Source organism: Actinoplanes sp. L3-i22, from assembly GCF_019704555.1.
Classification (GTDB): Bacteria; Actinomycetota; Actinomycetes; order Mycobacteriales; family Micromonosporaceae; genus Actinoplanes.
Genome location: NZ_AP024745.1, coordinates 5,261,774 through 5,319,444 on the forward strand (window position 1 = coordinate 5,261,774; position 57,671 = coordinate 5,319,444).

The window sequence follows — 57,671 nt, forward strand, 5'->3', positions numbered from 1 at the left end:
ACGTGCGGACCATGCTCGGCTGCTACAGCTTCCCCAACCACGTGCTCGCCGACCGGCCGGAGCTGGGCACCGGGGTGCCGATCGTCTCCCTGTACGCGGCGTTGACCGCCGAGCTGCCCGAGGTCGCCTGGTCGCACACCCAGGGTTGCCCGGTCCGGGAACCGGACCGCTCGGCGATCCCGGCCGCGGTGCTCGCCGCCCGCGACAGCGACCTGGCCGTGGTGGTCGTCGGGGATCGGCCGGGCATGTTCGGCATCGGCACCTCCGGCGAGGGCTGCGACGTCGAGGACCTGCGGCTGCCCGGGGTGCAGGACGAACTGGTCGAGGCGGTGCTCGGGACCGGGGTGCCGACCGTGCTGATCGTCAACTCCGGCCGGCCGTACGCGGTGGGGCGCTTCCGGGACCGGGCCGCCGCCATGGTGCAGGTGTTCCTGCCGGGGGAGGAGGGCGGGCGGGCCGTGGCCGAGCTGCTCAGCGGCCGGGCCGATTTCAGCGGGCGGCTTCCGGTGCAGATCCCGTTCGGGCCGGGCGGGCAGCCCTACACCTATCTGCACGCGCCGCTGGGGGATCGGCAGAGCGCGCTGTCCAACCTCGACCCGACGCCGGCGTTCCCGTTCGGGCACGGGCTGTCGTACACCACCTTCGCCGTCGGCGAGCTGGCGGTGGACCGGGTCGAGGTGCCGGTCGACGGGCGGGTCACCGTGTCGGTCGGCGTTCGCAACGTCGGGGCGCGAGGCGGGGCGCAGGTCGTGCAGCTCTATGCGACCGACCCGGTCGCGCAGGTCACCCGGCCGGTGCGGGCGCTGGTGGCGTTCGCCAAGGTCCGGCTCGAACCGGGCGAGGGGGCGCGGGTGTCGTTCGAGGTGGACACCGACCGGTTCGCCTTCACCGGCGCCGACGGGACCCGGCTGGTCGAACCCGGCGAGATCCGGCTGGCGGCCGGCTTCTCCAGCACCGACACGCCCGCCCGCGCAACCGTCACCCTGACCGGCCCGCCGCGCCCAGCTTTGCGGCTGCGCCAGTACCACGTGCCGGCCACCATCCGCCGCGACAGCTGACCAGCGGTTTCCGCGCCCGCGCCAGAGCCGACCCGGCTCTGGCGCAGGCCGAAGTCCCACGCACCGGATGCCCGGCGCCGTGGCCTCAACCGGCGTCGAAGGTGAACTCGAACTCGCCGCTCTCGATGCGGTGGATGAGTTGGCTGACGTCGTCGGCCTGGGGTATCGCGCCGGCCCATCCGGGGCTGTCGGTGTCGACCAGGAGCACCGGCGCGGGATCCTTTCGCAGGTCCAGCACCAAATGCTCACGGGCACCGTCACCGCCGATGATCGCGATGCCCGGGTGGGTGTCGGTGGCCTCGGCCCAGGCCCCGTGCAGGCCGAGCATCTCGTGTGGCGTGTTGAGCCAGACGTAGGTCCCGCTCGTCGGCCATCCCCGCCGGAACCAGGACGGGCCCCGCAGGTAGCTTCGCCACGCCTGCGGCAACGGCCGGCCCAGAGCCGCTTCCGCCGCGGCGAACTCGGCGTCGTCGACCGGGCCGCGGTAGTCGGCCTCCTCGACGATCGCGCCGACGAGGTGGGCGTTGAGCTCGGCGACCCGGTCCGCCGGGATCCGGTACTCGAACTCGCCGGGACGGGTGCCCGGGTGCGGCTCGAACCGGTCCAGGAACCGCCGGGCGACCTCGAACCGCACCACGTAGCCGACCCCACCCGCCGGCACGTCCCGCTCCCGGCAGGTCCGCACGGCGGACCGGCGATCAGGGACGGCACAGAAGGCCGGCTGATCCGGCAGCGGCCAGGCCCGCCAGCCTGCCGACTCGACCACGTCCAGTTCGCCCTGCCCGACGGACCGCCACAGGGTGAGGTGATCCCGCGGAGTCACAGTTGCTTCGTGTGTCCGGGCAGCTCCGCGGCGGCGAGGCCGGTGAGGATGTCGCGCAGGGCGAGGGGCTGGTCGACCAGGCAGGTGCCGTTGGACAGCAGCAGGGCCGGCACGTTGGTGTCGAGTTCGGGTTCGCTCAGCACCGCGGCCAGGGCGCACAGCGCGTCCCCCTGCGCCCGGACCCGCTCCCGCAGCCCCTGCGCGCCGCCCGCGAGGGCGATGACCCGGTCCAGCGTCCACGAGTCCTGGGCCGGGCGGTTGTCGTACGTCGAGATCGCCCCCGAGGCGACCGCGACGACGGTGCCGATGGTGGCCGCGCCGACCAGCGAGACGTGCGCCAGGATCTGCTCGGTGCTCCATTCGCCGGGCGGCGGCACGGCTCGCGGCTCGGCGGCCAGCAGCGCGTCGTAGGCCTGCCGGAGCGGGTCGGCGTTCATCGGGCGGCGTGCGCGGCGGTCATTTCCCACGGCGCCTGCGGGAGCACGTCGCCGGTCTCCAGCAGGGACTTCAGGTTCGACAGGACGGCCGGCCAGCCGCTCGAGATGCCGTTGAGCATGTCGACGTCGGGCAGGTTCTCGTGCGTCACGGTGAGGCGCACGATGTCCTGGTGCGGTTCGACCAGGAACGTGACGACCGACGGTTCGCGCTCCCGGTCCGGGCTGTCCTCGAAGGTGATGGCCAGGCGGCTCGGCGGCTCGGCGGTGAGCACCTTGCCCACCACGTCGACGACGCCGGAGCCGTCGGCGCGCCGGTGCTCCCAGGGGGAGCCGGGCAGCCAGTCGGAGACGTTGGCGTGGCCCCAGAAGCGCGCGGTCAGGTCGGCGTCGGTGAGGGCCTGCCACACCTGCTCAGGGGTGGCGTGGATGTAGGTGACGTAGACGTACGTCGGCACGGAGGTCATGGCGTACTCCTCTGCTCGGTGCTTGATGGCGCTGAGGGCGCGCAGGCGGGGCTCGTCGAACTCGGAGATCCAGCGGTCCTGGATCTCGTGGATCGGGGCCGGGTTGAGGTAGTGCAGGCGCTCCCGGCCCCGTCGCACGACGGTGACCAGGCCGGCCCGCACGAGCAGGTCGAGGTGCTGGGTGACGGACTGGCGGGCCATGGTCAGGTGATCGCAGAGCTCGCGCAGGGTCTGGCCGTTCTGTTCGCGGAGCCGGTCGAGCAGCAGCCGCCTGGTCGGGTCGGCCAGCGCCTTGAAGATCAGCTCGGTATCCCGCACACCGCATTATGCAGGTATTCGCCTGCCTATTGTCAAGAAGGGCTCACCGGGAGGCGGACCAGCACGAGCGTGCCGCCCGCCGGGGACGCGCCGATGTGCGCCGTGCCGCCCAGCTCGGTGGCCCGCTCGCGGATGCCGGTCAGGCCGACCCCGGCCCGGTAGCGGGCCGGCAGCCCGCACCCGTCGTCGCCGATCTCCAGCGAGAGCGCGTCCGGCCCGCGTCCGAGCCGCACGACGCACTCGCTCGCCCGGGCGTGCCGGACCACGTTGGTGATCGACTCCGAGACGATGTGGTACGCCGCGACCTCGACCGCCGCCGGCAGCGGCTCGATCTCGCCGTCGGCGTGCACGGTCACCTCCACGGCGCCGGCGCTCAGATGCTGGGCGCGTTCACGCAGCGCGGCCACCAGCCCGAGCTGGTCGAGCGCCGGCGGACGCAGGCCGTGCACCAGCCGCCGTACGTCGGAAAGCGCCTGCCGATGGGTGCCGGCCAGCCCCGCGAAGATCTCCGACGCCCGGTCCGGATCGGCCGGCAGCAGCGCGAGAGCCAGTTCGAGGCTCATCCCGGCGGAGGCCAGCGTCGGCCCGAGCCCGTCGTGGATGTCGCGCCGCAGCCGCCGGCGCTCCTCCTCCAGGGCGGTCACCGTCCGCTCCAGCGAGCGCTGCAACCGGGTGGTCAGCAGCAGGTTGTGGGCGGTCGCGCCGACCTGCCGGGCGAGCACGTCGAGCAGCCGCGAGTCGCGCGCCCCGAACGGCTCCTGGCGCGGCCCGGGGTCGAGCACCAGCCGGCCGATCTCCTCGCCCTGATGCACCAGCGGCAGTTCGAGCGGCCGGCCGGACGGGCGCCCGTGCGAGAACGAGGGCAGATCCAGGCCGTCGACCTCGATCGCCACGTACGACAGCCGCAGCGTCCGGGCCAGCGTCTCGACCAGCCGGGCCAGCACCGACTCGACCGAGCCGGCCGACTCCAGGCGCTGACCCAGCACGGTCAGCACCTCGTACGGATCGTCCCGCGACCCGTAGACCAGCCGCCCCACCACCCGCCGCAGATACCGCTGGGTGGGCGAGAACGCGAGCGCGACCACCGCCGCGACCAGCACGCTCTTGCCGGCCCCGAGCGCCGTGGCCACCACCAGATACGCGGTCATCAGCCCGGCCGTCACCAGCCCCTGGACCAGCGGGCGGCGCAGCACGACCTGGATGTCGAAGAGCCGGTAGCGCAGCACGGCCAGCGCGAGCGCGACCGGGAACGGCGCGAACCCGACGGTGGTCAGCACGTTCCAGGGCAGCAGCGGGCGGCCGATCACCCACTCGGGGATCCGGCCCAGGAGCATGTACAGCACGGCGCCGGCGCCGAACGCGTACACCGACAACCGCATCCGCCCACGCGCCTCGGGCCCGCTCAGGCGGTAGCCGGCCAGGAACGCGGCGGCGATCAGGAACGGAAAGACGTTGGCGGCCGGTGTGGACAGCGAGACGAGCACCCGCCGGTCGAGCGGGTCCGCGGTGAGCACCGCGCCGGCGTAGAGCAGCGGCGGCAGCAAGTACCCGGCGAGGACCACCGCCCGCCGCGGCGCCCGGCGCGGCCACGGCGCCGGGAAGACCGTCGCGAAGTGCAGCAGCACCGACCAGAGCAGGCAGGACGCCACCTCGCCGAGCATGTCCGGCCACAATCGCCCGGTGGCCACGTCGACGATCTGGTTCGAGTACGGGAAGGCCAGGCTGGACAGGAACAGCAGCAACCCCATCGCGTACAGGGTGCGGGCCGCCGGATCCCGCGGACGCCGCACGATGACGAACGCGCAGACCGCCCACATCCCCACCCAGAACGGCACCGTCCACAGGTTGTCCCGCAGGAACTCCAGGAACGGGTACCGGTGCAGCGTCACCGGCACGTTCAGGATCTGCTCGTGGCGGGTCACCGTGTAGGTCAGCGTGTCCCCGAAGCCGAACGACGGCTGCACCCGCGTCACCGGGACCCCGTTCACCGCCGTCACCAGGTCCCCGGCGTGCAGCGGCCCGGCGGACTCGGTCACCACCAGCCCCGCGGCGGACCAGCTCGCCGCGCTCGGGCGGGTCAGCGCGCCGTCGGCGGGCGCGAGCATGCGCACGGCGAGCACCAGACCCGCCGGGACCACCCACGCCGCGTACGCTGCCGCCCGTACCAAAGCCCGATTTTTCACCGACGCACCCACCGCGACCCCGGGAGCCGAGAGATGTCCGACCTGCGCGTGCTGCTGGCCGACGACCACCCGGTCTTCCTGGCCGGCATGCGCCAGCTCGTCGACGCGACGCCGGGCCTGACGGTGGCCGCGGAGGCGACCTCCGGCACCGGGGCGGTCGCCGCCGCCGAGGCGCACAGCCCCGACGTGGCCGTTCTCGACCTGCACATGCCCGGCCTCTCCGGCGTCGAAGCCACCCGCGCCATCACCACCCGCAACCCGGAAATCGGCGTGGTCATCCTGACCATGCTGGACGACGACGACTCGCTGTTCGCCGCGATGCGCGCCGGCGCGAAAGGGTACCTGCTCAAGGGCGCGGGCCCGGTGGAGGTGGCGCAGGCGATCGTGGCGGTCGGCGCCGGCGCGGCGGTCTTCGGCCCGGGGATCGCGCACCGGCTGATCGACTACTTCGCCACGCCCGCGCGCGCCTCGGCCGAGGAGATCAGCGGGCTCACCGCGCGCGAACGCGAGATCCTGGAGCTGGTCGCCGACGGGCACAGCAACGCGACCATCGCCGAACGGCTGTTCCTGAGCCCGAAGACGGTCCGCAACCACGTCTCCAACATCTTCGCCAAACTCCACGTCGCCGACCGGGCCCAGGCCATGCTCCGGGCCCGCCGCGCCGGGCTGGGCAGCTGAGAACCGGGACACCGACCGGGACTCCAGCACCATCCGCCCGCGGCATCCGGCCGGTTAGCGTGCGGATCATGACACTGTTCACGCTGCTCGGACCGATTCGCGCCTGGCGCGACGGGCGGGAACTGCCGATCGGCTCCCCGCAGCAGCGCACCGTGCTGGCCGTGCTGCTGCTGCGCGAGGGCCGGCTGGTGACCGTCGACGAGCTGGTCGCGGCGCTGTGGGACGGGGAACCGCCGGTCAACGCGCTGGCCGTGGTGCGCACGTACATCTCCCGGTTGCGGCGGGTGCTCGGCGGCGACGCCGACATCCGCACCTACGGGCGCGCCTACCTGCTGGACACCCCGGCCGAATCGGTCGACGTGCGGCAGTTCCGGCACCTCACCGAGCGGGCCGGGCAGGCCGGCGCCCGGGGCGAGCACGAGGCCGCGTTCCGCGACCTGCGGGCCGCCGCCGCGCTCTACCACGGCTCGCCGCTGGCCGGCGCCGTCGGGCACTTCGCCGAGGGCCAGCGGCACCGGCTCGCCGAGCTGGTCCTGGCCGCCCAGCTCGACCTGCAGACCGCCGGGCTCGGCCTGGGCCGGCACCGGCAGGCGCTGCCCGACCTGATCGGGCTGGCCGCCGAGTATCCCCTCACCGAACGCGTCCAGGAGCTGCTCCTGCGCGCGCTGTGCCAGGCCGGCCGGCAACCGGAGGCCCTGATCCGCTACCACGAGCTCCGCCGCCGGCTCGCCGGCGCGCTCGGCATCGACCCGGGCCCCGGCCTGCAGAGTCTCTACCTGGAGATGCTCGTCAACGACCGCCCGGTCGCCCTGGCCCGCTCGTGATCACCGAGCTGGCGTCGCCCCCGGCCTGGCCGGTCCTGGGACACCTGCCCGCGCTGGCCCGCGGCGGGCGCCCGCACCGCGTCCTCGAGGACTGGTGCGACCGCTACGGCACGACGTACCGGCTGCGCCTGCCGTCCGGCCCCGCCGTGGTCACCGCCGACCCGAAGATCGTGCACACCGTCCTGCGTGGCCGGCCCCGCCTGTTCCGCCGCGATCCGCATATCACCCGCACCATCGAGGCGACCGGCGTGCACGGCGTCTTCACCGCCGAGGGCACCCGCTGGCACGCCGACCGCCGGGCCGCCAACGACCTGCTCGACCGGGACCCGCTTGCCGCGGTCCTGCGTTCGGTCACCCGCCTGCGCCGGCGCTGGCTGGCCGCAGATCAAAATCCGCTTTCGGTACGGGTGATGCCCGACCTGACCCGGCTGAGCCTCGACGTCACCCTGGCCGTGACCACCGGCCGGGACCTCAACGCGCTCGACCACCCGGACGGCCCGTTGCCGACGCTCGTCCCACGCCTGTTCCCAGCGATCCACCGGCGGATCAACGCGCCGTTCCCGCTGCCCCGCGACCGCCGGCTGGAGAGCCTGCTCCGCTCGGCCCGCGAACTGCTGCCGGACGTGCACTTCGGAACCGTGCTCACGCTGCTGCTGGCCGGCGAGGACACCACGGCCGCGGCCGCCGGGTGGGCGCTGTACTACCTGGCCACGCACCCGGAGGAGCATGCCCGGGTGCGCGCCGAGGCGGACGGGGGCGAGCTGTCGGAGGTGGGCCGGCTGCGGTACGCGCAGGCCGTCGTCCGGGAAGCGCTGCGGCTGCGCCCGCCGGCCTCGCTGACCGTGGTCGAGGCGATCGAGGAGACCGAGCTGCTCGGTGACGGCGTGCTGCTGCGCGCGGCTCCCGGCCTGCCGATCTGGGTGCTGCTGGCCTACGGCGCCCGTCGCTTCCCGGACGCGGCGTCGTTCCGCCCGTCCCGCTGGCTCACCGAGCGGATCCCGGAGAACACGCTCTACCTGCCGTTCGGCGGCGGCCCGCGGGTCTGCCCGGGCCGCAACCTGGCCATGCTGACCGCCACCCTGGTCGTCGCCATGGCCGCCCGCGACTTCGACCTGCGCGCCGACGGCACCCCGCGCGAGCGGGTCGCCTTCACCGTCCACCCCGACCGGCTGGCGCTGACCCTCACCCCTCGGTAGCCCGCGCCGGCTATCCGCCGTAGAAGAACAACCTGGCGAGGGCGACCCACGTGGTCCAGAACGGGGGGATCGGTTCCTCGCGGCTGCCCGACAACGTGTAGGCCAGGGCCAGAACCGTGGCCGGAAGCAGGATCAAGCCCGGTATGGCGAGCACCGTCGTCAATATCCGTGGACGCCGGCTCAGCGGACGAAGTGCGACTGCGCCGACCGCCGCCGCCAGGACCGCACCCAGCACGGCGCCGAGGGTGGACCAGCCGGTGGGGCGGTAGAAGGTGATGACCGCGCCGAGGCTGTCGTGGGTGTAGGCGAGGACGACGTCGTCCCGCTGGGCACGCCAGTTCGAGCAGGGGAGTCCGGTGATGGTGGTGAAGTCTTCCCAGCCGTGTGCCTCGGCGTTGGCGCGGGCGGTTTCGTCCGGGCCGCAGTCGGAGTCGCCGATGATCGCACTGCCGTCGTGGGGTGTGTAGGGGATCTCGACAAAACCGGCACCGGACTCCTCGTCACCCAGGCGGGAACCGTAGACGTAGTCGCGGTGCTCCACCTCGCCTTCGGGGGTGACGCCGGGCCGGACCTCCCGACTCATCCGCAGGGCCGTGGCGTTGTCGGGCAGGGGGCCGTGCGACCCGGGCACCAGCGCTGCTGGACGCCCCGACCGCCTGGCGCTGACCCGCGCCCCTCGTCAGTCCTCGTCCTCGTCCGGCTGCGGTGGATTGACCGGCAGGCCGGCGGCCGCCAGGAACGCCTCCAGCGTCGCCGCGAGCGCGTCGACCCGGTCGTCCTCGACGAACGCGAACCCGTGATCGGCCATCAGGCAGGCGACAGCGGTCGCGATGCCCTTGGGCGTGGTGGTCGTCATCGGTTCCTCCTGGGGGGTTGGTGTGCCATGCGCAGGCCGTCGACCTGCACGAACAGCGATCTTCGCGCCACCGCGTCACCCGCGGCGTCGAGCTGGTACCCGTCGAGCCAGACCCAGCCGGCGTAGGTCTGCCAGTCGTGCACCCGGATCACCCGGAACAGGATCGGCGAGAGGAACTGCACGCTCGCGGCCCTCCCGACGACCAGCACCTCGCCGGACCGAGGGAGCGCGTTCACGTCCCGGCCCGCCGACCGTCGAGGCACCATTCCGCCTCCGGCGGCCAAGACCCGAACTGCTTCCCGCGTACGTCCATTGCCGGCGTCTCATCCCGTGTCGAAGTATTCGGATCGCCGCCGCCTGACGTCGTTGCCCACGATCGCGGCGGTGTGTATCGACAGTGCCGATACGCCCGCGGGATCGGTAGGACCACGCTGGGGACGCAGCCCGTACCTCACCGGGTACCTACCGCGCCGGCAACGGCTTGACCTGCGGGGCAGACCCCTTCGGCCGGGTCACCCGGATCAGCGAGTCCACGGTGGGGTCCCATCCTGAGCGGTCCGTGCCGAATGCGTTGAGATCGCTGGATTCGGGTGCCACCCTTGGCCGATACCTGCGGCGCGAGGTATTGCGGCTTTCTCGTTCTGCCGCTGCGAAGGGAGGTCCAGCGTGCGCATGGAGATCGATTCGAACTGGTGGGCGGCAGGCTCCTGGGAGGGCCGCCCGATCCGCGAGTTCCTGGAGCGCCGCGATGTGACGGCGATCTTCCGATTCCTGCATGCCCGCGGGATCTCGTACGGCGCTATCGGCGGCCTGGTCGGTATCTCCCCGAATCGGGCTGCCGAGATCGCGAAGAACATCCGGCAGGTGACCGCGTACGAGGTCCTGGAACGGGTTGCGATCGGACTGCGCATTCCGCGTGCCGCGATGGGCCTCGGTTGTGAGTCCACCCCGGCGGCGGACGAGTACTCCGACGATGCAGCACCCCCGCTCACGCAGCTCCGCACGCAACTTGACGAAGTGCTGGCGGCTTCAACCGTGTCGACCCGTCAGCTGGAACTCATCGAAGAGTCGGCTCATGATCATCTGCGTGCCTATCCGGCGGTCCCGCCGGCGGTGACCCTGGAGCGGATCGCTGTCGACTGCGCCGAGGTCCTCACCCTGTCGCGGCGTCGGCAGCCGGCCGTGATCCAGGCCAGGCTGTCCGGGACCGTGGCCGTGCTCGCCACCATGTGCGCGGATGCGTTCATGCGGATGGGTGGGACCACCGACGCCCGGTTGTGGTTCCGCACGGCATTGGTCGCGGCTGAGGACAGTGCACAGCCCACGCTGGCCGTCCTCGTCCGAGCCCAGGCCGCCATGTTGCCCTACTACTACGGTGACCCGCAGCGGACGGTCGCGCTTGCCGACCGGGCGCTGGCGATGTCCCGCAGCCCGTGTGCCTCGAGCGTTCTGGCCGCGGCGGGTCGTGCTCGTGCGCTGGCCCGCGCTGGTGCGACGACCTCGGCCCGCGCCGCGGCAGAGCACGCCCGCGCCCTGTTCGATCAGGCCGGCCTGCCGGACAGTGACGCGGCGTTCGAGTTTCCCGCCAAACGCCTGCTGTTCTATCTCTCCGGTACTGCCGCATGGATGGGCGAGACGGTCCAGGCGTATCGGCTCCAGGAGGAAGCGCTGGTTCTCTACCGGGACGGTCCGGCCGGTTCGATCGACCCGGCGCTGATCAAGATGGACCGTGCGATGTGCCTGGCTCGGGAGAGGCGGATCGGTGAGGCCGTCGTCGTCGCCCGCGGTGCCATCGCCGCGCTGCCGCAGCCGCAGCGCACCGAGATAGTGCTGACCCGGGCCCAGGACGTCATCGCCGCGGTGCCTGCCGATCAGCGTGATGGTCCGGTCGACGAGCTGGGAGATTACCTCCACGAGTGCCGGCTGCGGGTCCGTACCCTTGCGGGAGGTGACGCCGGCCTCGACCCGTAGGAGCGTTATGTTCACCGAGGAGCAGAGCCGGCCCGTTCTCGCCAAGGTCTGCGGTCTTCTCGGCCGGCCCGTCGCCGAGGCGGTGCTGCTGCGCCATCACACCAACGCCGTCTATGCGGTCGCCGGGGTCGTCGTCAAGATCGCGCCGCCGGCCATCACCTTCGACTGCCTGCGGACGGTCGTTGATCTTGTTCAGTGGTTGGTCGAACGCGGGTTCCCGACCGTGGCGCTCGTCGCGGATCTGCCGCAGCCGATAGAGGTCGACGGCTATCCGGTCACGGTCTGGGAGCGACTCGACGCGGGTGTCGACCGACCCGTCACGACGGGCGAGCTCGGACGCCTCCTGAACGATCTGCACGCCCTCGCCCGCCCGCCGATCAAGCTGGCCACTCTCGACCCCCGGGCCGGGATCCGCCGCTCGATCGCCGCGTCGCGCATTCTGCCGCCGAGCGACCAGAACGTGCTGGTTCGCCGGCTGGGTGTGCTGTCCGAGGTGTGGACGACCGGGATGCCGTTGGGAGTCGGTCTCGTCCAGTCCGATCCGCAGGTGCGAAACGCGCTGCGCCGCGCGGACGGCACCCCGGTCCTGGCCGACTGGGACGGTGCCTGCATCGGTCCGCGGATCTGGGACGTGGCAACGGTCGCGGTGCACTGCCGTCGATTCGGCGCCGGCCACGCCTTCACCGACTTTCTTGCCGCCTACGGGCGGGATCCGCGCGAATGGGAACACTTCGAGGATCTCTGCCGGCTCCGGGAGCTGCAGATGATCGCCACCAACGCGCGTAAGGCGGAACCCGGCAGCGCCGCTGCGGCCGAGGTCCACCGTCGAGTCGCCGGTCTGCGGCGGGGGCGCCGGGAGCTGACCGCCTGGAGCATCCTGTAGCGACGGCGGCCGGCCCGGTGAGCTGCGGCAATGGCTGGTCAGATGGTGAAGCCGCCGTCGACGTTGAGGGTGGCGCCGGTGATGTAGCCGGCGTCCGGGCCGGCCAGGAACGCTACCGCGGCGGCGATGTCGGCCGGTGCCGCGTAGTGGCCCAGGGCGGTGAAGCCGTTGACGGTGGCGGCGTCCGGGCCGTCGGCCGGGTTCAACTCGGTGTCGGTGGGGCCCGGGTTGACCAGGTTGACGGTGATTCGCCGGCCGCCGAGTTCGCGGCCGAGGGCCTTGGTCAGGCCGGTCAGCGCGGTCTTGCTCATCGCGTAGAGGGCGAAGCCGGGGAAGACCGCCCGTTCGGCCACGTTGCTGCCGATGTTGATGATCCGGCCGCCGGCCGGCATGTGGCGCACCGCGGACTGCGAGGCGACGAACGGCGCCCGGACGTTGACCGCCACGGTCTGCTCGAACTCGTCCAGGCCGAGTTGCCCGATCGGCCCGAGCAGGAACGAGCCGGCGTTGTTGACCAGGATGTCCAACCGGCCGAGCTGGTCGAACGCACGGTCGACGGCGGCGACGACCGCGGCCGGGTCGGCGCTGTCCGCCCGTACCGAAATCGCTTGTCGCCCCAAGGTTTTGATCTGGTCCACCACGTCGTCGGCGCGTTGCTGATTCCGCTGGAAGGTGAGGGCCACGTCGGCGCCCTCCTCGGCCAGGCGCAGTGCCACGGCGGCGCCGATGCCGCGCCCGCCGCCGGTGACGAGAGCTACCTTGCCGTCAAGTGCGTTGGTCATGCCGGAATCCTCGGCGACGCCGGATCGGCTGTCTGGCGGTGATCGGACGCCGCGTTGCCGCGCCGGGCGCGGTGGGCGACGACCAGCAGGGTCAGGATGATCATGGCGGGGATGTACTGCCAGCCGCCGCTGACCGCGGCCATCGACCCGGCGGCGTTGAACGAGGCGTGCAGCAGCGCGACCGCCAGGATGCTGCCGCCGGTGTCGACCAGCAGCGTGCCGATCAGGTAGCGCAAGAACGGCGCGGCCAGCGTGAGCAGCGCCAGGTCGAGGCCGGCCGCGCGCCAGGTCGTGTGCGCCCAGCCGTCCGCGGCGAAGATCAGCGGCAGGTGGATGAGCAGGAACGGCACGGCGGTGCGCAGCGATCCGGCGAGCAGCCCGTGCCGGGCCATCAGCCGGCTCTGCACGAACCCCGACCACGCGGTCTCCTCCCAGAGGTTCCCCAGCAGAACACCGAAGATCAAAGTCATGAAGAGGTACGTCGTGACCAGCTTGAGCCACCCGCCGTCGGGCTGCCGCAGCGTCCCGGTGAGCGCGGCGACCAGCAGCGTCAGGGCCGGCATGGCCGCGAGCAGGACGGCATACCGGCCGGCCCCGAGCCGCCATCGGGTGATGCCGGCGTAGAGGCGGCGCACCCCGGCCCGGCCCTGGGTGTACGCCGTGATCGCGGTCGCGCCGCCCAGCAGGAACACCAGTTCGGCCAGCAGGGCCGGGGTCAGGTCGGCCCCGTTGAGCAGGAACGTCAGCTGGGTGGCCCAGGTCAGGCCGATTACGGTGACGAGGAAGACGCCGAGCGGGCGGGGATGGTTCACGATGACTCCTTGGTCGATGGCTTCGACACCACGGTGGCCGGTGGCCGGGCCCGTCGTCGTCGCCCGGCGCGACGAGAGCGGGTGCTCCTCGCGGCGTACGCCCGCAGGCTGACTCGCCCGGATCCTGCCGCGGGCTACGGTGGCGAAATGAGCCCCCCGCGGAGTCCCCTGGAACTGTGGCGATCGATTGATCGCCGGGTCCTCGACGCGGCCGTGGCGGCTCTGTTGTTCCTGGTCATGGCGGCTGAGCTGGCCGGCGATCGGGCCAGCACGCCGGTGGCGTACCTGCTGGCGGCGGCGGTCACGGCGCCGCTGGCCGGGCACCGCCGGTATCCGGTGGCGGCGGTGGCGTGCGGCACCACGGCGGTGCTGGCGTACTCGCTCGGGCACTTCAGCGCGTTCCCCGGCTACGCGCTGTTCGCGCTGACGTTCGCGGTCAGCCTGCACGCCGACCGGCGCCGGGCCGGGTTCGCGTTCGCCGCCGCGCTGGTCGCGCTGGCGGTGGCGCTGAGCCTGCAGCCCGCCGGGGTGGTGACCGCCTCGACCTGGATCAGCACCGTGCTGGCGCTGGTGGTGGCGTGGCTGGCCGGGGAGAACGTCCGGGTCCGCCGGGTCCAGCTGGCCGAGCTGCGGGAACGGGCGCGCGCCCTCGAGCAGGACCGGGAGCTGCGCGAGCGCCAGGCGGTGGGCCAGGAGCGGCTGCGGATCGCCCGGGAGCTGCACGACGTGGTGGCGCACTCGATGAGCGTCATCGCGGTGCAGGCCGGGGTCGCCCACCACGTCATCGACAGCCGGCCCGAGCTGGCCCGGCAGGCGCTGGCCACGGTGGAGACCAACACCCGGGCGGCGCTGGTCGAGATGCGCCGGCTGCTCGGCGTGCTCCGCCAGGGCGACGAGCCGTCGGCCAGCCTGGCGCCGGCGCCCCGGCTGACCGACGTGCCGGCCCTGGTGCGGCAGTTCGCCGAGGCGGGCCTGGCGGTGGAGCTGCGGGTGGACGGGGTGCCGGACGGGGTGCCCGACGGCGTCGACCTGTCGGCGTACCGGATCGTCCAGGAGGGTCTGACCAACGTCCTGCGGCACGGCGGGCCCGCGGCCGAGGTGTCGATCGGCTATCCCGGTACGGCCGTGGTGATCGAGATCTGTGATCCGGGGCCGCCCGCGCGGCGGGCGCCCGGGGAGAACGGCCCGGGCCACGGCCTGATCGGGATGCGCGAACGGGTCGCCGTGTTCGGCGGCCGGATCACCGCCGGGCCGCGGGCCGGCGGCGGATTCCGGGTGGCGGCCACGCTGCCGTTCACCGCCGCGGCCCGGGCGGGCGCGGCGTGATCCGGGTGCTGGTCGCCGACGACCAGGCGCTGGTCCGCGCCGGGTTCGGGGTGCTCATCGAGTCGGCCGACGACCTCGACGTGGTGGGCCTGGCGGCGGACGGCGCCGAGGCGGTGGAGCTCACCCGGCGGACCCGGCCGGACGTGGTGCTGATGGACATCCGGATGCCGGTGATGGACGGCCTGCGGGCGACCGCGCGGATCCTCGAGGAGGCCGATCCGGGCACCGTGCGCGTCCTGATGCTCACCACGTTCGACCTCGACGAGTACGTGTTCGGCGCGCTCAAGGCCGGTGCCAGCGGCTTCCTGCTCAAGGACACGCCGCCGGCCGACCTGCTGGCCGGGATCCGGATCGTGGCCGCCGGGGACGCCCTGCTGTCGCCGAGCGTGACCCGGCACCTGATCGAGGAGTTCGTCCGGCGCCCGGCGAGCACCCGGCCGGTCCCGCCGTCGCTGGACGGGCTGACCGAGCGCGAGGTGCAGGTGCTGACCCTGGTGGCGCGGGGGCTGTCCAACAGTGAGATCGGGCAGCGGCTGTTCGTCAGCCCGGCGACGGCGAAGACCCACGTCGGCCGGCTGCTGATGAAGCTGGGTGTCCGCGACCGCGCGCAGCTGATCATCGTGGCCTACGAGTCCGGGCTGATCTCGGCGCACCCGCCCGAGCCGGGATGAGGGGCGGCGACCGGAGGCCGCCGCCCCTGCCGGGCCGTTACAGCGAGAGCGTCCAGCTGGTGAGGGTGCCGGTGTCGACGGTGGCGGCGTCCTGCACGCGCAGGGTCCAGATGCCGTTGGCGGTCTCGCCGGACAGGTTCACGGTGTAGGTCTGGTTGATGTTGTCGGTGCTGCCGCCGGCCCGGTTGTGCAGGACGTAGGCGGTGCCGTCCGGCGCGATCAGGCTGACCACCAGGTCACCGATGTAGGTGTGGGTGATGTGCACCTCGACCGAGCTGGTCGCCGAGGCGGCGGTGGCGCAGCCGGTCAGCTCGACGGTGCTGGTCACGGTGGTGTTGTCCGGGATGGGCACGGCGGTGGCGTTGGTGGCGACGCAGCCGGGGGAGCTGTTGACGGTGACGGTGAGCGCCGCCGACCGGGTGATCGACGCGGCGGTGGCGGTGATGGTGACCGGGGCGCTGCTGCGGCCGGCGCCCTCGGCCGCGGTGACCGTGACGGTGGTCGACTCACCGGCGGTGACGGTGGCCGGCTCGAAGGAGACGGTCACGCCGGCCGGGGTGGCGCCGGCGGTGAACGTCACGGTCTCGGCCTCGCCGTTGACCAGCGCGGTGCCGGCGGTCAGGGTGGCCGAGGTGCCCGGGTCGAGCGCGGTGGCCGGGGCCGACAGGGTGAGGGCGAAGTCGTTGCCGGTCGAGCAGAAGTCGTCGCCGGCCACGTTGACCGCGGTCCAGGCGGCCTGGACGGCCTTGTAGTCGGTGCCGCAGAAGCCGTAGAGGTCGGCGGCCGCCGCCAGGGTGTAGCCGCGCGCCGCGGTGTAGCTGGTGTTGGACACGAAGTAGCTGTCCAGCGCCCGGAACCAGATCGCCGCGGCCTTGTCGCGGCCGATGCCGGTGACCGGGGACGCCGAGCCGCACAGCGGCGAGGTGCCGTAGGAGGTGGCGCCGCTGCCCTCGGCCAGGTCGAAGAAGAAGTGGTTGGCCACGCCGGACGAGTAGTGCACGTCGACGTTCTTGGTGGTGCTCGACCAGCAGCCGTGCGACGAGCCGTCGAGGGTCGGGTTGTACATGTACCGCAGCGGTGCCCCGGTGCCCCGGATGTCGATCTTCTCGCCGATGTCGTAGTCGCCGGGGTCGGTGGCGCTGTTGGCGTAGAACTCCACCATGCTGCCGAAGATGTCGCTGGTGGCCTCGTTCAGGCCGCCCGGCTCGCCGGAGTAGGTGAGCCCGCCGGGCACCACGTTCTCGGTGACGCCGTGCGACATCTCGTGCCCGGCGACGTCCAGCGCGACAAGCGGTTTCGCGTTGCCGGAGCCGTCGCCGTAGGTCATCTGCGCGCCGTCCCAGAACGCGTTGACGTAGGCGCTGCCGTAGTGCACCCGCGACGGCACGCCCGCGCCGGTGCCGAAGATGCCGTTGCGGCCGTGCACGTTCTTGAAGTAGTCGAACGTGGTGGCCGCGCCGAAGTGCGCGTCGACCGCGGCGGAGGCCCGGTCGCTGTTGGCGCCGGTGCCCCAGACGTTGTCGGCGTCGGTGAAGACGGCGCAGGTGCCCGAGGTGCGGTTGCCCATGTCGCAGGTGGAGCCGTTGCCGCGGACCGGGTCGGTGAGGCTGAACGCGGTGTCGCCGGCCGTCGTGTCGACCGCGACCGGGCCGGCGTAGATGCTGTTGCCGGTGCCCGCGACGCTCTCGATCTCGTCGTAGGAGCCGGTGACCTTGCCGGTGCGGGCGTCGGTGACGACGTGCAGGCGCGACGGGGTCTGCCCGTCCGGCAGCCGGCCGCTGACCACGGTCTCCCAGGACAGCACGCCGGTGCCGTGGCCGGCGTCGACGAACAGCTCCGGGGTGCCGGTGCTGGTCACCCTGCCGGTGAACGCGGCGGTGGCGGCCCGGCGGGCCGAGGCCGCGGTGACCTTCGGGGTGGTGGTCAGGCTCAGCGGCGCGGCCAGGCCGACCGAGCTGCCGGCGAAGACACCCTTCGCATCGGTACGGATGATCAGGTCACCGCCGTGCACCCGCAGCCCGTCGTAGGTACGGGTGTAGCGCACGGTGCCGCGGCCGGCGGCGTCGGTCTTGCTGCTGTAGACCTGGTAGGCGTCCTCGGGCGAGGCCTTGACGGCGGCGGGGTGCTGGGCGAGCGCCTGGTCGGCCGCCGCGGTCAGCGACGGTGCCGGGGAGGCGGGCGGGGCGGCCGACACGGTGGTGGCGGTCGCCGCCAGCCCTCCGCCGGCCAGCGTGATGATGCCGGCCAGCGCGGTTGCGATTCTCACTAACGTCCTCCTGCGAATGGGGAAGAAGACATCTATTGATGTCTATCTTTCTATGCGTGGAGGCTTATGTGTGCCGTTACGTATGTAAATTTCATGTTCCGGATCGGACAGGCTCCCGCGGGCGCGGGCTGACGCCGTACGCGAGGAAGGGGTTTGGGAATTTGTCTGACTGCAAATGACTTGTCTGGATAAACGTGACTATCTGTCATTTTTTCGGTGGATCGCGCATAGCCTGGGACGTGGCGGGCCGGGACGTGCCCGCATGTCGATCTGATCGAACAGGGGCACCCGATCCGTGCGTGGTTCACTCAGCCGGTTCGCCGCGGCCCTGATGGCCCTCGTGGCCGCCGCGGCCGTGGTCGCCGTCCTGCTGCCCACCGGGACCGCGGCGCTCGCCGCGCAGACCGTCTGCCCGGCCGCGGTCGCGCTGACCAACGGCGACTTCGAGCAGCCGGTGATCTCCAACGGCGCGGTCTCGATCATGTCGCAGTCGCTGGTGCCGGGCTGGCTGACCACCGCGACCGACCAGAAGATCGAGCTCTGGCGGGGCTACGGCGGGGTGGTGCCGGCCTCCGGCAGCCAGCACGCCGAGCTGAACGCCAACATGGTCTCGACGCTCTACCAGGACCTGCCGACCACTCCCGGACAGACGCTGCGCTGGCAGCTGAGCCACCGCGGCCGCACCGGCACCGACACCATGGCGGTGATGATCGGGGCGCCGGCCGGGGTGCTCGCCCAGCAGGGGCCGAACATCTCCGACCCGAACACCGCCTGGGGTACGTACTCGGGCGTCTACACCGTCCCGGCCGGGCAGACCAGCACCCGGTTCGCGTTCAAGTCGGTCTCGTCGGCCAGCACCACCCCGAGCATCGGCAACTTCCTCGACGCCATCTCGTTCGGCTCGGCCGCCTGCCTGGGCACCACCACCACGGTCAGCAACGCCACCGGGGCGAGCACCGCGAACGTCGGTGACACGCTCACCTACACCGTGACGACCCGCAACAACGGCGGCAACCCGGCGCGGCTGGCGTCGATCAGCGACGCGCTGCCGGCCGGGACCACGTACGTGCCGGGCTCGCTCAAGTCGATCAGCGGGTCGACGACCGTCAAGCCGACCGACGCCTCCGGTGACGACGCCGGCGAGTACGTCAGCGGCTCGCGGACGGTGAACGTGCGGGTCGGCTCGGGCGCGAGCAGCTCGGCCGGCGGCACGCTCGGGCCCGGCGACAGCCAGGCGATCTCGTACCAGGTGGTGGTGAACTCGGCCCTGGCCGGGACGACGCTGGACAACGACACGACCGCGGCGTACACCGAGACGCTCGCGAACACCCCGGCCACCTCGACGTCGGACACCGCGAGCATCGCGGTCAACCCGGCCGCCGACCTGTCGGTCACCGCGGCCCAGGTCACCGCGGCCGTGGTCGCCGGCCAGCCGGTCGGCTACACGGTCACCGCGAGCAACGCCGGGCCGAGCGCCGCGAGCACCGTGCAGCTGATCGGCACGGTCCCGGCCGGACTGACCGGGGTGACCGCCTCGTCGGCCGGCGGCACCTGCACGGTCACCGGCACGAAGGCCGAGTGCGACTACCCGAGCCTGGCCGCGAACGCCACCCGGACCATGACGATCACCGGCAACGTGCCACCGGGGGAGACGCCGGGCACCACCTACACCCTCGGGGCGTCGGTGACCAGCGCGACCTACGAGACCAATCAGTCGGACAACTCGGTCTCGGTCAGCAAGGCGGCCACCGCCAGCGCCAACCTGGGCGTGACCATGACCTACGCGCCGGCGGTGCCGGTCGCCGGGGACCCGATCACCTACTCCGCGGTGATCACCAACCAGGGCCCGTCGACGGCCCGCAGCCTGGTGCTGTCCGACCCGATCCCGAGCAACTCGACGAACGCGTCGGCGACCGTGCCCGGCGGCACCTGCGCGACCACCTCGACCGGCACCATCGAGTGCACCCTGGCCAGCCTGGCCGCCGGGGCCAGCACCACGGTCACCATCACGATGACGCTGCCGCAGAGCAACCCGACGGTGAACAACGCCGTCTCGCTGACCGCGGCCACCCCGGACCCGGACGTCAGCAACAACATCGTCACGGTGACCGGGGCCGGCGCGCTGGTCGCCGACATCGGGATCACCCTGAGCCTGGGCACCACCACGGCGTACGCCGGGGACTCGACCACCTACACCCTGCTGGTGCACAACTACGGCCCGTCGATGGCGGACAACGTCACGTTCGTCCCGGTGCTGCCGCCCGGCGTGTCGATCATCCGGCCGACCACCGGGCCGTTCGCCGCCTACTGCACCCCGAACGCCTGCACCATCCCGCACCTGCCCAGCGGCGGCACCATCCCGCTGTCCGGCACGATCCAGCTGTCCCCGGACGCGCAGGCCGGGCCGGGCACCGCGACCGTCCAGGTGATCTCCACGACCACCGACAACAACGCCGCCAACGACAAGCTGACCACCAACTTCACCGTGCTGCTGCGCAGCGACCTGCGGGTGACCCAGACGATCACCGACCCGGACCGGGCCGGGGCGAACCTGGTCGCCGGCGAGCACGTCCGCAGCGTGGTCACGGTGACCAACCAGGGCCAGACCCGGGCCGAGGGCGTCCTGCTGCAGCAGCCGGTCCCGGCCGGGCAGGTGGTCCCGTCGGCGACCACCGCGGCCGGCAGCTGCACCTTCCAGGGCAGCACCGACGCCTCCGGGATCACCCCGGACGGCGGCCTGCTGATCTGCACCCGGTCCCTGATGGCCACCGGCGCGACCTGGGACATCACGTTCAACGCCACGCTGCCGGCCGGCTACAGCGGCAGCGGCCTGAGCCGGACCGCGACCGTCTCGGCCACCTCCCCGGACCCGGACGCCACCAACGACAGCGCCACCACCACGGTCACCGTCGACCACCTCGCCGACATCGACGTCGCCGCGACCACCGGCACCCCGCACGTGGTGGCCAGCGACCCGGTCGGGTACACCGTGACCGTCCACAACACCGGCCCGTCCGACGCCACCACGGTGGTGTTCCAGATCCAGCCGCAGACCGGCCTGCTGATCAGCTCCGGGACCTCCTGGTCCGGCGCGTACGACGCGGGCACCGGCCGCTGGTCGCTGCCGGTGCTGGCGGCCGGCTCGACGCTGACGCTCGCCCTGGGCGGCACCGCGCTGCAGGCCGGCAGCCCGGCCACCATCGCCCGGCTGCTCTCGGCCGACAGCACCGACCCGGCGAGCGGCAACAACACCGCCCAGGCCACCGTGGTGATCGACCCGGCCGCCTCGTCGCTGCGGATCACCGCGGCCGCCACCGTCGCCCCGGCCAGCCGGCAGAACGCGGCGCTGCCCGGCGACGCGGTCACCTACCGGTTCACCGTCGTCAACGACGGCAACGTGACGATGAGCCAGATCACCGCCGGGGACGCGCTGACCGGCACCGCGACCTGCCCGGGCACGTCGCTGGCCGCGGGCGCGTCGATGATCTGCACCGGCAGCACGCCGTACACGATCACCCAGACCGACTTCGACGCCCAGGCGCCGGTCTACAACACCGCCACGGTGACCGCGACCCCGCCGGGCGGCGCCGCGGCGGCCACCTTCGGGCCGGCACCGGTGACCGTCACGCTGGCCACCGGCACCGCGTCGATGCGCGCCACGGTCACCGCCGCGGTCAACCCGGCCGGGCACACCGGCGCGGCCCGGGCCGGGGACACGGTCACCTACACCTATCTGCTCACCAACGACGGCAACGCCGCGCTCACCCAGGTCGCCGCCGCCGACACGCTGGCCGGCGCGGCCGTCTGCCCGGGCAGCACGCTGGCCGTGAACGCGTCGATGACGTGCACGAGCGGCGGCTCGTACACGATCACCCAGGCCGACGTCGACGGCGGCGGGCCGGTGGTCGACGCCGCCACGCTCACCGCCCGGCTGGTCAACTCCGGCACCACCCGCTCGTTCGGGCCGTTCGCCACCAGCGTCGCCGTCGCCACCGCCGCGCCCGCGCTGACCGCGGTGGTGACCGCGAGCGTCACGCCGCCGGCGCGGCAGAGCGCCGCCGCCAAGAACGACACCATTTCCTTCGCGTACGCGGTGACCAACACCGGCAACGTGACGATGACCGGGATCGGGGTGACCGACACCCGCACCGGGATCGCGAACTGCCCCGCCGCGACCCTGGCCGTCAACGCCACCATGACGTGCACCAGCACCGGCTCGTACACGGTGACCCAGGCCGACCTCGACGCCGGCGCCGCGATCGCCGACAGCGCCACCGTCACCGGCCGCGCGCCCGGCGCCGCCACGTCGAGTTACGGCCCGTTCGGCGCGTCGGTCCCGGTCGCCGTGCCGGCCCCGATGCTGGCCGTCGCGGTCACCGCCGCGGTCAACCCGCTCGCCCGGCAGAACGCCGCGCAGGCCGGCGACACCATCGGCTACACCTACACGGTCACCAACAACGGCAACGTGACGATGTCCAGCCTGGCGGTCACCGACACCCGGCTCGGCGCCGCCGTCTGCCCGGCCACCACGCTGACCGCCGGCGCCGCGATGACCTGCACCGCGACCGGCTCCTACACGGTGACCCAGGCCGACCTCGACGCCGGAACCCCGATCGTCGGCACCGCCTCGGTCGCCGGCCGGGCCCCCGGGGCCGGGGTCAGCGCCACCTACGGCCCGGGCACCGCCGCGGTGACCGTCGCCGCGCCCGCCCCGTCGATCGCGGTCGTGGCCACCACCACGGTCAACCCGGCCGCCCACCAGAGCGCCGTCCGGGTCGGCGACACCATCGCGCTCACCTGGACCGTCACCAACGACGGCAACGTCACGATGACCGGCATCGCGCTGACCGACCCGCTCGCCGGCACGGTCAACTGCCCCGGCAGTACGCTGGCCGTCGGCGCGTCGATGACCTGCACCAGCGCGGCGCCGTACACGGTCACCCAGGCCCGGATCGACGCCGGCCTGCCGATCACCGCGAGCGGCACGGTCAACGCCGGCACCCCGGGCGGCGCCAGCCCGGTGTTCGGGCCGTTCACCGCGAGCGTGAACGTCGCCCCGGCCGTCCCGTCGCTGAGCATGTGGGCGACCGCCGTGGTCGCCCCGGCCGCCCGGCAGAACCAGGCGCAGGTCGGCGACACCATCACCTACCAGTACGACGTGATCAACACCGGCAACGTCACGATGGGCAGCCTGGCGATCAGCGACACCATCGGCGGGGGCGGCAGCTGCCCCGCCGCCACGCTGGCCGTCGGCGCGTCGATGACCTGCACCGGCGTCGGGTCCTACACCGTCGTGCAGAACGACATCAACGCCGGCACGCCGATCACCGACGGCGCGGTGCTGACCGCCCGGGCCCCCGGCGCGGCGGTGTCCAGCACGTACGCCACCGACACCGACACGGTCGCCCTGGCCCGGGCCGCCGCGTCGCTGACCGTCACCACCACCCCGGCGGTGAGCCCGGTCGCGAACCGGTTCTCCGCCGCGGCCGGCAACACGATCACCTACAGCTACCTGGTGACCAACAACGGCAACGTGCCGATGACCGCGGTCAGCCTCAGCGACGCGCTGACCGGCGCGGCCAGCTGCCCCGGCAGCACGCTCGCCGTCGCCGCCGAGATGACCTGCACCAGCGGCACCGCGTACACCGTCACCCAGAACGACGTCGACACCGGCGGGCCGGTCACGTCCATCGCCACCGCCCTCGGGCAGAGCCCCTCCGACACCTCGGCCCAGCCCTACGGTCCGGTCGCCCTGACCGTGCCGGTCGCCCCGGCCAACCCGCTGCTGCAGCTCACCCCGGCCGCCCTCGCCAACGGCGGGAACGTGGGCAACACGGTCGCGTTCACGTACTCGGTGCACAACATCGGCAACGTCACCATGGACACGCTGCGGGTCAGCGGCTCGACCGGCGGGGTCGCGACCTGCCTGGCCACCACGCTCGCCGTCGGCGCGACCACCACCTGCACCGGCGGCACGTACACCATCGTCCAGGCCGACCTGGACGCCGGCGCCGCGATCTCGGACACCGCCGGCGCGGTCGCCCGGCGCGCCGGAACCCCCACCGACCTGAGCTTCACGGCGCCGGCCGCCACCGCGGCGGTCGCGGTCGCCGCGCCGTCGCTGACCATCGCCGCCGGCGCGGTCGTCGGCAACCCGGCCCACCAGAGCGCCGTCGCGGCCGGGGACGTGATCACGTACGCCTTCACGGTCACCAACAACGGCAACGTGACCATGGACAACCTGGCCGTCACCGACACCCTGTCCGGGACGGTCGGCTGCCCGGCCGCGCCGCTGCCGGTGAACGGCAGCGTGATCTGCTCCGGCGGGCCGCCGTACGCGGTGACCCAGTCCGACATCGACGCCGGCGCGCCGATCGTGTCCGACGCCCACGTGCTCGGCCGGCAGGTCGGCTCCCCGGCGCCGCGCTCCTACGGACCCGCCACCACCAGCATCGGCGTCGCCCCGGCGACCCTGGCGCTGAACGCGGTGGTGACCGCCGTGATCAGCCCGGCCGGGCACCAGAGCGCCGCCGACACCGGTGACACCGTCACCTTCCGGACCGTGCTCACCAACAACGGCAACCAGACGATCAGCGACCTGGCCGTCAGCGACCCCCGCTCCGGCGGCGCCACCTGCCCGGGCGCCGTCCTGGCCCCCGGCGCGTCGATGACCTGCACCAGCGCGACGCCGTACACCGTCACCAACGGCGACGTGGACACCAACGCGCCGGTCGTCACCACGGTCGCGGTCACCGGCCGGACGCCCGGGGCGGCGTCCGCGACCACCCTGACCTCGCCCTCGGCCGGCTTCCCGGTGGTCGCCTCCGGCCCGGCGCTGAGCGTCGCGGCCACCGCCGCGGTCACCCCGGCCGGCCATCACGACCAGCTCGTGCTCGGCGACACCATCGCCTACCGCTACACCGTCCGCAACACCGGCAACGTCACCATGGTCGGGATCGCGGTCATCGACACCCGGGCCGGCGCGGCCACCTGCGCGGCGACCACCCTGGCCGCGGGCGCCAGCACCACCTGCACCGGCGGCGCGGCCTATGCGATCGACCAGCCCGACGTCGAGGCCGGGACGCCGATCGGCTCCAGCGCCACGGTCCGGGGCCGGGCGGCCGGCACGGTCCCGGTGCTGTCGTTCGGGCCGGCCACCACGACCGAGCAGATGGCGGTCGCCGCCGACTCGCTCGCGCTGGCCGTCGCCGCGGTGGTGTCCCCGGCCGGCCACCAGCTCGGGGCGGAGGCCGGCGACACCGTCACCTACCGGTACACGGTCACCAACGACGGCGACGTCGCGGTGACCGGCATCGGCATCAGCGACCCCCGGGCCGGCGCGGCCACCTGCCCGGCCGGGCCGCTCGCCGTGGGCGCGGTGCTGACCTGCGCGACCACCACGCCGTACCGGGTCACCCAGGCCGACGTCGACGCCGGCGTCGGGCTGCACGACCTGGCGACGGTCAGCGGGCGCCGGCCCGGCGCCCCGGCCGACGTCGTCTACGACCAGCAGTCGGCGACCGTGCCGGTCGCCGCGGCCCAGGGGAAGATCGACATCGACGTCTCGGCCGTCGTCGAGCCGCGGACCGTGCCCGGATCGGTCTCCGCGGCCACCGTCATCCTGGGCGCGGCGCCGGCGGCCGGCGACCGCCTGCGCTACCACTACATCGTCACCAACAACGGCAACGTCACGATGAGCGGCGTCGGCGTCTTCGACGGGCTGGTCGGCTCGACCACCTGCGTCAGCACCGTCCTGACCGTCCACTCCTCGACGGCCTGCACCGCCGACCTCGCCTACCTGGTCACCCAGCAGGACATCGACACCGGACGGACGATCACGAACACCGCGGTCGCCAGTGGCCTGGAACCGGGCGCGACCGCCCGCCTGCAGTCCTCGCCGGGCAAGCTGGACACCTCCGTCGAACCGGCCGCCCCGTCGGTGGCGGCCAGCCAGACGATCGCCTGGAACGACACCGACGGCGACGGCCGGCCGCTGACCACCGACGACATCACCTCCACGATCGAGGTGGCCAACAACGGCAACGTCACCCTCAACGGCATCGTGCTGACCGGCCTGCCGGTCGCGGTGACCTGCCCCAGGACGACGCTGGCCCCGGCCGAGAAGATGACCTGCACCTCGGCGGCCTATCACCTGAGCGAGCAGGACATCGCCGCGGGCACCAGCTTCCTGGTCAAGGCCGACGCGACCACCCCGACCAAGCCGTCCGGGGTGCAGGCCGAGGCGCCCGGCACGATCACCCCGGCCGCGCCGTCGCCGTCGGCCGGTCCGTCCGGGACCGGCACGCCCAGCACGCCGGCCACGTCGCCGTCGCGGACCGTCGCGCCGTCGCACACCGCGAAACCCACCCGGTCGCCCGGCCACAGCGCGCCGGCGTCCCGGCCGGCGTCGCCGTCGCAGCTGCCCGGCGGCGACTCCCCGGGCGGCGGCAGCCCGGTCACCGGCGGCGACTACGCCCGCCTGCTGGCGATCGGCTGGCTGCTGGTCTCCGGCGGCGCGGTCCTGCTGATCGTCACCCGTCGGCGGGCTCGTCGAACGGATACAGCTCCTTGAGGTTGCGGATCACGTCGTTGATCCGCTCGGTCGCCGCGTTCCGGGAGGAGATGCGTTCCATCCGCAGCAGGCCGCGGGGCCCGACCATCCGGTGGTAGTGCAGCACCCGGGGCTCGGCGTAGCGCCGCCCGCTGCCGCGCAGCGCGGCACTGCTGCCGCGGGTGTGGTAGTTCAGGTCGATCGGCAGGTAGTCGACCGTGTGCCCGAGGTGCTCGCAGGCGATCGCGAACGAGACCTGGTCGGCGAACATGTGCGCCGGGCCGAGCAGCTCGATCCGGTCGAGAAGCCAGCGGTTCCAGGTCGACCAGGCGTCGCCGAACTCGGCGAACAACCGTCCCGGCAGGACGTAGAGCCCGCCGTTGCAGAACGCGGCCGGCGTCGGCTCGCCGTTGCCGGCCAGCACCCGGCGCCCCGGCAGCCGCAGGCCCGCCTCGGCGAACAGCGCCGCCCACTGCTCCTCGCGCAGCTGCGGCCGCTGGGCGATCCGGGCCCGGATCCGGTCGCCGCGCAGCCACGGGGTGATCGGCGCGGCGAAGGCGAGGTCGCAGTCGCAGAGCACCACGTGGCCGGCCCCGCCCAGCGCGCCGCTGCCGAACTGGGCGAGCTTGTTCGAGTACGGATGCCGCTCGTCGAACGCCTCGACCGGCACCACCTGAACGCCCCAGGAGCCGAGCAGCTCGCGCAGCCGCGGATCACCGTCGCCGATCGTGTGCACGACCAGCGACTCGGCACTCTGCAGGCCGTAGATCATCAGGCTGGCCGCCCAGAGCAGCGCCTGCCGGGCGAACCGCGGGTCGTCGTCCACGACACAGGAGAAACGGGCTGTCACGACGCCCGCCTCAGCGGTACCCGAAGGTCCGGGCCAGGCCGCGGACACGCTCGGGCAACCGGGCCTCGGGCCGCCAGGGGAGCGGCGCGTCCAGCGGTGGCGTCCCTGGCCCGCGCTCGCGCAGCACCGGGTCGTGGAAGAACTTCTCGTCCCCGCCGCGCGGCGCGTTCGGCGGCCCCTGCCCGGCGAACGGCGAGCGCTCCGGGTGCCGCATCGCGTCGATCGCCTCGTCGTCGCCGCGCAGGCCGAGCCAGGCCGCGATCTCGCCCAGCCCGGCGGCCGGCTCGGCGAGCAGCTCCTCGCCGCGGACCCGGAGCCGCTGGCCGGCCGGCACCTCCTCGAAGAACCGCAGGATGGCCTGGTGCGTCGCGTACCAGAGCTGGGCCGGGTCCTCGCCCAGCCGGTCGGCGGCCTCGGCGAGACTGGCCGGCCCGTCGTCGCGCTGTCCGTCGAGCCGGCGTTGCAGCCGCGAGCGGACCTGGTCGTGCGGGTGCCGGACCAGGTGCAGGAACCGGGCCCGGGGGAACTCGCGGCGCATCCGGCGCACCGCCTGGATCTGCCGGGACGCGGTCGGGGTCTTCTCGACCAGGACCCGCGGGGCGGCCCGCCGGGCCAGCAGGCGCAGCACCTCGGCGGTGGTCAGGAACGACCGGGCCTGCAGCCAGCGCCGGGCCAGCCGCACGGTCGGCTGGGTCTGCCCGCCGAAGACCAGCTGGGCGACGGCACGCAGCGCGCCGTCCATCCGGTCGGTGCCGCGGTACGTCGTCGTCCACTCGTCGATCGAGTCGCAGGTGAAGAAGTGCGTCTCGGGCAGGCCGTACAGTTGCGGATGTTGCCCGAGCATGGCCGAGACGACCGTGGTGAATGATCGCGGCGGCGCCAGGATAATCAGAAGATCGAAGTCCGGTTCGCCATTATTGGCACGCCGTGAAAGCCGACGATCATTCATGGTCGCCTCCTCGTCCCGGTTGTTTCGGCCCCCATCGGCGGTGCTTCCGCCGATTACCTTAGTAAGCTTCGCAGGCCAGATCGGAGTGTGTCGTGGACGAATACGTGGCCCCGCAGCAGTTGGAGAGCGCGGCGGCCGGCGGGCAGACCGCCGCCGCCTACCAGCTCGGCATCATGCTCGCCGACGCCGAGCCCGACCAGGCCCGCCGCTGGCTCGAGCAGGCGGCCGAGGGCGGGCACCCGGCGGCCGCCTACCAGCTGGGCATCCTGCTCGCGGCGTACGAGCCGGAGGCGGCCCGGGAGTGGCTGGAACGGGCCGCGCGGTCCGGGCAGGGGGTCGCCGCCTTCCAGCTCGGCCTGATGCTCGTCGACACCGAGCCCGACCAGGCCCGGCACTGGCTCGAGCAGGCCGCCGACGGCGGGCACGTGGGCGCCGCCTACCAGCTCGGCGTGATGCTCGCCGACTCCGATCCGGACCAGGCCCGGCACTGGCTCGAACTGGCCGCCCGCGGTGGCGCGTCCCGCCGCTGACAATCAATTGTCAGGCCTTTCGGAATGGGGATCTTCGCGTCGTGATCTTATTTCCGGATAGGTGATCACAAGGTGTTCACGGCGATCGCACAATGATGGTTGACCCATAGTGGTGATAGTCGTAGAGTGGCGAAATCCTATAACGTCAGTCGCGAAAGGAGTGGGTGCCGTGCGTATTCGCATTGTTGAGATCTCCGGTGCCCCGCGCGAGATCAGGGCGGTCCCCGGGCTGGCACAGGTGCTTCGCCGCACCGTGCGTGGTGGGGCCGCCGCCGGTGCACAGGTCCGTCGCCGCCGTCGCGGCGCCGGCCTGGGGCTGCCGGCCCGTCGCCGCCGTGCGCCGATCCGGCGCCGGAGGCGCCTTCCAATGTGAGAACCCGGTTCTGCTGAGTGAGTTCCTCAGGGCGTGGTGATGCATCTCCGCATTGTCGACATCGACGGGTCTCCCGAGGAGATCGCGGCGCTTCCGCAGCTGCGTGAGCTGCTCGGATCGCCGGCGAGGGCGGGAGCCGGCGCCGCGTGCGCCGAGGTGCCGCCGGATCCGCCGCCCGCCGGGGCGCCCGAGGTCGTCCTGCCCACCGCCGTCACCGCGGTTCTCGAGCTGAGGCCGCCGGCGGACGACGTTCGCCGGCGGCTCAGCGAGTTCCTCGCCACCGCGCTGCGCTGGCCCGACGTGGAGGCCCGGGTCGGCGCGTCGCGCCGCAGCCCGGACGGCCGGGCCAACGCCATCCGGCTGCACCGCCGGGGCTCCAGCGTCGGCGCGTTCGTCTACATCCGGCTGCCGACGGTGAACATGCAGCTGCGCCTCCCCAGTGACATGCCGGCGCACCTGGTGCGCCACGCGGCCCGGCGGCGGGTCAACACCGACGCGCCGTACGGCCTGACCCTGCGGCTCACGTCCCCCGAGGTCCTCGCGGAGGCGCTGAGCCTGGCCCGGCTGGCGTACGAGGTCGCGGGTTCCCCCGACCGCGAACGCGACGGGCTCTCCACCTTCGGCGACGAGCAGCCGGCCCCGTCCGGGTAAGAGGCCCGCCCGGGCCGGCCGCCCCGCCTCCAGCGTCACGACGACGAGTCAGAGCCCCGTGCGGGCTCTCCGAGTGCTGGGATTTTCGAGATGCCGGGACTGAGACGCCACTCCCGTGGCATGGACGACTTCCGCGCCGCGAAGGACGCGCTGGCGGCGCGCTTTCTGGTGTTACGCGCACGCGTCCCACGGGCACCGCGGCTCGCGCCGCGGGCGAACGTGCAGGGCGTGGGCATCGGCGAGCAGGTGGTCGGCGGCCGGCCGACCGGAGACCTCGCCGTCAAGATTCTGGTACGCCGCAAGGCGCCGCGCGCCGAGCTGATGGCCCGCGAGGTGCTGCCGACCACGATCGACGGCCTGCCCGTCGACGTCGAGGAGGTCGGGCTGCTGGTCGCGTTCCGCGCGGCCGCCGCGCCGGCCCTGGCCCCGGCGGCCGCGCCGAACCCGCGCAAGCGGCTGCGCCCGGCCCGCCCGGGGTGCTCGATCGGCTTCGAGGACCCGACCGGGCAGACCGTGAACGCCGGCACGTTCGGCGCGATGGTCATGGACCAGACCGACTTCTACGTGCTGAGCAACAACCACGTCATCGCCGGCGAGAACGCGCTGCCGGTCGGCACGCCGATCTTCCAGCCCGGCCTGCTCGACGGCGGGGTGTCGCCGGCCGACGAGATCGCGCAGCTGTCCCACTTCATCCCGCTGCGCCCGAACCAGCCCAACACGGTGGACTGCGCGATCGCCGTGGTCACCGATCCGAACATCACCCGCCCGGCGATCCTGAAGATCGGGATGCCGCTCGGCACCAAGGCGGCCGCCATCGACATGGTGGTGGAGAAGTTCGGCCGCACCACCGGGTACACCACCGGCCGGGTCACCGGCATCGCGTTCGACGTGAAGGTGAACTACCCGACCCTGGGCACGATCATGTTCACCGACCAGATCACCGTCGAGGGGCTGAACAACAAGCCGTTCAGCGACTCGGGCGACTCCGGCTCGCTGATCGTGGAGCGGCAGACCAAGCTCGCCGTCGGGCTGCTGTTCGGCGGTTCCGGCGCCCTGACCCTGGGCAACCACATCGACGAGGTGCTGCAGGCGCTCAACGTCGAGCTCGACCCGTGACCGGTCACGTGTAACCGAACTCCGCCGCCATCGCCTTGACCGCGGCCGGGAACTCCTGGCCGCCGGGCGCCCAGCTCAACGGGCCGTCGAGGCGGTGCTCCGGCGCCGGAGCGGACCGGAGCGCGGGTTCGCGGAGGAAGGCCACATCGCCGCCGAACCGCGCTCCGGGGGGCCCGACGAAGGCGTACGGCGAAGTCTCCGGGTGTTTCATCGCCTCGATCGCCGCGGCGTCGGCCGGCAGCCCCAGCCAGTCCGCGATCCGGGGCAGGACGGTGTCCGGCTCGGCCAGCAGGGCCTCGCCGCGGATCCGCAGCTGGGCGTCGGCCGGCACCGACCGCAGGAACTCCACGATCGTGGCGTTCCCCAGGTACCAGGCGTTGTGCGGGCCGGGCACGCCGTCGCCGGGCACCCGGTCCGACGGGTGCGCCGCGAGCCGGGCCAGCCAGTGGTCCGGCCGGACCGGCCCGCTGCGCCGCCGGCCCTCGGCCGCCCGGAGCACCGACTCGCCGTGGCCGCGCGGGTGCCGGACCAGGTGCAGGAACCGGGCCTGCGGGAACTCGCGGTGCGCCCGCCGCAGGTTGCGCGGCCGCAGCACGGTGCTCGGGCTCTTCTCCACCACGGTGCGCGGGTCGAGCCGCTGGGCCAGCTCCCGGAAGACGGCCGCGGTGGTCAGGTCGGCGCGGGCGTCGAGCCACGTGCGGGCCCGGCGCACGGTCGCCGCGGTCTGGCCGCCGAACCAGAGCTGGCCGACGGCCCGGAGCAGGCCGCCGTCCATCGGGTGCGCGGCCTTGGCCATCCGCGCGGCCCGCTCGGCCATCGTGCGGTCGCAGAGCAGGTTCACCTCCGGCAGGCCGTACAGCCGCGGGTGCTGGCCGAGCATCGCGCAGACGACCGTGGTGAACGAGCGGGACGGAGCCAGGATCAGCAGCGGCGGCCGGATCTCGCCGCCCTCGCGCACCGGCTCCGCCGTCACCGCAGCGCCTGGAACGGCCCGTCCCAGACCAGGACGACCGGCACCCCGTCCAGCTGCCGGGGCACCCGGACGGTGTCCTGGGCGGCCGGATCGGCGTGCACCACCACCACCCAGTCGCCGGAGCGCCGCTCGACGCCCACCCCCGCGACCCCGGGCTCGCTGAGCAGCTGGCCCGAGTAGCGCTGCTTGGCCGCCCGCGCGGCCTCCATCGTGGTCACCCCATCCTCCTTCGCAGGCTCAGCGGCCGCATGTCGGTCCACACCCGGCCGATGTGGTCGAGGCACTCCTGCCGGGTGCCCTCGCGGCCCTCGCCGGTCCAGCCGGGCGGCAGGTCCCGGTCGGCCGGCCAGACCGAATACTGCTCCTCCTGATTGATCACGACCCGATAGCGCCTCGTCGCGTCCTCATCACGAGTCATTCGCGCCTCCCGTTCATCGGTACCCGAATTCGTGGGCCAGGGTGGTCACCTCCGGGTTGAAGCCGCCGCCGTCGGCGCGCCAGCTCAGCGGTCCGTCCAGGGTGCGCGGCGCCGACCAGGACTCCGGGATCATGGGGCCGGGGTGCAGGAACGCGTCGCTGCCGAACGGCGCCGAGGGCGGGCCCAGCGGCGCGTACGGGGACTTCTCGGGATGCCGCATCCCGGCCAGCGCCGCCGCGTCCGCGCGCACCCCGAGCCACGCCGCCAGCTCACCACCGACGGCGTCCAGGTCGGTCAGCAGCTGCTCGCCGGCGACGGTCCGCTGCTGCTCCTTCGGCACCTCGGCGAGGAAGGCGAGGATGCCGGCGTGCAGCGACAGCCAGCTGAACTGGGGATCGACGGTCGCGTCCGCGTCCTCGCTCGGCCGGTGCTCGGCCAGCCGCACGAGCCAGTCCGAGGGCGGCAGCGGTTGGTCACCCGGGCTGACCGCCAGCGCTTCGAGCACCATGTCGCCGTACGTACGTGGATGGCTGACCAGGTGCAGGAACCGCGCCCCCGGAAACATCCGCAGCGCCCGCCGCATCGGATCGGGGTGCGCCACCAGACTCGGGCTCTTCTCGACCGCGATGCGCGGCGCGACCCGCCCGGCGAGCAGCTCGAACAGCAGTCCCGTGGTCAGGTGGGCCCGGCGCCGCAGCCAGCCGCGCGCCCGGGCCACCTCGGGCTCGTCCTGCCCGCCGTAGTACAGCTCGGCGACCGCGCGGACCAGCCCGTGATCCATCTCGAAGCTCTGCCGCTCGCAGACCGCCAGCCACTCGGCGAGCGTCTCGGTGGTGAACAGGTGCAGCTCGGGCAGCGCGTACAGGTCGGGGTGCTGCCCGAGCATCGCGCAGACCGCCCAGGAGAACGTGCACGGCGGGGCCAGGACGAACAGCGGCTCAGCCATCGCCGGCCTCCCTCGTCGCGCAGACCAGCAGGTAGTACCCGGCGTCGCGGGCCGCCGCGAGCGCCCGCGCCCGGCGGCGCCGGAACGCGGCCGGGGTGATCCCGCCGCGCCGCCTGGCCCGCCGGAGCCGGCGCAGGGTGTGCCGGTGGGTGGCCGCGCTGGTCCGCTCGGTCGCGTCGACGATCTCCACCCGGTCGAACCCGGCCCGCAGGTAGAGGTCCCGGTAGTCGCGCGGGTCCACCGGCCGCGGCGTCGCCGGCAGCACGTCGGAGAGCACCAGCCGGCCGCCCGGGCGGAGCAGGCGGTAGGCGTCGCCCAGGAACGCCGCGCGTGACGGGAACCGGAACACCGACTCCACGCAGACGACGGCGTCGAACCGCTGATCGGCGAGGTCCGGCAGGTCCGGGCCGTCGGGCGGCGCCGCGATCCGGCGGACCTCGAACCCGGGGTGATCGGGCAGGTGATGGCCGACCTCCAGGACGCTGCCCGGCCGGTCGGGGTCCGGCAGGAAGGTGAGCAGGGTGTCGACCAGCCGGGCGTCGGCCTGCTCCCGGGTCCGGGTGCCGGGCGCCCAGAATCCGCAGGTGCGCCCGTCCCCGTCCGCGTCGCCGTGCCAGCCGGCCACCGTCGCCGCGGCCCGCCGGCGCAGCCACCCGGCGTCCGGGTCGGGCCCGTGCCGGTGTTCCCCGGCGACGTGCTCGGGGCGCAGCCAGATGCCGGAGTACTCCGGGCGGCCGTCCGCGGCGAGCCGCGTCGCCGCGGCCTGGGCGGCGGTGGCGTAGATGTTGCGGGCGACGCCGTTCTCGGCCGCCTCGGCCAGCCGGCGCAGCGCCGCGACCCGCAGGGCCAGGCCGCGGCGATGACCGGGCCGGGCCGCCAGGACCACGTCGAGCAGCTCCAGCGCCAGCTGGTCGCGCTGCTCGTCGAGCGCCCGCGCGGCCCGCTCGAGCAGCGGCCCCGGGCCGCCGGCCACCTCGACCAGCGCCCGGCACCGCTCGGCGCGCGGGCCCGGGTAGAGCTCGGCCGGGTCGAAGTGGCACCAGCCGGTGTACTGCCGGAACACGCCGGTCACCGACCAGGGCACGGTGCCGTAGCGCTGCCGCAGGTACGGCAGCTCCGCCAGGTCGGCGGGCAGCGTGACCCGCTCCCGGATCTCCTCCAGCGGCAGGCCGCGGTCGAGCAGCTCGACCGTGCGGTCGTGCACGTGCCGGATCGCCCGGGCGTAGTTGCCCAGCACGGTGTCGATCTGCTCGGCCCCGGTGATCGGCGCGCCGTGCGAGGGAACCAGGTGCTCCGGCCGCAGCTCGCGCATCCGGTCCAGCGACCGGGCCCAGGCGAGGATCGGCCGGTCCGGCTTGAGCGGATTGCTCAGCATCGGGAAGCTGCCGTAGAACAGGTCGCCGGGGAACAGCGTGGCCAGCTCCGGCACCCAGATCATCAGGTGGTCGACGGTCTCGCCCTCGGTGTGGCGCAGCTCGAAGGTCAGGTCGCCGGCCGTGATGATCAGCTCGTCGTCGACGAGCACGTCCGGTGGCACGTAGCCGCTGGCCCGCTCCTCGGCCAGGGTGACGCCACGCTGCTCGGGGGCCAGCGCCAGGCCGAACTGGCTGCGGGTGACGCGCCGGCGGTGCCCGTTGATCCGCTGCACGGCGGCGCGCTGCTCGGGCATCCGGCGGTGCGCGATGACCTGCGTCTGCGGCGTGTGGAACACCTTGGCGCCGCGGGTGTGGTCGCCGTGGAAGTGGGTGTAGACGATGTGCCGCACCGGCAGCGCGCACACCTTGCCGAACTCCTGGTAGGAGGCGGCCGCCGAGGCCATGCTCTCGGTGGTGTCGATCACCACGACGCTCTCGCCGGTGTCCACGTACAGGACGTTGCTGATCGCGTAGCCGACGGCGCTGTGCACGCGGTCGTTGACCCGGATCAGGCGGGCCGGGGTGCGCGCGGGGGCGGGCGGTGGCATCGGTCCTCGCTCAGGTGTAGCCGAACTCGCGGGCGAGCGCGGTCACGTCGGGGGTGAAGCCCTGGCCGTCCGGGCGCCACCGCAGCGGGCCGTCCAGCCGGTGCCCGCGCGCCCGGGCGGCGCGCAGGGCGGGCGCCTGCAGGAAGAACGCGTCGTTGCCGTAGCGGGCGCCGGGCGGGCCGAGGAACGCGAACGGGGAGCGCTCCGGGTGCTTCATCGCGTCGATCGCGCGCGCGTCGGTCCGCAGGCCCAGCCACCCGGCGATCTCCGGCAGGACCCGGTCCGGCGCGGCCAGCAGGTCCTCGCCGCGCACCGCCAGCCGGTCCGCGGCGGGCACCTCGGCGAGGAAGTCGCGGATCATCGTGTTGCGGGCGTACCAGCCGCGCTGCGGGTCGAGCGGCGCGTCGTCCCCGTCGGGCCGGGAGATCTCCATCAGCCAGTGCCGCGCCGGGATCGGGCCGTGCTTCTCCCGCTCGGCCATGAACCGCATCACGGACTCGCCGTGGCCGCGGGGATGACGCAACAGGTGCAGAAATTTCGCGGCCGGGAGCTTACGTCGTACGCCGAGCAGGGTTTTGGTGTTGTTGACCGTGCTCGGACTCTTGTCGACCGGCATCGCCGGGAAGACCCGATCGGCGAGCGCCTTGAAGATGAACTCGGTGGTGACCCCGCGGCGGGCCCGCAGCCAGCGCTGCGCCAGGGCCACGGTGTGCGCGTCCTGACCGCCGAAATAGAGCTGCGCGACCGCCCGGACCAGGCCGTGCCCCATCGGGTAGGTGGCCCGGTCGGCGCGGATCAGCCACCGGTCCAGGGTGTCCTCGCTGAACAGGTGCGTCTCCGGGAAGCCGTACATCTGCGGGTGCTGGCCGAGCATCGCGCAGACCACCGAGGTGAACGAGCGCGGCGGCGCCAGGATGATCACCGGCGGCGGCAGTTCGTGCCAGTGCCGCAGGATGAGCACGGCGTCGGTCCGCGGCCGCACCGGTGGCCCGCCGGCCGGGACGCGGCCGGGACGCGGGCGCTGGGAAAGCGGGTACATCCCGTCTCACTCCGTTCGTCTAGGCGTAGCCGAGGTGCCGGGCCAGGTCCCGCACCTCGGGCGCGAATCCGCCGCCGTCGGGCAGCCAGTCCAGCGCGCCGTCCAGGCCGGCCGGCGTGGCCCGGGACGGTCGCAGCGCGGGCCGTTCCAGGAAGAAGATGTCGTTGCCCAGCCGGGCGCCGCTCGGACCGAAGCGGGCGAACGGCGACCGCTCGGGATGCAGCATCGACGCGACGGCGTGCTCGTCGGCCCGCAGCCCCAGCCACTCGGCCAGCCGGCGGGTCGTCGACTCCGGCTGCCGCAGCAGGTCCTCGCCGTGCACCACGACCCACCGCTGGGCCGGCACCGACGCCAGGAACGTCACCACGTTGCGGTTGAGGGTGTACCAGCCGTGCTGCGGGTCGGTCCGCCCGCCGTCGCCGTCGCCGGCCGGGACCGTGGCCAGGTCGACGATCCACTGCGGCACGGCGCCGACCTGCTCGGCGCGTTCCCGCGGCCGGTAGACCCGCCGGCCCAGCGCTTCGCGATAACGCAGAACCGATTGACCGTACGTCCGCGGATGGCGCACCAGGTGGATGAAACGGGCGCCGGGGAACAGCTGGTCCGCCCGGCGCATCGACTCGATCGAGTAGGCGGTGCTCGGGCTCTTCTCCACCAGCGCGCGCGGGTGCACCGCCCAGGCCAGCTCCTCCAGAACCATCCCGGCGGTGTGCCCGGCGCGCCGCCGCAACCAGCCGGTGGCCAGCGCGACCGAGCGCTCGGTCTGCTCGTGGAAGAAGATCTCGGCGACCGCGCGGAACAGCCCGTGCTGCATCTGGTAGCTCTCCCCGGACCCGCGCGACCACCAGCCGGCCAGCGTGTCGGCGATGAACAGGTGGGTCTCCGGCAGGCCGTAGGTCTGCGGGTGCTGGCCGAGCATCGCGCAGGCCACCGACGAGAACGAGCGCGGCGCGGCCAGGATGAACACCGGGTCCGCCGGGTCGCCGGGCGTCACGGCGTGCCCCCGCGGGCGGCGTCGACGATCCCGGCGATCTCGGCCACCGTCGGCCCCTCGAAGAACCGGCGCAGCGGCAGGGTGACCTGGAACCGGTCGCGCACCTGCGCGACGACCTGGGTGGCGATCAGCGAGCTGCCGCCGAGGTCGGTGAAGAAGTGGTCGAGGATGCCGATCTGGGCGACGCCGAGGGTCTCCTGCCAGATCTCGGCGATCGCCTTCTCCACGTCGGTGCGCGGCGCCAGGTACGAGGTCGACAGGTCGGGCCGCGAGTGCAACCGGGCGGACCGGCGGTCGCGGCGGTCCGCGGCGTCGCGCACCGAGCGCAGGTTGACCCACTGGTCGACCCGGGCGGGCAGGTCGCCGGTCGAGACCACCACCTGGGGCAGCAGGGCCGAGGTGAGGACGCGCCGGAACGCGTCCACGCCCTCGGCCGGGCTCATGCTCAGCCGGGTCGGGTCGTCCGGCAGGCCGACCGCCGGGTCGGTCTCCCAGGTGTCCCAGGCGATGCTGACCCAGGGCACCCCGGCGGAGCGGCCGCGCTGGTAGGCGAAGGAGTCCAGGAACAGGTTCGCCGCGGCGTACGCCACGTAGCCGAGCCCGCCCAGCACCGAGGAGATCGACGAGAGCAGCACCACGAACGCCGGGTCGGTGCCCTCGATCGCCTCGGCGAGCGCGACCAGCCCGCGGACCTTCGGCCCGAACTGCCGCTCGCAGCGCTCCGGGCCGGCCTCGTCGAGGTCGAAGAACCCGTCGGCGGTGACGTTGCCGGCGCCGTGGATCACGCCGTCCAGCCCGCCGAACCGGGTGCGGGCCTCGTCGACCACCGCGCGCAGCCGGGCCGGGTCGGCCACGTCGGCGCTGCGGACCAGCACCTCGGCGCCGTTGGCCAGCATCGCGCGCAGCCGGGCGATCCGGACGCTGACCGGGTCGTCCGGCGCGTGCGCCGCCAGCCAGGAGTCCCAGTCGTCCGGCTCGGGGAACGGCGAGCGGCCGACCAGCACCAGCCGGGCGTGCACCGTCTCGGCGAGGTGCTCGGCCAGGCTCAGGCCGATGGCGCCGAGCCCGCCGGTGATCAGGTACACCCCGGACTCGCGCAGCGGGCCGGCGCCGTCCGGCTCGTCCAGCGGCATCGGCTCGTAGGTCTGCAGCCAGCGCTGCCCCATCCGGTAGGCCACCGTCGGATGCACCTCGGGGTCGCCGAACTCGGCGATCAGCTGACCGGCCGCCGCCGCGCCGGCCCGGTCGTCCGGCCCGATCTCCACGTCGACGCTGCGCAGCCGCAGGTGCGGATGCTCCTGCGGGACGGTCAGGCAGACGCCGATCAGGGGCGCCCGGCCCGGCTCGACCCGCTCCTCGCCGGTGACCGGGTGCAGGTCGTTGGTGCCGGCCACGATCTGCACCGGGTCGTGCGCGGGCCGGCGGCCCAGGGCCTGGGCGAGGTAGAGCAGGCTGTAGAAGCCGTGCTGCTGGTCGGCGTCGAACCCGGCCGGTGGCCCGAGGCTCCACAGGTGCAGGATGCGCGCGACCGGCTCGGTGAGCGCGTCGAGCAGCGCGACGTAGTCCTCGGGGTGGTCCGGGCGGATCTCGTAGGTGTCCGGCGCGACGGCGGCGAAGCGCTCGCCCGCCCGGACCACGACGCACGGCGCGTCGTCGCGCCGTTGCCGCTCGACGACCGCCCGGCCGACCGCCGAGCCGTCGTCGAACAGCAGCAGGCCGGGCACCGCGGCCGGCTCCGGGGTCAGCGAGTACTCCCAGGACGGGACGTAGAACCAGTCGGTGACGTCCGGCTCCTTGAGGATCTCCGGGGCCGCGGGGGCGTCCCCGTCGGCGGCCTCCGGCCAGTACCGCTGCCGCTCGAACGGATAGCCCGGCAGCGGGACCCGCCGGGGGTGCTCGTCGCCGTGCAGGGCGGACCAGTCCACCGGGACCCCGGCCAGCCAGACCCGGGCCACCGACTCCAGCAGGACCGCCCGGTCGGCGCGCGGCTCCTGCGGATGCCGGACCGAGGTGACGACCGGCTGCTGGGCCGTGTGGTCCGGGTGCCGGCGGGCGAAGGTGCTCAGGCTCTGGCCCGGGCCGACCTCCAGCAGCAGGCGGCCGGGCTCGCTCAGCAGCCGGCCCAGGCCGTCGGCGAAGCGGACCGGCCGGCGCAGGTGCCGGGCCCAGTATTCGGGGGAGGTGGCCTCGGCGTCGGTGATCCAGTCGCCGGTGACGTTCGACAGGTACGGGATCCGCGGCCGCTCGGGCCCGATCCGGGCGACGGCCGCGGTGAACGGCGCCAGGATCGGCTCCATCATCCGGGAGTGGAACGCGTGCGAGGTGTGCAGCCGGCTGCTCGCGATGCCGGCGGCGTCCAGCCGGTCCTGCAGCTCGCCGATCAGCGCGCTGTCGCCGGAGACGACGCAGGACGACGGCTCGTTGCGGGCGGCCAGGTCGAGTCGCCCGTCGAGCAGCGGCAGCACCTCGTCCGGCGGCCGGGCGACCGCCAGCATCGCGCCGGCCGGCAGTTGCTGCATCAGCCGTCCCCGCTCGGCGACCAGGGCGAGCGCGTCGTCGAGGTCGAACACGCCGGCCAGGCAGGCGGCGACGTACTCGCCGATGCTGTGGCCGAGCATCGCGTCCGGCCGCACTCCCCAGTGCGTCCAGAGTCGGGCCAGGGCGTACTCGACGGCGAACAGCGCGGGCTGGGCGAAGCGGGTCCGGGTGAGCAGCCCGTCCGGATCGGCTCCGGCCGCGGGGTAGAGCAGGTCGCGCAGGTCCCGCCCGAGCGGCGCGGACAGCACCGCCGCGCAGTGGTCGAGCTGCTCGCGGAAGACCGGCTCGCTCTCGTACAGGCCGGCCGTCATGGTGGCGTACTGCGAGCCCTGGCCCGGGAACAGGAAGGCGACCGAGGGCCGGCCGGCCACGTTGGCGGCCCGCAGCACCCGCCGCCGGTCGTCCGCGGCCAGCGCGCCGGCCAGGTCCGGGACGTCCTGGCCGACGACCGCGCAGCGGTACCGGAACGCGCGCCGGCCCACCTGGGAGGTGTAGGCGATCTCCGCGGCGGACTGGCCGAGGTCCCGGGTCAGGTGCGCCGACAGGTTCTCGATCGACGCGTCGAGCGCGGCGTCGCTGCGCGCCGAGAGCACCAGCAGGTGGTGCTCGTGCGGGTCGGGCCGGCTCGCCGGTGCGGGCGCCTCCTCGACGACCAGGTGCACGTTGGTGCCGCCGATGCCGAAGCCGCTGACCCCGGCGCGCCGCGGGGTGCCGTTGCGCGGCCAGTCCGCCAGCTCGGTGTTGACGTAGAACGGGCTGCCCGCGAAGTCGATCTTCGGGTTCGGGGTGTCGCAGTTCAGGCTCGGCGGCAGCTGGCGGTGCCGCAGGGCCAGCACGGTCTTGATCAGGCTGGCCACGCCGGCCGCCGGGTCCAGGTGCCCGACGTTGGTCTTGACGCTGCCGACCGCGCAGAAGTTGCGCTTGGACGTGCCGGTCCGGAACGCGTCGCTGAGCGCCTGGATCTCGATCGGATCGCCGACCGGCGTACCGGTGCCGTGCGCCTCGATGTAGCTGATCGTCCCCGGCCGGACCCGGGCCCGCCGATGCGCCCGGGTGATCACGTCCACCTGGCCGGCCAGCCCCGGCGCGGTGTAGCTGATCTTGTCGGCGCCGTCGTTGTTGACCGCCCAGCCCCGGACCACCGCCAGGATCGAGTCGCCGTCGGCCACCGCGTCGTCGAGGCGTTTCAGCACGACGGCGCCGACCCCGCTGCCGAACACCACGCCCTCGGCCCGCTCGTCGAAGACCCGGCAGTGCCCGTCCGGCGAGTAGATGCCGCCCGGCTCGAAGTAGTAGCCGGCCTCCTGCGGGATCCGCACGCACACCCCGCCGGCCAGCGCCATGTCGCACTGGCCGGTGACCAGGTGGTCCGCGGCGACCGCCACCGCCAGCAGCGACGTCGAACAGGCGGTCTGGATGTTGAAGCTCGGCCCGCGCAGGTCGAGCTTGTACGACACGTGCGTGGTCAGGTAGTCCTTGTCGTTGCCGATGTGCACCTGCAGGTAGCCGAGCAGGGCCATGAACTCCGGGTTGCTCTGCAGCAGGTAGAGATAGGTGCTCATGGCGCAGCCGGCGTAGACCCCGACCAGGCCCGGGTAGGTCTCCGAGTCGTACCCGGCGTTCTCCAGCGCGTGCCAGCACGTCTCCAGGAAGAGCCGCTGCTGCGGGTCGAGGCTCTCGGCCTCGCGCGGGCTGTAGCCGAAGAAGTCCGCGTCGAACAGGTCGATCCCGGTCAGCACGCTGCCGGCGGCGACGAAGTCCGGGTTGCGCAGCACGGCCGGATCGGTGCCGGCCGCGGCGAGCTGGTCGGGCGTGAAGAACGAGATCGACTCGACGCCGTCGCGCACGTTGGCCCAGAACTCGTCGACGTCCTCGGCGCCGGGGAACCGGCCGCTCATCCCGACGATCGCGATGTCACCGGTGCCGTACCGGGAATTCCTGCGTGCCATGGCCGGCTCCTCACCGTTGACCTCGGTCGAGCCCGCCGTCGATGGTCAGGACGGCGGCGTGCGCCTCGCGGGAGACCGCCACGATGCCGGGCGTCGCGTCGTGCTCACCGCGGTCCCGGGCGTCGTCGACCACCTGGGCCAGGCCCGCGATCGTCGGCGTCTCGAAGATGACGGGCAGCGGCAGCTCCAGCCGGAACGTCTCACGCATCCGCGCGACCACCCGGATCGCCAGCAGGGAGTGCCCGCCCAGCTTGAAGAAGTTGTCGTGTGCGCCGACCTGGTCGAGCCCGAGGTGCTGGCGCCAGATCTCGGCGATCCTCTCCTCGGTGGCGGTCCGGGGCGGCGCCGACGACTCCTGGTTGCGGGGCCCGGCCGCCTCCGGCACCGGCAGCGCGCCGCGGTCGACCTTGCCGTTGCGGGTCATCGGCAGGGCGTCCAGCACCACGATGACCGCCGGGATCATGTAGCCGGGCAGCCGGGCCTGCAGGTAGCGGCGCAGCTCGGGGACCAGTTCGCGGGCCCGGACGGCCTGCGCCGGGTCGTTGGTGTACGCCGGCCACGGGCGGCGCCGGCCCGGCCGGCGCGGGAACGCCGGCGCCGCGCCGGTGCCGAGCGGGTGGAACAGCGCGTCGAAGCGGTCGCCGGCGCCGGCCCAGCGCAGGTCGATCGCGTACGGCAGGCCGTCCACCACGGACCGGACCGACTCCGGGTCGACGTCCCCGTCGGGCCGCGCGTCCACGGCGCGGCGCAGCTCGCCGGCGGTGTCCGGCCGGCCGGCGCCGGCCAGCAGGTCACGGGCCGCGAGCTCGCGGGTCAGCCGGGCGTTCGGGATGCCGGTCACGCCCAGCGGGGCCGGGGTGCCGCCGGCCAGCCGGGCGCGCAGCGCGGGCAGGGTCAGCCGGTCGCGCTTCCAGCCCAGCCACACCGGTACGTCCGGGCCGGCCGGCGCGGGCCCGACCCGCAGCACGGCCCGGTAGCGGAACCGGGTCAGCTCGTTGCGGTAACGCCCGCCCTCGGGCTCGATCCGCACCCCGCCGATCGCCGGGAAACGCTCCGGCAACGCCTCGAAGAAGTCCGGGTCGATCAGTAGCTGGTCCTCGTCGGCGACCCGCCGGCGCACGCGTTCCAGCAGCTGCGGCACGGGCAGCGCGGCCGGCGCCCGGGACAGCTCCACCGAGGTGTGGAACGCCTCCAGCAGCGGCAGGCTGCGCACCGCGCCGAACACCACGTGCCCGCCCGGCCGGACCACCCGCAGCGCGCCCTCGACGACCGCGAGCAGCGACTCGACGCCGGGGAAGTACTGCGCCACCGAGTTGAGCACGACCGCGTCGAACTCGCCGGTGGCGAAGCCGTCGAAGTCGTCCGCGGCGCGGTGCAGCACCGTGACGTGCCCGAGCCGGTCGGCCCGGACCCGCTCGCGCAGGTGCCGCACCGCCACGGCGGAGAAGTCGGTCCCGCAGACCCGGTCGCACCCGGCGGCCAGACGCGACAGCAGCGCGCCGGTGCCGCAGCCGATCTCCAGGATCCGGCGCGGGCCGAGCGCCGCGATGCGGGCCGCCACGCTGTCGAGCCAGTCGCGCAGGTCCTCCGCGGGCAGCGACGCCCCGGTGTAGCTGCTGTTCCAGCCGCCGTCCGCGGGCTGCCGGCGATACGTCTCGTCCCAGATCTCGCGCCAGCGGGCCACGTCGGCGGCGGGCCCGGCCGGCCGGTCGGCCGGCGTGGCGCCGCGCACCACGTAGGCGACCAGGCGGGTGTCGCCGTCCGCTCCCGGGCGGGCCACCACGGCGGCGCCGGACACCGCGGGGTGCCCGCCCAGCACCGCCTCGATCTCGCCCAGCTCGATCCGGAAGCCGCGCACCTTGACCTGCTGGTCGTCGCGTCCGACGAAGTCCACCGTGCCGTCGGGCCGGAAGCGGGCCAGGTCCCCGGTGCGGTACATCCGCTCGCCGGGCCGGCCCGCGAACGGATCCGGCCGGAAGCTCTCCGCGGTCAGCCCGGGCCGGCCCAGATAGCCGCGGGCGACGCCGGCACCGCCGAGGAACAGCTCGCCGGTGACCCCGATCGGGACCGGTTCCAGCTCGCCGTCCAGGATGTACACCCGGGTGCCGGCGACCGGCCGCCCGATGCCCGGCCGGCCGGCGCCGGGGGCGATCCGGGCGTAGGTGGCGTACGTGGTGGCCTCGGTCGGCCCGTACAGGTTGTGCAGCCGGTCCAGCGTCGGCCGCCGGCTCAGGGTGTCCGCCAGCGACTCGGTCAGCACCTCACCGGCCAGGTTGATCACCCGGACGCCGTCCGGCAGGCCACCGGAGTGCAGCAGCTCGCCGACCGCGGACGGGACGCTGTTGACCAGGGTGACCCGGTCACGCGCCGGCAGGTGCGGCAGATGCAGCACGGTGTCCGCCAGGATCACCGTGCCGCCCGCGCTCAGCGGCGCGAACAGCTCGAAGACCGACAGGTCGAAGCAGATCGAGGTGGCCGCGAGCACCCCGGCCAGGCTGGCCGGGTCGAAGGCGTCCAGCGCCCAGCGGAGGAAGGCCGCGGCGCTGCGGTGCTCGATGGCGACGCCCTTGGGCCGGCCGGTGGAGCCGGAGGTGTAGATGACGTACGCCAGGTCGCCGGGCCGGATCCCGGCCGGCGCCACGTCGCCGTCGCTGTCGGCATCGTCGTCGGCTTCGAGCAGGATGACCGGCCGGTCCGGCAGCTTGTCGCGCAGGCCCGCCTCGGTCAGCACGACGGCGTCCGAGTCGTCCAGCATCAGCGCGAGCCGCTCCCGTGGATAGGACGGGTCGAGCGGGACATAGGCACCCCCGGCCTTCAGTACGCTGAGCAGGGCCACCACCATCGCCGGCGACCGCTCGACACAGACCCCGACCAGCCGTTCCGGCCCCACCCCAGCGGCCCGCAGACGACGGGCCAGGCGATCCGCCCGCTCGTGCAGCTGCGCGTAGGTCAGCTGCTCCTCGCCGTGGACGACCGCGACCGCGCCGGGCGTCCGGCGGGCCTGCGCCGCCAGCAGGGAGACGATCGTGTCGTCGGCGCGCGCCACCGCCCGGGTGGTGTTCCACCGGTCCAGGAGCTGCCCGCGTTCCGCCTCGGTGAGCAGGGGGAGGGCGGCCACCGGGGCGTCCGGGTCGGCGCAGGCCGCGCGCAGCAGCGTCGCGAAGTGCCCGGCCATCCGGGCGATGGTGTCCGCCTCGAACAGGTCGGTGCTGTACTCGATCTCCCCGGACAGGTCGTCGCCGTCCGGCCAGGTGCTGATGGTCAGGTCCAGGATCGCCGTGTGGTGCGGCAGGTCGACCCGTCCGTCGTCGTCCGCCGCGGCCTCCGCGCCGGCCCCGGTCAGCAGCTGGAAGGCGGCCTGCACGAGCGGGTTGCGGCTCGGGTCGCGCTCGGGCGCGAGCGCCTGGACCACCCGCGCGAACGGGACCTCCTGATGGGCGTACGCGTCAAGGGTGGTCTTCCGGGTCTGCCGGAGCACCTCGCGGAACGTCGGCGAGCCGGTGAAGTCGCTGCGCAGCACCAGCGTGTTGACGAAGAAGCCGATGATGCCCTCGGTCTCGGCGCGTCCCCGGTCGGCGGTGAACGTGCCGGTGACGACGTCCTGCTGGCCGCTGTAGCGGAACAGCAGCGTGGTGAAGACCGCGAACAGGGTCATGAACGCGGTGGTGTGCTCCTGCCGGCCGATCCGGTGCAGGTCGGCGGTGATCGACCGGACGGTGAACGGGCAGACCCCGCCGCGCCCGGATTGCGCCGCGGGCCGCGGATGGTCGGAGGGCAGTTCCAGGGTCGGGGCGTCGCGGAGCAGGTCCGTCCAGTACCGGAGCCGGCCGTCGGCCGCGTCGCCGCCGAACCGCTCCTGCTGCCACACCGCGAAGTCGGCGTACTGCAGCGGCGGCTCGGGCAGCGGGCTGGGCCGGCCCTCGGCGAAGGCCGTCCACAGGGTGGTCAGCTCGTCCCAGAACACCGCCAGCGACCAGGCGTCGGACACGATGTGGTGCATGGTCAGCACGAGGATCTGATCGGTCCCGGACAGCCGCAGCAGCGTGGCCCGGATCAGCGGCCCGGTGGCCAGGTCGAAGGGGAGCTGGCTCTCCTCGTCGGCCATCCGCCGGGCGGTGGCCACGCGCTCGCCGGCCGGCACCCGGCCCAGGTCCACGTGCCGCAGCGGGAGCGTCCCGTGCGGCGCGACGACCTGGACCGGGTCCCCGTGCACGGCGGTGAAGGTGGTCCGCAGCGACCCGTGCCGGCGCACCATCTCGTCGAGCGCCCGCTGCAGGGCCACCCGGTCGATCGGCTCGCGGATCCGGTAGGCGCCGGTGAGGTTGTAGATCGGGTTGCCGGGCATCAGCTGGTCGAGGAACCAGAGCCGCTGCTGGGCGAAGGAGAGCGGGGCCGGCCCGGACGTGGTGCGGCGCCCGATGCCCGGCAGCGACCCGGCCCGGGCGGCCAGCAGCTTCTCCAGGACCGCCCGCCGGTCCGCGGGCAGGTGGTCGATCCGCCGGCCGGGCTGCCGGGGATCCGGGTTCACCGCGGTTGCCATGCGACCTCGCCCTCCGGCCGGGTGAGCCTGAGCATCAGGTACCGGTAGCCGCCGTCGCGCATGCCCCGGTAGACGTCCGAGCCGGGCAGCGCCAGGAACTCGCCGAGCTCACCGGGATCGTCGGGCGGCCCGAACGCCATGGCGTGCTGGGCGGCGGTCTCCCGGCAGGACAGCAGGACGTTCGGGGTGACGTCGCGTTCGGCCCGGACCACGAAACCCGTCGCGACCAGCGCGGCCAGCGCCCGGCGGGTCTCGGCGGCGGGCAGCACGTCGGTCCAGAGGAACCACCCGCCGGGGCGCAGGACCCGGAAGACCTCCCGGAAGAACGCGGTCCGGTCCGGATAGCTGTGCGAGGACTCCACGTTCGTGACGACGTCGAAGCACGCCGGCCGGAACGGCAGCGCCTCCGCGTCCGCCTCCAGGAAGCCGGCGAAGCCGTGCGCGCGGCGGCAGAACGCGACCGCCCCGGCGGACAGGTCGACGCCGACGATCCGCGCGGGCGGCAGGTAGGTGTGCAGCGTGTGCGCGGTCCCGCCGCGGCCGCAGCCGACGTCGAGCACGGCCCGGCCCTCGACCGGGCAGTCGGCGACCAGTTCCAGCACGAGCCGGATCGAGTTCTTGTTGAGACAGTGCCGGGGCAGCTCGACCCGGGCCTGACCGGGATCGTCGCCCGGCGTGTAGCCGTAGTTCAGGAAGTACGACACCGCGCCGAACCCGTTCGCGTTCAGCCGCTCGTTGACCTCGTCGTAGTAGCGGCGGTAGCCGGCCTTCACCGAGGCGGCCGCGAGCAACCGGCGCAGCAGCCGGCGTCGGTCGGCGGGCAGGGCGGCGAGCCGCCGTCCGGCATCAGTCATCGCCGTCACGCTCCAGCAGCTCCCGGACCTGGCTGTCGGTGAGCCCCTCGACGTACTGGAGCAGGTCGGCCGCCCGGGTCTCGTCGACGCCCTCGGCGAGCCGGGCCACGGTCGGCGCGTCGAAGATCATCTGGATCGGCAGCTCGACCCGCAGCTGCTCACGCAGCCGGGAGATCAGCTGGATGGCGAGCAGCGAGTGCCCGCCGAGGTCGAAGAAGTCGTCGAACACGCCGACCGGGGCGATGCCCAGCAGCTGCTGCCAGATCTCGGCGATCTCGCGCTCCAGGTCGGACCGGGGCGCGACGTACGGATTCGCCAGCTCGGGCCGGTCATGACGCCCGGCCGGGACCTCCGCGGCCGGCTCCTCGGCGTCCGGCATGGTCCACCGCGCGAGACGCGGACCCAGCTCGGTGACCGAGACGACCACGTGCCGCGGCGCCCGGTCCAGGATGCGGTGGAACGCCGCCGCGCCGTCCGCCGGCGTGATCCGCGAGCCGTCGCCGGGCTCGCCGAACTCCCACGCGTCCCAGTCGACGGAGATCCACGGCGTGCCGCCCTCCCGGGCCCGGGCGATCGCCATCGCGTCGAGGAAGCAGTTGGCCGCCGCGTACGGCAACAGCCCCGGGCCGCCCAGCACGGTCGAGATCGACGACAGCAGCAGGCAGAAGTCGAGCCGCCGGTCCCGGAACAGCTCGTCGAGCACCAGCAGGCCGAGCGCCTTGGGCCGGAACTGCGCCCCGGCCGCGTCCCGGTCGGTCTGGCCGGCCAGGGTGTACGCCCCGGTGTCGCCGGCGCCGTGGATCACGCCGCGGATCGGGCCGAGCTCCTCCTCGGCCCGCCGGACCACCTGGCGCATCCGCTCCCGGTCGGCGGCGTCGGCCCGGAAGTAGCGCACCTCGGCGCCGAGCTCCCGCAGCCGGTCCAGGGCCGGCCCGGCGCCCGCGCCGTCTGAGCGCCCGGTGAGCACCAGCCGGGTCCCCGGCGTCCGGGCGATCGACTCGGCCAGGACCAGGCCGATCTGCCCCAGCCCGCCGGTGATCAGGTAGACGCCGCCGGGCCGGATCCGGGAGTCCGGGCCGGCCGGCTCGCCCAGGCGCACCGGCTCGTGGACCCGGGTCCACCGGCGGCCCCGGCGCACCGCGGTGACCGGCTCCGGGTCGTCGATCAGGACCTCGTCCGCGCTGGCCGGGTCGTCGTCGATGTCGACGGTGCGCACCGACAGGTTCGGGTGCTCCTGCGGGATCACCAGGGCCGGGCCGGCGATCGTCGCCTTCGCCGGGCACAGCGGCTCGTCGCCGTGCACCGCGTGCACCCGGTCGGTGACGACGGTGATCCGTACCGGGGCCGCCGGATCGGCCTCGACCAGGGCGCGGGCCAGGTAGGTGAGGCTGTAGAAGCCGCGCCGCTGGTGGTGCTCGAAGTCGTCCCGGTCCCCGGCCCGGGTGACGCCCCACAGGTGCAGCACGGCCTCCGGGACGGTGCCCTCCGCGCGCAGCAGCCGCCGATAGTCGTCCAGCTCGTCCGGGCGGACGACGTAACCGTCGAGGGTGGTGGCGAAGCGGTCGCCGGGCGTCACCCGTACCACGGAATGCCCTTGATCGGTCAGCCGGTGGATCTGGCGCTCGCCCGGACCCGCCGGCCCGGTGTCGTCGGTCAGGACCAGCCAGCGCACGGGCGCGGCGTCGCCGGCGACCTCCGCGGGACCGGCCGGTCGCCAGGCCGGGTAGGAGAACCAGTCGCCGGGATCGGCCGGGTCGCCCGGCTCGGACCAGGCGTCGGCCGGCTCGATCCAGTAGCTCGACCGTTCGAACGGGTAGCCGGGCAGCGAGACGCGCCGGCACCGGTCGTCGGCCGCGAAGCCATGCCAGTCCGGGGTCGCGCCGCCCAGCCACAGTCGCGCCAGCGCCTCCGGCAGCCCGGCCGCGTCGGAGGCCAGCACCGGCTGGCCGGCGTGGCGCTGCGGATGCCGCCGGGCCAGATCGCTCAGCGTGTGCCCCGGGCCGACCTCGAGCAGGATCCGGTCGCCGGCCTCGCACAGCTCGTCGAGGCCGTCGGAGAACCGCACGGCCTGCCGCAGCTGCCGGCCCCAGTACTCCGGATCGGTCGCCGCCTCGTCGGTGATCCACGTGCCGGTGACGCCGGAGACGTACGGAATCGCCGGCGCGGACAGCGTGACCGTGCGCACCACGTCGACGAACTCGCCCACGACGCCGTCCATCAGCGGCGAGTGGAAGGCCCGCGCGGTGCGCAACGGGTGGGCGCGCACGCCCTGCTCGGCGAGCCGCGCGGTGGCCAGCTCGACGGCCCGCGGGGTCCCGGACAGGACACAGGAGGCCGGCCCGTTCACCGCGGCGAGCGCCAGGTCCGGGCCCGCGTGCTGCCGGGCCACGGCCTCCGGCAGCGGCACCGCCACCATGGCGCCGGGCGGGGTGCCGTCCATCAGCCGGCCACGCGCGGCGACCAGCGTGATCGCGTCCGCCAGGGTGAGCACGCCGGCCAGGCACGCCGCGACGTACTCGCCGATGCTGTGCCCGATCATCGCGGCCGGGCGGATTCCCCAGTGCAGCCACTGCCGGGCGAGGGCGTACTCGACGGTGAACAGCGCCGGCTGGGTGTGGACGGTCCGGTCGAGCGCGATCGCCGCGTCCGCCCGGTGCTCCTCCTCCGGGTACAACAGCTCGCGCAGGTCCAGCCCCAGGTACGGGCGGAGCAACTCGCAGCACCGGTCGACCGCCGCGCCGAAGACCGGCTCGGTCCGGTAGGCGTCCAGGGCCATGTCCACGCGTTGGGTGCCCTGGCCGGGGAAGAGGAAGACGACCGGCCGGGGCCCGCCCGGCGCGACGCCGGTGAGCAGCCGCTCCGGGTCCCGCCGGGACAACGCCTCGGCGGCGCCGCCGGTGTCGTGCCGCGGCCAGATCAGCGCCCGCCGGTGGGCGAACGCGCGCCGCCCGGTCTGCAGCGTGTACGCCACGTCGGCGAGGTCGGCCTCCGGATGCCGGCGCAGGTACTGGGCGAGGTTCGTGGTCGCCGCCTCGAGCGCCGCGGCGGTCCGGGCGGAGAGCACCAGCGGGCACTGCGCCCGGGCGTACCGGCTGGGCCCGGCCGGCGGCGCCTCCTCCAGGACGACGTGCGCGTTGGTGCCGCCGATGCCGAACGAGCTGACCCCGGCCCGCCGCGGTCCGGTGCCGGCGGTCCACTCGGTGAGCTCGGTGTTCACCCGGAACGCGGAGCTCGCGAAGTCGATCTTCGGGTTGGGGTGGGCGACGTGCAGGGTGGCCGGCAGCTGCCGGTGTTCCAGCGCCAGCACCGCCTTGATCAGGCCGGCCACGCCGGCGGCGGTGTCCAGGTGGCCGATGCTGCTCTTCACCGAGCCGATCGCGCAGAAGCCGCGGCGGTCGGTGCCCGCGCCGAAGACCTGTTGCAGGGCGGCCACCTCGATCGGGTCGCCCAGCGGCGTACCGGTGCCGTGCGCCTCGACCAGCGTGACGGTCTCCGGCGCGACGTTCGCCATGGCCATCGCCATCGCGATCACGTCGGCCTGGCCGTCGATGCTCGGCGCGGTGTAGCCCACCTTCCGCGAGCCGTCGTTGTTCAGGGCGAACCCCCGGATCACGGCCCGGATGTGGTCGCCGTCGGCGATCGCGTCCGACAGCCGCTTGAGCACGACGACGCCCACCCCGTTGCCGGCCACCGTGCCCTGCGCGTCGGCGTCGAAGGCCCGGCACCGGCCGTCCGGCGACATGATCCCGCCGGGCTGGTAGTAGTAGCCCTGCACGGTCGCGCTGTCCGCGGACACCCCGCCGGCCAGCGCCAGGTCGCACTGATAGTTGAGCAGGCTCTGACTCGCCATGCAGATCGCCACCAGCGACGTCGAGCACGCGGTCTGCACGGCGACGCTCGGCCCGCGCAGGTTCAGCCGGTACGACACCTGGGTGGTCAGGTGGTCCTTGTCGTTGCCGATGGCGATCTGCAGGTCGTCCAGGCCGTGCTCGGCGGCGTTCGCGTAGAACCCGGACAGGTAGGAGTTGAACGCGGCCCCGGCGAACACGCCGATCGGCCCGGGGTGCTCGGCCGGGTCGTACCCGGCGTCCTCCAGGCCGTGCCACGCGCACTCCAGGAAGATCCGCTGCTGCGGGTCGGTCGCCTCGGCGTCGCGGGCGCTGAAGCCGAAGAACGGGGCGTCGAACAGGTCGATGCCGTCCAGCACGCCGCCGGCGTTGACGTAGTACGCGTCGTCGTAGGCCGGCAGGTCGGCGATGCAGTCGACGCCGTCGCGCAGGTTGCGCCAGTACTCGTCCAGGTCGGCGGCGCGCGGGAAGCGGCCGGCCATCCCCACCACGGCGATGCCGTCCGGTCCGCTCAGCTCCGCGGCCATGTCAGCTCACCCGGGCCCGGAGGTTCCGCAGCGCCTCGCGCTGCCGCCGGGCCAGGTCCTGCACCGACGGGGTGCCGGCCGGACGGGTGTCACCGCCGCTCAGGTGCCGGGCCAGCGTGTCGACCGTCGGATAGCGGAACAGCTCCAGGACGGTGACCTCGCGGCCGAGCCGGGCCTGGAGCCGCCCGCGGACCTTCGTGATGAGCAGGGAGTCGCCGCCCAGGTCGAAGAAGTTGTCCCGGGCGCCGACCCGGTCCACGCCGAGCACCTCGCGCCAGGCCGCGGTGACCAGCTCCTCCATCTCGGTGGCCGGCGGCCGGAACACGCCGGTGGGGGCCCGCCGCGCGGCCAGCGCGCTCCGGTCGACCTTGCCGCTCGGCGTCCTCGGCAGCTCGTCCAGCAGGGCGAACGACCCGGGAATCAGGTACTCGGGCAGCTGCTCGCGCAGGAACGTGCGCAGCCGGGCGGCCAGGCCACGGCGATCGTCGGCGCCCGCGTCGGCGGCCGGATCCGCGGCGAACAGCCGGGCGTAGTAGGGGTGCTGCCCGGCCGGGCCGCCGTGGTGCGCCGAGACGCAGGTGAACGGGAGCCGCTCGCCGCCGGCGCGGACCAGCGCGCCCCGCACGGTGTAGTCCGGCGTCCGGGCGCCGTTCGCCGTCCGGACGCAGCGGGCCTCGATCACCTCGCCCGGCGCGACGTCCACGCCCGGGTGGAACACCGGCAGGTAGACCGGCAGCCAGCTGAGCCGGTCGTGCAGCGAGTCCAGCGGATCGTCGTCGGAGGGCAGCAGGTTCAGCCAGAGCAGGAAGCCGTCCCAGCGCCCGGCCCGGTCGATCCGGACGCGGATCCGCGACTCGTCCTCGATCGGCACGGGACCGGTGAAGTCCAGGTCCTCGAAGGTGCCCGGCGCGGCGAGCAGGTTGCCGGCCGGGAAGTTCTTGACGCACAGCCGCAGGTCGAACCGGCCGCCCCAGGTGTCGAACACGCGTTGCGCGTACATCGCCGGCAGCGGCGGGAAGGCGGGCGCGGCGGCGAGCGGCTCGGGGAGGGTGACCGGCGCGATCCGGGTGACGCACCGGCGCGGGATCAGCACGCCGTCGCCGGTCAGGAAGCGCCGGGCGTCGTTCAGGATCGGCACCACGCCCTCGGACGAGCCGATCGTGCCGAGGATCTCCGACACGCACACGTCGACCGGCTCGGGCAGCTCCACGGTCGACGAGTCGCCATGGATCACCTGGATGACCTGGTCCAGCCCGAGCTCTCGGATCACATTCCAGGCGCGGCCGTACGCGTCCTCGCCCACCTCGACCGCATAGACCCGCTCGGCGCCGGCCGCCGCGCAGAGCCGGGCCAGCACGGCGTCGGCCCCGGTGCCGAGGTCGAGCACCACCTTGCCGCGCACGGCCCGCTCGACGGCCCGCCGGTAGGCGCGGTTGCGCTGCTCGTCGTGGGTCATCGCGTAGTACAGCAGGTCGTCGTAGACGTCGTACTCGCCGACCGAGGGCCAGAGCTCGGGCGGATCGGGCCGGGGCACGACGTGCGCCACCACCCGCCGCCGGCCGTGCTCGTCCTCGGCGGCCACCACCGTGCACGCGCGCACCTGCTCGTGCCGGGCGACGGCCGCCTCGATCTCGTCGAGCTCCACCCGGTACCCACGGATCTTGACCTGGTTGTCGGCCCGCCCGAGGTAGTCGAGCACCCCGCCGGGCAGGTGGCGGGCGCTGTCCCCGGTGCGATAGAGCCGCCCGCCGGGCGGGTCGGCGAACGGATCGGGCAGGAACCGGTCGGCGGTCAGCGCCGGCTGCCCCAGGTAGCCGCGGGCCAGACCGTCGCCGGCCAGGTAGAGCTCGCCGCGCACGCCGGCCGGCACCAGGTTCAGCGCCGGGTCGAGGACGAACGCCCGGAGGTTCGCGGCCGGCCGGCCGATCGGCACGACCGGGCCGGCGTCGTCGGTGTCGCACCGCCACGACGTCGCCCCGATGGTCGCCTCGGTGGGGCCGTAGATGTTGTGCAGCTCCGCGTCGCACCGCTCGACGAAGCGCTGCCGCAGCTCCGGGGTCAGCACCTCGCCGCCGCAGATCACCCGGCGCAGCGACGCGGCCGGGAACCGCGGCTCGTCGAGCAGCGCCGCCAGCATCGAGGGCACCAGGTCGAGCACCGTGATCCGCTGCTCGTCGAGGGTTCGGGCGAACAGCGTGACGTCGAAGTGGTCGGCCGGCTCGGCGACGATCAGGCAGGCGCCGGCCATCAGCGGATGCGCCATCTCGCACAGGGCGGCGTCGAAGTTGACCGGATACTTCTGCAGGACGCGGTCGCCGGCGTCGAGCGGGACGACCGACTGCATCCAGAGCATCTGGTTGGCCAGCGCCCGGTGACTGATCTGGACACCCTTGGGCCGGCCGGTCGAGCCCGAGGTGTAGATGACGTAGGCGACGGTGTCCGGGTCGGGACGGCCCAGGTCACCGGGTGCCGGCTCGTCCGGGGTCTCCTCCAGGAACAAGACCCGCGGCGCGCCGGCCGGCACCGCGGCGGCCAGATCGCGCTGGGTCAGCAGCACGCCCGGGCGGGCGTCGTCGAGGATCAGGCGCAGCCGCGCCACCGGATCGCGGGGCTGCAGCGGGAGCAGCGCCGCACCCGATCCGAGCACGCCGAGGACGCCGACGACCAGGTCGGCGGACCGCTCGGCGCAGACCGCCACGATCGTCTCCGGCCCGGCGCCGGCCGCGCGCAACCGGGCCACCAGCCGGCCCACCCGGTCCCGCAGCTGCCGATAGGTCAGCCGATCGGGCCCGGATCGGAGCGCGACCGCGTCCGGCGTCCGTTCCACCGCGTCGTCGAAAAGACCGATCCAACTTGGGTACGGCGGAAGCTCGGCGCCCGTGTCGTTCCAGTCCCGGACGAGCTGCCGTCGTTCCGCCCCGCTCAGGATCCGCAGCCGGGACAACGGCCGGTCCGGGTCGGCGGTGACCTCCGCCAGCAGCCGCCGGAAGTGCCGGGCGAACCGGGCCATGGTCGCCTCGTCGAACAGCTCGGTGCTGTACTCCAGGTGTCCGGCGCAGCCGCCGGTGAACTCCCACAGGTCCAGGGCCAGGTCGAACTTGGCGGTGTCCACGTCGCTGCCCAGCGGCTCACCGAGCAGCACCCGGCCGTCGTCCGCCGGCCCGTCGTCGCTCAGCAGCTGGAAATGCACCCGGAACAGCGGGTTGTGCCCGGGCGCCCGCTCCGGCCGCAGCTCGCTCACCACCACCTCGAACGGCACCTCCTGGTGCGCGAACGCGTCCAGCACCACCCGCCGGACCCGGGCCAGCGCCTCGCGGAACGTCGGCTCGCCGGACAGGTCGGTGCGCAGCACCAGCGAGTTCACGAACAGCCCGAGGACGTTCTGCACCTCCGGGCGGTTCCGGTTCGCGACCGGGGTGCCCACCGCGATGTCGTCCTGCCCGGTGTAGCGGTGCAGCAGCACCTGGAACGCCGCCAGCATCACCATGAACGAGGTGGCCTGTTCCGCCCGGGCCAGCGCCACCACCGCGGCGTGCAGCTCGGCGGAGAGCTCGAAGTCGTTCGCCGCGCCCGCGAACGTCGGCACCTGCGGTCGCGGCCGGTCCTCCGGGAGCCGCAGCGTCGGCACCCCCGCCAGCTGCTTCTTCCAGTAGTCCAGGTGGTCGCGGCCGGGCCCGGCGAGCCAGTCGCGCTCCCACTCGGCGTAGTCGGCGTACTGCAGCGCGACCTCCGGCAACGGCGACCGGTGGCCCGCGGCATACGCCTGATAGAGGTCCGACAGCTCCTCCTGGAACAGCTGCAGCGACCAGTAGTCGCAGACGATGTGGTGCATCGTCAGCAGCAGGACGTGCTCCCGCGGGCCCAGCCGGACCAGTGCGGCCCGCAGCAGCGGCCACTGCGACAGGGTGAACGGCCGTTGCGCCTGGGCGTCGGCGATCCGGGCGACCTCCGCCTCGCGCTCGGCCGCCGGCAGCGCGGTCAGGTCGGTGACCGGCAGCGGAATCCGCAGCTCGGGCCGGACCAGCTGGGTGGGCTCGCCGTCCACCTCGCGGAAGGCGGTCCGCAGCGACTCGTGGCGGCGCACCATCTCGTTGAGCGCGCGCTCCAGGGCGGGCACGTCGACCGCCGCCGCGATCCGGGTGCCCAGGTGCATGTTGTAGAACGGGCTGCCCGGCGAGATCTGGTCCACGAACCACAGCCCCCGCTGCCCGGAGGAGGCGACGAAGGCGTAGACCCGTTCGGACTTCACGACCGCGCTCCGGAGTCGGGCAGCCGCCGCAGGACGTGCCGCAGATCCTGGGCGAGCACGTTGCGCACCAGGCTCGCGCAGTTCTGCAGAAAGAAGTGCCGGCCGGGGAACATGTGCAGCGCGAACGCCTTGCTCGTCCGGCTCCGCCAGGCGACCAGATCGGCCCGGCTCACCTCCGGGTCGTCGGTTCCGCCGAACGCGGTGATCGGGCAGGCCAGCGGCTCCTGTTCGCGGTAGACGTAGGTCTCGCAGACGGTGAAGTCGGCGCGCAGGGCCGGCAGGAACAGCTCCATGATCTCGGCGCTCGCCAGCACCTGCTCGGGCGTGCCGCCCATCCGGCGGACCTTCGCCAGGATGTCGCGGTCCGGCAGATCGTGCACCATCGGATGCCGGTCCGGCAGGTGTGGCGCGCGATGCGCCGAGACGATCAGGTGCAGCGGCCCGGTCCGGCCCCGGGCCCGGAGTTCGCAGGCGAGCTCGTAGCTGATCAGGGCGCCCATGCTGTGTCCGAAGAAGACGAACGGCATCGCCGGCGACGAGGCGACCGCCTCGGCCAGCGCCCGCACGATCGGCGGCATCCGGGTGAACCGGGACGGAATGCTCCGCGACTCGCGTCCGGGCAGACTGACCGTATAGATCTCCGTCTTTTCGTCGACATCCGCGGGCATTTCGTCCATCCAGGAGGTGAAGGTCGCCGGGCCCCCGCCGGCGAACGGAAAGCAATACAGGCGGATCCGGGCGTCCGGATTCGGTTTCCGGCAGACGAGCATCCGATCGGGTTCACCCGGCGCGCTGTTCACGACATTTCCGAATTGGCCGAGTCGTCGAATTCGACGATACCGAACGTGTTTCCTTCGGGATCCTGGCAATACTGGACGTGGCCGGTGCCGTCGACCTTGATCTTCGGCGCGAGAATCTTTCCTCCTTCCTCTACGATCTTGCGCGCCGAAAGGTCCACCGACTCCACCTCGATGGTGTTGATGGTCGGATTCAGATCGTCGAATCGCCCGGTCAGCGCGCCCCCGATGCCCGGGTCCGTCTCGCTGCCGGTGGTGATCAGCCAGTAGTTGGCGTCCGCCGGGGACTGCTCGACCGTCCAGCGAAAAACGTTCGCATAGAAGCGGGCGGCGGACGGCAGATCATCCACGCAGATCTCGAAATGAACGATGTTGGACATGGCAGCGCCCCCGTTGCACGCGCAGGAGTTCGGCACCAAAGCATGATGATTCCCCATCGCATGGAAACATGGGCCACCAGTGAAGTCAAGCGACTGAATTAGTCAACTTTTGGCAGCCGGGGTGGGCCGGCTGCCGTATTTGTGAGGCAAATCCACTATGGCTTCTCACCGATCGTCAGCGCTGTCAAGTCGCATATTCTAGTTAATAAGGATCATGCGACTCGAACGCTTTGAAGACTGATCAAGGACGGATACTCCCGCTGATAGCCCGGAACCATTAGCCTCCCCATGAGCGACGTTTCCGGTGCCTGGTGTCGTCACGAGGGCGACCCGTGGAATGCCAAGGGGGCTCGGCGATGGGACCAAGGCTCAACCATGTGCCGCTCCGGGGCAGCGAGCGGGCCGAACTGGCGCTGCCCCGGATCGCCGCGGCGCCCCGGCGCGCGCCGCTCCCGGTGACCGTGGTGCTGCGGCCCCGGCAACCGGGCCTGCGCGCCGCCGCCTTCGCCGCCTCCGACCGGCCGCCCGAGCTGCGCCATCTCACCCGGGGCGACCTGGTGGAACGATTCGGCGCCGCGCCCGAGGACGTGGCCCGGGTCCGCCGCTTCGCCCGCAACAACGGCCTGCACGTCGTCCGGGTCGACCGGGCGGCGCGCACGGTCGAGCTGTCCGGGTCGACCGGGCGGGTGTCCCGCGCCTTCGGCGTCGAACTCTCGCTCTTCCGCACCCCGTTCGGCGTGGTCCGCGGCCGGTCCGGGCCGATCCACGTGCCGCAGTGGCTGCTGCCCAGCATCCAGGGCGTGTTCGGGCTCGACACCCGCCGGCAGGCCCGGCCGCACTTCCGGGTGCTGCCCGGCGAGTTCGTGCCCGCGGCCGGCCCGTCCGAGCCGTTCACCCCGATCGAGCTGTCCCGGCTCTACCGCTTCCCGTCGGACGCGGACGGGTCGGGGGAGACCATCGCGCTGATCGAGCTCGGCGGCGGCTTCCGCCGGCGCGACCTGCGGCGCTACTTCGACTCGCTCGGCATCGACCCGCCCCGGGTGCAGACCAGATCCGTCGGCGGGGCCGCGAACCACCCGACCGGGAAC

The 57,671-nt window shown here is 73.6% G+C and carries 39 protein-coding genes (2 of these 39 running past the window's edge); 13 read left to right on the top strand and 26 right to left on the bottom strand.

Going from position 1 to position 57,671, the window contains the following annotated elements:
- Window positions 1-1,058: the 3' end of a glycoside hydrolase family 3 N-terminal domain-containing protein gene (locus L3i22_RS23430; RefSeq protein ID WP_221329088.1), read on the top strand. Its footprint begins 1,279 nt before the window's first position; 1,058 of the gene's 2,337 nt are visible here — the last part of the coding sequence; the start codon falls outside the window, past its left edge; the stop codon is at window positions 1,056-1,058.
- Window positions 1,059-1,143: 85 nt separating this feature from the next.
- Here the strand turns inward: L3i22_RS23430 and L3i22_RS23435 are convergent, their stop codons facing one another.
- Genes L3i22_RS23435 through L3i22_RS54395 form a run of 4 tightly spaced genes read right to left on the bottom strand, consistent with a single transcriptional unit; the run spans window position 1,144 to window position 5,268 of the window.
- Window positions 1,144-1,881, bottom strand: a complete 738-nt coding sequence (locus L3i22_RS23435; RefSeq protein WP_221329089.1) for a hypothetical protein — start codon at window positions 1,879-1,881, stop codon at window positions 1,144-1,146.
- On the bottom strand, window positions 1,878-2,318 hold the full coding sequence (locus L3i22_RS23440) for a DinB family protein (protein WP_221329090.1): 441 nt from the start codon (window positions 2,316-2,318) through the stop codon (window positions 1,878-1,880). The genes L3i22_RS23435 and L3i22_RS23440 overlap by 4 nt, the downstream gene beginning before the upstream one ends.
- Window positions 2,315-3,100 (bottom strand): metalloregulator ArsR/SmtB family transcription factor, encoded by a 786-nt coding sequence (locus L3i22_RS23445; RefSeq protein WP_221329091.1) that lies wholly within the window; start codon window positions 3,098-3,100, stop codon window positions 2,315-2,317. The genes L3i22_RS23440 and L3i22_RS23445 overlap by 4 nt, the downstream gene beginning before the upstream one ends.
- A 32-nt stretch (window positions 3,101-3,132) precedes the next feature.
- Window positions 3,133-5,268, bottom strand: a complete 2,136-nt coding sequence (locus L3i22_RS54395) for a sensor histidine kinase (RefSeq protein ID WP_221329092.1) — start codon at window positions 5,266-5,268, stop codon at window positions 3,133-3,135.
- Window positions 5,269-5,316: 48 nt separating this feature from the next.
- Here L3i22_RS54395 and L3i22_RS23455 point away from each other — a divergent pair, with 48 nt between their 5' ends.
- The 3 genes from L3i22_RS23455 to L3i22_RS23465 all read left to right on the top strand — a co-directional run bounded on the left by L3i22_RS23455 (window position 5,317) and on the right by L3i22_RS23465 (window position 7,981).
- Window positions 5,317-5,961 carry a response regulator transcription factor gene (locus tag L3i22_RS23455; RefSeq protein WP_221329093.1) on the top strand — a complete coding sequence of 215 codons (645 nt, stop codon included), beginning with the start codon at window positions 5,317-5,319 and terminating at the stop codon, window positions 5,959-5,961.
- Between the two features lie 68 nt (window positions 5,962-6,029).
- Entirely contained in the window at window positions 6,030-6,785 is a 756-nt protein-coding gene (locus tag L3i22_RS23460) for a BTAD domain-containing putative transcriptional regulator (RefSeq protein ID WP_221329094.1), read from the top strand.
- Complete coding sequence (locus tag L3i22_RS23465) at window positions 6,782-7,981, top strand: cytochrome P450 (protein WP_221329095.1); 1,200 nt, start codon at window positions 6,782-6,784, stop codon at window positions 7,979-7,981. The genes L3i22_RS23460 and L3i22_RS23465 overlap by 4 nt, the downstream gene beginning before the upstream one ends.
- Window positions 7,982-7,991: 10 nt before the next feature.
- On the opposite strand, the gene L3i22_RS23470 is transcribed toward L3i22_RS23465, so the two are convergent.
- The 3 genes from L3i22_RS23470 to L3i22_RS23480 form a co-directional block, all read right to left on the bottom strand.
- Window positions 7,992-8,564, bottom strand: a complete 573-nt coding sequence (locus tag L3i22_RS23470) for a hypothetical protein (protein ID WP_221329096.1) — start codon at window positions 8,562-8,564, stop codon at window positions 7,992-7,994.
- Window positions 8,565-8,660: 96 nt separating this feature from the next.
- Window positions 8,661-8,837 carry a hypothetical protein gene (locus tag L3i22_RS23475; RefSeq protein WP_221329097.1) on the bottom strand — a complete coding sequence of 59 codons (177 nt, stop codon included), beginning with the start codon at window positions 8,835-8,837 and terminating at the stop codon, window positions 8,661-8,663.
- Window positions 8,834-9,073: a hypothetical protein gene (locus L3i22_RS23480; protein WP_370644499.1), complete on the bottom strand. Its 240-nt coding sequence runs from the start codon at window positions 9,071-9,073 to the stop codon at window positions 8,834-8,836. The genes L3i22_RS23475 and L3i22_RS23480 overlap by 4 nt, the downstream gene beginning before the upstream one ends.
- Before the next feature lie 436 nt (window positions 9,074-9,509).
- On the opposite strand from L3i22_RS23480, the gene L3i22_RS23485 reads away from it, so the two are divergent.
- Together L3i22_RS23485 and L3i22_RS23490 are read left to right on the top strand one after the other, a co-directional pair.
- Window positions 9,510-10,808 (top strand): hypothetical protein, encoded by a 1,299-nt coding sequence (locus L3i22_RS23485; protein WP_221330117.1) that lies wholly within the window; start codon window positions 9,510-9,512, stop codon window positions 10,806-10,808.
- 7 nt (window positions 10,809-10,815) lie between these two features.
- The gene (locus L3i22_RS23490; RefSeq protein ID WP_221329099.1) at window positions 10,816-11,691 is read left to right on the top strand and encodes a phosphotransferase enzyme family protein; all 876 of its coding nucleotides are present in this window, start codon (window positions 10,816-10,818) and stop codon (window positions 11,689-11,691) included.
- Between the two features lie 38 nt (window positions 11,692-11,729).
- Here L3i22_RS23490 and L3i22_RS23495 read toward each other — a convergent pair whose 3' ends face one another.
- Both L3i22_RS23495 and L3i22_RS23500 read right to left on the bottom strand, forming a co-directional pair.
- Complete coding sequence (locus L3i22_RS23495) at window positions 11,730-12,473, bottom strand: SDR family NAD(P)-dependent oxidoreductase (RefSeq protein WP_221329100.1); 744 nt, start codon at window positions 12,471-12,473, stop codon at window positions 11,730-11,732.
- Window positions 12,470-13,285 (bottom strand): type II CAAX prenyl endopeptidase Rce1 family protein, encoded by an 816-nt coding sequence (locus L3i22_RS23500; protein ID WP_221329101.1) that lies wholly within the window; start codon window positions 13,283-13,285, stop codon window positions 12,470-12,472. The genes L3i22_RS23495 and L3i22_RS23500 overlap by 4 nt, the downstream gene beginning before the upstream one ends.
- Before the next feature lie 147 nt (window positions 13,286-13,432).
- Between L3i22_RS23500 and L3i22_RS23505 the strand changes: the two genes are divergently transcribed.
- Both L3i22_RS23505 and L3i22_RS23510 read left to right on the top strand, forming a co-directional pair.
- Complete coding sequence (locus tag L3i22_RS23505; protein WP_221329102.1) at window positions 13,433-14,611, top strand: sensor histidine kinase; 1,179 nt, start codon at window positions 13,433-13,435, stop codon at window positions 14,609-14,611.
- Complete coding sequence (locus L3i22_RS23510) at window positions 14,608-15,282, top strand: response regulator transcription factor (RefSeq protein ID WP_221329103.1); 675 nt, start codon at window positions 14,608-14,610, stop codon at window positions 15,280-15,282. The genes L3i22_RS23505 and L3i22_RS23510 overlap by 4 nt, the downstream gene beginning before the upstream one ends.
- Before the next feature lie 37 nt (window positions 15,283-15,319).
- Here the strand turns inward: L3i22_RS23510 and L3i22_RS23515 are convergent, their stop codons facing one another.
- Window positions 15,320-17,548: a M4 family metallopeptidase gene (locus tag L3i22_RS23515; RefSeq protein ID WP_221329104.1), complete on the bottom strand. Its 2,229-nt coding sequence runs from the start codon at window positions 17,546-17,548 to the stop codon at window positions 15,320-15,322.
- A 295-nt stretch (window positions 17,549-17,843) separates the two neighbouring features.
- On the opposite strand from L3i22_RS23515, the gene L3i22_RS23520 reads away from it, so the two are divergent.
- On the top strand, window positions 17,844-26,120 hold the full coding sequence (locus tag L3i22_RS23520; RefSeq protein ID WP_221329105.1) for an S-layer family protein: 8,277 nt from the start codon (window positions 17,844-17,846) through the stop codon (window positions 26,118-26,120).
- Here L3i22_RS23520 and L3i22_RS23525 read toward each other — a convergent pair.
- A complete protein-coding gene (locus L3i22_RS23525; protein WP_221329106.1) occupies window positions 26,080-26,949 on the bottom strand; it encodes a hypothetical protein in 870 nt (289 codons plus the stop codon). The two genes, L3i22_RS23520 and L3i22_RS23525, sit on opposite strands and share 41 nt — an antisense overlap.
- A gap of 10 nt (window positions 26,950-26,959) precedes the next feature.
- On the bottom strand, window positions 26,960-27,898 hold the full coding sequence (locus L3i22_RS23530; RefSeq protein ID WP_221329107.1) for a sulfotransferase: 939 nt from the start codon (window positions 27,896-27,898) through the stop codon (window positions 26,960-26,962).
- 92 nt (window positions 27,899-27,990) lie between these two features.
- On the opposite strand from L3i22_RS23530, the gene L3i22_RS23535 reads away from it, so the two are divergent.
- The 3 genes from L3i22_RS23535 to L3i22_RS23545 all read left to right on the top strand — a co-directional run bounded on the left by L3i22_RS23535 (window position 27,991) and on the right by L3i22_RS23545 (window position 30,568).
- On the top strand, window positions 27,991-28,428 hold the full coding sequence (locus L3i22_RS23535) for a tetratricopeptide repeat protein (RefSeq protein WP_221329108.1): 438 nt from the start codon (window positions 27,991-27,993) through the stop codon (window positions 28,426-28,428).
- 412 nt (window positions 28,429-28,840) lie between these two features.
- Complete coding sequence (locus tag L3i22_RS23540; protein ID WP_221329109.1) at window positions 28,841-29,452, top strand: hypothetical protein; 612 nt, start codon at window positions 28,841-28,843, stop codon at window positions 29,450-29,452.
- A 120-nt stretch (window positions 29,453-29,572) separates the two neighbouring features.
- A complete protein-coding gene (locus tag L3i22_RS23545) occupies window positions 29,573-30,568 on the top strand; it encodes a S1 family peptidase (RefSeq protein WP_221329110.1) in 996 nt (331 codons plus the stop codon).
- 4 nt (window positions 30,569-30,572) lie between these two features.
- On the opposite strand, the gene L3i22_RS23550 is transcribed toward L3i22_RS23545, so the two are convergent.
- The 14 genes from L3i22_RS23550 to L3i22_RS23615 are packed head-to-tail and all read right to left on the bottom strand — an operon-like array spanning window position 30,573 to window position 56,583.
- Window positions 30,573-31,541 (bottom strand): sulfotransferase, encoded by a 969-nt coding sequence (locus tag L3i22_RS23550; protein WP_221329111.1) that lies wholly within the window; start codon window positions 31,539-31,541, stop codon window positions 30,573-30,575.
- A complete protein-coding gene (locus L3i22_RS23555; protein ID WP_221329112.1) occupies window positions 31,538-31,759 on the bottom strand; it encodes a hypothetical protein in 222 nt (73 codons plus the stop codon). The genes L3i22_RS23550 and L3i22_RS23555 overlap by 4 nt, the downstream gene beginning before the upstream one ends.
- Window positions 31,756-31,959 carry an MbtH family protein gene (locus L3i22_RS23560; protein ID WP_221329113.1) on the bottom strand — a complete coding sequence of 68 codons (204 nt, stop codon included), beginning with the start codon at window positions 31,957-31,959 and terminating at the stop codon, window positions 31,756-31,758. Before L3i22_RS23560 ends, L3i22_RS23555 begins: the two co-directional genes overlap by 4 nt.
- Window positions 31,960-31,972: 13 nt before the next feature.
- On the bottom strand, window positions 31,973-32,905 hold the full coding sequence (locus tag L3i22_RS23565; RefSeq protein WP_221329114.1) for a sulfotransferase: 933 nt from the start codon (window positions 32,903-32,905) through the stop codon (window positions 31,973-31,975).
- Window positions 32,898-34,868 carry an alkyl sulfatase dimerization domain-containing protein gene (locus L3i22_RS23570; RefSeq protein WP_221329115.1) on the bottom strand — a complete coding sequence of 657 codons (1,971 nt, stop codon included), beginning with the start codon at window positions 34,866-34,868 and terminating at the stop codon, window positions 32,898-32,900. Before L3i22_RS23570 ends, L3i22_RS23565 begins: the two co-directional genes overlap by 8 nt.
- A 10-nt stretch (window positions 34,869-34,878) precedes the next feature.
- The gene (locus L3i22_RS23575) at window positions 34,879-35,907 is read right to left on the bottom strand and encodes a sulfotransferase (RefSeq protein ID WP_221329116.1); all 1,029 of its coding nucleotides are present in this window, start codon (window positions 35,905-35,907) and stop codon (window positions 34,879-34,881) included.
- 19 nt (window positions 35,908-35,926) lie between these two features.
- Entirely contained in the window at window positions 35,927-36,901 is a 975-nt protein-coding gene (locus tag L3i22_RS23580) for a sulfotransferase (protein WP_221329117.1), read from the bottom strand.
- Entirely contained in the window at window positions 36,898-41,388 is a 4,491-nt protein-coding gene (locus L3i22_RS23585; protein WP_221329118.1) for an SDR family NAD(P)-dependent oxidoreductase, read from the bottom strand. Before L3i22_RS23585 ends, L3i22_RS23580 begins: the two co-directional genes overlap by 4 nt.
- A 10-nt stretch (window positions 41,389-41,398) precedes the next feature.
- Window positions 41,399-45,928, bottom strand: coding sequence for a non-ribosomal peptide synthetase (locus tag L3i22_RS23590; protein WP_221329119.1), 4,530 nt, complete (start codon window positions 45,926-45,928; stop codon window positions 41,399-41,401).
- Window positions 45,913-46,782 carry a class I SAM-dependent methyltransferase gene (locus tag L3i22_RS23595; protein WP_221329120.1) on the bottom strand — a complete coding sequence of 290 codons (870 nt, stop codon included), beginning with the start codon at window positions 46,780-46,782 and terminating at the stop codon, window positions 45,913-45,915. Before L3i22_RS23595 ends, L3i22_RS23590 begins: the two co-directional genes overlap by 16 nt.
- Complete coding sequence (locus tag L3i22_RS23600; RefSeq protein WP_221329121.1) at window positions 46,775-51,157, bottom strand: type I polyketide synthase; 4,383 nt, start codon at window positions 51,155-51,157, stop codon at window positions 46,775-46,777. Before L3i22_RS23600 ends, L3i22_RS23595 begins: the two co-directional genes overlap by 8 nt.
- A 1-nt stretch (window position 51,158) precedes the next feature.
- Complete coding sequence (locus tag L3i22_RS23605; protein ID WP_221329122.1) at window positions 51,159-55,406, bottom strand: non-ribosomal peptide synthetase; 4,248 nt, start codon at window positions 55,404-55,406, stop codon at window positions 51,159-51,161.
- Window positions 55,403-56,176 carry a thioesterase II family protein gene (locus tag L3i22_RS23610; protein ID WP_255658709.1) on the bottom strand — a complete coding sequence of 258 codons (774 nt, stop codon included), beginning with the start codon at window positions 56,174-56,176 and terminating at the stop codon, window positions 55,403-55,405. Before L3i22_RS23610 ends, L3i22_RS23605 begins: the two co-directional genes overlap by 4 nt.
- A 26-nt stretch (window positions 56,177-56,202) precedes the next feature.
- Window positions 56,203-56,583 (bottom strand): VOC family protein, encoded by a 381-nt coding sequence (locus L3i22_RS23615; RefSeq protein WP_221329124.1) that lies wholly within the window; start codon window positions 56,581-56,583, stop codon window positions 56,203-56,205.
- Window positions 56,584-56,939: 356 nt separating this feature from the next.
- Between L3i22_RS23615 and L3i22_RS23620 the strand changes: the two genes are divergently transcribed.
- Window positions 56,940-57,671, top strand: partial view of a protease pro-enzyme activation domain-containing protein gene (locus tag L3i22_RS23620; protein ID WP_221329125.1) — the 5' end (the start) only. The gene runs 1,029 nt beyond the window's last position; the window shows 732 of its 1,761 coding nt (coding positions 1-732); its start codon is at window positions 56,940-56,942; its stop codon lies beyond the right edge, outside the window.

Bases quoted from the DNA above. Each gene is read 5' to 3' on its own strand.
- L3i22_RS23460 (WP_221329094.1), top strand. From the start codon at position 6,030: ATGACACTGTTCACGCTGCTCGGACCGATTCGCGCCTGGCGCGACGGG.
- L3i22_RS23495 (WP_221329100.1), bottom strand. From the start codon at position 12,473: ATGACCAACGCACTTGACGGCAAGGTAGCTCTCGTCACCGGCGGCGGG.
- L3i22_RS23610 (WP_255658709.1), bottom strand. From the start codon at position 56,176: ATGCTCGTCTGCCGGAAACCGAATCCGGACGCCCGGATCCGCCTGTAT.
- L3i22_RS23455 (WP_221329093.1), top strand. From the start codon at position 5,317: ATGTCCGACCTGCGCGTGCTGCTGGCCGACGACCACCCGGTCTTCCTG.
- L3i22_RS23490 (WP_221329099.1), top strand. From the start codon at position 10,816: ATGTTCACCGAGGAGCAGAGCCGGCCCGTTCTCGCCAAGGTCTGCGGT.
- L3i22_RS23615 (WP_221329124.1), bottom strand. From the start codon at position 56,583: ATGTCCAACATCGTTCATTTCGAGATCTGCGTGGATGATCTGCCGTCC.
- L3i22_RS23475 (WP_221329097.1), bottom strand. From the start codon at position 8,837: ATGACGACCACCACGCCCAAGGGCATCGCGACCGCTGTCGCCTGCCTG.
- L3i22_RS23585 (WP_221329118.1), bottom strand. From the start codon at position 41,388: ATGGCACGCAGGAATTCCCGGTACGGCACCGGTGACATCGCGATCGTC.
- L3i22_RS23540 (WP_221329109.1), top strand. From the start codon at position 28,841: ATGCATCTCCGCATTGTCGACATCGACGGGTCTCCCGAGGAGATCGCG.
- L3i22_RS23505 (WP_221329102.1), top strand. From the start codon at position 13,433: ATGAGCCCCCCGCGGAGTCCCCTGGAACTGTGGCGATCGATTGATCGC.
- L3i22_RS23565 (WP_221329114.1), bottom strand. From the start codon at position 32,905: ATGGCTGAGCCGCTGTTCGTCCTGGCCCCGCCGTGCACGTTCTCCTGG.
- L3i22_RS23530 (WP_221329107.1), bottom strand. From the start codon at position 27,898: ATGAATGATCGTCGGCTTTCACGGCGTGCCAATAATGGCGAACCGGAC.
- L3i22_RS23575 (WP_221329116.1), bottom strand. From the start codon at position 35,907: ATGTACCCGCTTTCCCAGCGCCCGCGTCCCGGCCGCGTCCCGGCCGGC.
- L3i22_RS23470 (WP_221329096.1), bottom strand. From the start codon at position 8,564: ATGAGTCGGGAGGTCCGGCCCGGCGTCACCCCCGAAGGCGAGGTGGAG.
- L3i22_RS23590 (WP_221329119.1), bottom strand. From the start codon at position 45,928: ATGGCAACCGCGGTGAACCCGGATCCCCGGCAGCCCGGCCGGCGGATC.
- L3i22_RS23485 (WP_221330117.1), top strand. From the start codon at position 9,510: ATGGAGATCGATTCGAACTGGTGGGCGGCAGGCTCCTGGGAGGGCCGC.
- L3i22_RS23440 (WP_221329090.1), bottom strand. From the start codon at position 2,318: ATGAACGCCGACCCGCTCCGGCAGGCCTACGACGCGCTGCTGGCCGCC.
- L3i22_RS23600 (WP_221329121.1), bottom strand. From the start codon at position 51,157: ATGGCCGCGGAGCTGAGCGGACCGGACGGCATCGCCGTGGTGGGGATG.
- L3i22_RS23595 (WP_221329120.1), bottom strand. From the start codon at position 46,782: ATGACTGATGCCGGACGGCGGCTCGCCGCCCTGCCCGCCGACCGACGC.
- L3i22_RS23545 (WP_221329110.1), top strand. From the start codon at position 29,573: ATGGACGACTTCCGCGCCGCGAAGGACGCGCTGGCGGCGCGCTTTCTG.
- L3i22_RS23570 (WP_221329115.1), bottom strand. From the start codon at position 34,868: ATGCCACCGCCCGCCCCCGCGCGCACCCCGGCCCGCCTGATCCGGGTC.
- L3i22_RS23560 (WP_221329113.1), bottom strand. From the start codon at position 31,959: ATGACTCGTGATGAGGACGCGACGAGGCGCTATCGGGTCGTGATCAAT.